39 protein-coding genes and 1 tRNA gene (1 of these 40 only partly in view) are annotated in these 47,033 nt (G+C 43.1%); 21 read left to right on the top strand and 19 right to left on the bottom strand.

Features of this window, described 5'->3' with window-relative positions; all coding sequences use genetic code 11:
- The 11 genes from LBB20_01845 to LBB20_01795 form a co-directional block, all read right to left on the bottom strand.
- Positions 1-1,292 (bottom strand): hypothetical protein (locus LBB20_01845; GenBank protein ID MDR2735566.1); only part of this gene is annotated, 1,292 nt, incomplete at its 3' end.
- A gap of 102 nt (positions 1,293-1,394) precedes the next feature.
- Entirely contained in the window at positions 1,395-3,227 is a 1,833-nt protein-coding gene (gene thrS, locus LBB20_01840) for a threonine--tRNA ligase (protein ID MDR2735565.1), read from the bottom strand.
- Positions 3,228-3,445: 218 nt separating this feature from the next.
- A complete protein-coding gene (locus LBB20_01835) occupies positions 3,446-7,972 on the bottom strand; it encodes a hypothetical protein (protein MDR2735564.1) in 4,527 nt (1,508 codons plus the stop codon).
- Positions 7,973-8,072: 100 nt separating this feature from the next.
- Positions 8,073-9,827 (bottom strand): hypothetical protein, encoded by a 1,755-nt coding sequence (locus LBB20_01830; GenBank protein ID MDR2735563.1) that lies wholly within the window; start codon positions 9,825-9,827, stop codon positions 8,073-8,075.
- 83 nt (positions 9,828-9,910) lie between these two features.
- Complete coding sequence (gene tsf, locus LBB20_01825) at positions 9,911-10,501, bottom strand: translation elongation factor Ts (protein MDR2735562.1); 591 nt, start codon at positions 10,499-10,501, stop codon at positions 9,911-9,913.
- A 25-nt stretch (positions 10,502-10,526) separates the two neighbouring features.
- The gene (gene rpsB, locus LBB20_01820; protein MDR2735561.1) at positions 10,527-11,465 is read right to left on the bottom strand and encodes a 30S ribosomal protein S2; all 939 of its coding nucleotides are present in this window, start codon (positions 11,463-11,465) and stop codon (positions 10,527-10,529) included.
- A gap of 106 nt (positions 11,466-11,571) precedes the next feature.
- Positions 11,572-14,145: a leucine--tRNA ligase gene (gene leuS / locus LBB20_01815; GenBank protein MDR2735560.1), complete on the bottom strand. Its 2,574-nt coding sequence runs from the start codon at positions 14,143-14,145 to the stop codon at positions 11,572-11,574.
- Between the two features lie 75 nt (positions 14,146-14,220).
- Positions 14,221-15,336, bottom strand: coding sequence for an LptF/LptG family permease (locus LBB20_01810; GenBank protein MDR2735559.1), 1,116 nt, complete (start codon positions 15,334-15,336; stop codon positions 14,221-14,223).
- Between the two features lie 84 nt (positions 15,337-15,420).
- Positions 15,421-15,861, bottom strand: a complete 441-nt coding sequence (locus tag LBB20_01805; protein ID MDR2735558.1) for a hypothetical protein — start codon at positions 15,859-15,861, stop codon at positions 15,421-15,423.
- Positions 15,862-15,863: 2 nt separating this feature from the next.
- Positions 15,864-16,247, bottom strand: coding sequence for a hypothetical protein (locus LBB20_01800; GenBank protein MDR2735557.1), 384 nt, complete (start codon positions 16,245-16,247; stop codon positions 15,864-15,866).
- A 9-nt stretch (positions 16,248-16,256) separates the two neighbouring features.
- Positions 16,257-17,615: a hypothetical protein gene (locus tag LBB20_01795; GenBank protein ID MDR2735556.1), complete on the bottom strand. Its 1,359-nt coding sequence runs from the start codon at positions 17,613-17,615 to the stop codon at positions 16,257-16,259.
- 132 nt (positions 17,616-17,747) lie between these two features.
- Between LBB20_01795 and sctD the strand changes: the two genes are divergently transcribed.
- The 19 genes from sctD (at position 17,748) to LBB20_01700 (ending at position 35,130) form a co-directional block, all read left to right on the top strand.
- Positions 17,748-19,073 (top strand): type III secretion system inner membrane ring subunit SctD, encoded by a 1,326-nt coding sequence (gene sctD / locus LBB20_01790; protein ID MDR2735555.1) that lies wholly within the window; start codon positions 17,748-17,750, stop codon positions 19,071-19,073.
- A 207-nt stretch (positions 19,074-19,280) separates the two neighbouring features.
- Positions 19,281-19,499 carry a hypothetical protein gene (locus LBB20_01785; protein ID MDR2735554.1) on the top strand — a complete coding sequence of 73 codons (219 nt, stop codon included), beginning with the start codon at positions 19,281-19,283 and terminating at the stop codon, positions 19,497-19,499.
- A gap of 54 nt (positions 19,500-19,553) precedes the next feature.
- On the top strand, positions 19,554-19,880 hold the full coding sequence (locus LBB20_01780; protein MDR2735553.1) for a hypothetical protein: 327 nt from the start codon (positions 19,554-19,556) through the stop codon (positions 19,878-19,880).
- 17 nt (positions 19,881-19,897) lie between these two features.
- Positions 19,898-20,344 (top strand): HrpB1 family type III secretion system apparatus protein, encoded by a 447-nt coding sequence (locus tag LBB20_01775; protein MDR2735552.1) that lies wholly within the window; start codon positions 19,898-19,900, stop codon positions 20,342-20,344.
- Between the two features lie 15 nt (positions 20,345-20,359).
- Positions 20,360-20,824 (top strand): hypothetical protein, encoded by a 465-nt coding sequence (locus LBB20_01770; GenBank protein ID MDR2735551.1) that lies wholly within the window; start codon positions 20,360-20,362, stop codon positions 20,822-20,824.
- A gap of 131 nt (positions 20,825-20,955) precedes the next feature.
- Entirely contained in the window at positions 20,956-21,798 is an 843-nt protein-coding gene (gene sctJ, locus LBB20_01765) for a type III secretion inner membrane ring lipoprotein SctJ (protein MDR2735550.1), read from the top strand.
- Between the two features lie 17 nt (positions 21,799-21,815).
- Positions 21,816-22,505 (top strand): SctK family type III secretion system sorting platform protein, encoded by a 690-nt coding sequence (locus LBB20_01760; GenBank protein ID MDR2735549.1) that lies wholly within the window; start codon positions 21,816-21,818, stop codon positions 22,503-22,505.
- A 2-nt stretch (positions 22,506-22,507) separates the two neighbouring features.
- Positions 22,508-23,311 carry an HrpE/YscL family type III secretion apparatus protein gene (locus LBB20_01755; GenBank protein MDR2735548.1) on the top strand — a complete coding sequence of 268 codons (804 nt, stop codon included), beginning with the start codon at positions 22,508-22,510 and terminating at the stop codon, positions 23,309-23,311.
- Positions 23,312-23,385: 74 nt separating this feature from the next.
- Positions 23,386-24,720, top strand: a complete 1,335-nt coding sequence (sctN, locus tag LBB20_01750; protein MDR2735547.1) for a type III secretion system ATPase SctN — start codon at positions 23,386-23,388, stop codon at positions 24,718-24,720.
- A gap of 13 nt (positions 24,721-24,733) precedes the next feature.
- Positions 24,734-25,210, top strand: a complete 477-nt coding sequence (locus tag LBB20_01745; protein ID MDR2735546.1) for a type III secretion protein — start codon at positions 24,734-24,736, stop codon at positions 25,208-25,210.
- A 6-nt stretch (positions 25,211-25,216) separates the two neighbouring features.
- A complete protein-coding gene (locus tag LBB20_01740) occupies positions 25,217-26,461 on the top strand; it encodes a hypothetical protein (GenBank protein ID MDR2735545.1) in 1,245 nt (414 codons plus the stop codon).
- Between the two features lie 115 nt (positions 26,462-26,576).
- Positions 26,577-27,686, top strand: a complete 1,110-nt coding sequence (alr, locus tag LBB20_01735) for an alanine racemase (protein ID MDR2735544.1) — start codon at positions 26,577-26,579, stop codon at positions 27,684-27,686.
- 75 nt (positions 27,687-27,761) lie between these two features.
- Positions 27,762-27,848 (top strand) — tRNA-Tyr (locus LBB20_01730).
- A 75-nt stretch (positions 27,849-27,923) separates the two neighbouring features.
- A complete protein-coding gene (gene lpxD / locus LBB20_01725; protein MDR2735543.1) occupies positions 27,924-28,973 on the top strand; it encodes a UDP-3-O-(3-hydroxymyristoyl)glucosamine N-acyltransferase in 1,050 nt (349 codons plus the stop codon).
- Between the two features lie 4 nt (positions 28,974-28,977).
- Positions 28,978-30,309, top strand: coding sequence for a DNA recombination protein RmuC (gene rmuC / locus LBB20_01720; protein ID MDR2735542.1), 1,332 nt, complete (start codon positions 28,978-28,980; stop codon positions 30,307-30,309).
- A gap of 1 nt (position 30,310) precedes the next feature.
- Positions 30,311-31,585, top strand: a complete 1,275-nt coding sequence (gene serS / locus LBB20_01715) for a serine--tRNA ligase (GenBank protein MDR2735541.1) — start codon at positions 30,311-30,313, stop codon at positions 31,583-31,585.
- A complete protein-coding gene (locus tag LBB20_01710; GenBank protein ID MDR2735540.1) occupies positions 31,582-32,508 on the top strand; it encodes a Gfo/Idh/MocA family oxidoreductase in 927 nt (308 codons plus the stop codon). The genes serS and LBB20_01710 overlap by 4 nt, the downstream gene beginning before the upstream one ends.
- A 7-nt stretch (positions 32,509-32,515) precedes the next feature.
- A complete protein-coding gene (gene rpoN, locus LBB20_01705; protein ID MDR2735539.1) occupies positions 32,516-33,790 on the top strand; it encodes an RNA polymerase factor sigma-54 in 1,275 nt (424 codons plus the stop codon).
- A complete protein-coding gene (locus LBB20_01700; GenBank protein MDR2735538.1) occupies positions 33,787-35,130 on the top strand; it encodes a hypothetical protein in 1,344 nt (447 codons plus the stop codon). Before rpoN ends, LBB20_01700 begins: the two co-directional genes overlap by 4 nt.
- Positions 35,131-35,132: 2 nt before the next feature.
- Here the strand turns inward: LBB20_01700 and glmS are convergent, their stop codons facing one another.
- Together glmS and LBB20_01690 are read right to left on the bottom strand one after the other, a co-directional pair.
- Positions 35,133-36,980, bottom strand: a complete 1,848-nt coding sequence (gene glmS / locus LBB20_01695; protein MDR2735537.1) for a glutamine--fructose-6-phosphate transaminase (isomerizing) — start codon at positions 36,978-36,980, stop codon at positions 35,133-35,135.
- 69 nt (positions 36,981-37,049) lie between these two features.
- The gene (locus LBB20_01690; GenBank protein ID MDR2735536.1) at positions 37,050-38,033 is read right to left on the bottom strand and encodes an acetyl-CoA carboxylase carboxyltransferase subunit alpha; all 984 of its coding nucleotides are present in this window, start codon (positions 38,031-38,033) and stop codon (positions 37,050-37,052) included.
- Between the two features lie 75 nt (positions 38,034-38,108).
- Between LBB20_01690 and LBB20_01685 the strand changes: the two genes are divergently transcribed.
- Positions 38,109-38,696, top strand: coding sequence for an NUDIX hydrolase (locus tag LBB20_01685; protein ID MDR2735535.1), 588 nt, complete (start codon positions 38,109-38,111; stop codon positions 38,694-38,696).
- Positions 38,697-38,701: 5 nt separating this feature from the next.
- Here the strand turns inward: LBB20_01685 and LBB20_01680 are convergent, their stop codons facing one another.
- The 5 genes from LBB20_01680 to nusA are packed head-to-tail and all read right to left on the bottom strand — an operon-like array spanning position 38,702 to position 44,031.
- Positions 38,702-39,817 carry a PAS domain-containing protein gene (locus LBB20_01680; protein MDR2735534.1) on the bottom strand — a complete coding sequence of 372 codons (1,116 nt, stop codon included), beginning with the start codon at positions 39,815-39,817 and terminating at the stop codon, positions 38,702-38,704.
- A gap of 8 nt (positions 39,818-39,825) precedes the next feature.
- On the bottom strand, positions 39,826-39,999 hold the full coding sequence (locus LBB20_01675) for a hypothetical protein (protein MDR2735533.1): 174 nt from the start codon (positions 39,997-39,999) through the stop codon (positions 39,826-39,828).
- Entirely contained in the window at positions 39,996-40,328 is a 333-nt protein-coding gene (locus LBB20_01670) for a ribosome-binding factor A (protein MDR2735532.1), read from the bottom strand. The genes LBB20_01675 and LBB20_01670 overlap by 4 nt, the downstream gene beginning before the upstream one ends.
- A gap of 3 nt (positions 40,329-40,331) precedes the next feature.
- A complete protein-coding gene (infB, locus tag LBB20_01665) occupies positions 40,332-42,716 on the bottom strand; it encodes a translation initiation factor IF-2 (protein MDR2735531.1) in 2,385 nt (794 codons plus the stop codon).
- Between the two features lie 58 nt (positions 42,717-42,774).
- Positions 42,775-44,031, bottom strand: a complete 1,257-nt coding sequence (gene nusA, locus LBB20_01660; GenBank protein MDR2735530.1) for a transcription termination factor NusA — start codon at positions 44,029-44,031, stop codon at positions 42,775-42,777.
- Between the two features lie 273 nt (positions 44,032-44,304).
- Here nusA and LBB20_01655 point away from each other — a divergent pair, with 273 nt between their 5' ends.
- Complete coding sequence (locus tag LBB20_01655; GenBank protein MDR2735529.1) at positions 44,305-45,618, top strand: MFS transporter; 1,314 nt, start codon at positions 44,305-44,307, stop codon at positions 45,616-45,618.
- 4 nt (positions 45,619-45,622) lie between these two features.
- On the opposite strand, the gene LBB20_01650 is transcribed toward LBB20_01655, so the two are convergent.
- Positions 45,623-47,033, bottom strand: partial view of a 4-alpha-glucanotransferase gene (locus LBB20_01650; GenBank protein ID MDR2735528.1) — the 3' portion only. Its footprint extends 104 nt past the window's final position; 1,411 of the gene's 1,515 nt are visible here — the last part of the coding sequence; its start codon lies beyond the right edge, outside the window; it ends in the stop codon at positions 45,623-45,625.

The raw sequence follows: 47,033 nt of genomic DNA, 5'->3' as shown, positions 1-47,033 counted from the left end.
TTCTGTATGGTGTCGAAATCGATACAAAACATATTCACATTATAACTATTGCAAAATTCATACATAGACTTTAGCATTACGGTTGCCGATCGAATAAGTTCAATGGAACGATACAATTTTTCATATTCATTATAAGAGTATAGCCTATCCACATTGATCAGGGTTAAAAATGATACAAGCTTATTAAAGCCATAACGAATATCATACGGTATGTCGTATTTTACATTTTCCATGTGTTTGACATCTTTTGTGAAATATCCATTGTGTGCCTGTGTCAGAAAAGATTTTATGCCTATTAATATTTTATTTATAACATCAGCACGACTATTTATATGAGTCATCATATTTAAGTACATATAGGAATTATTGCCAAAGTCTTTTAATACACTATCCTGAGTCCTAGTCGTTCCGGATACTTTATCGTTAATATTCTTATAGCTTCCACAGGATATTTTAATAAAGTCGCATAACTTATCCATAGGTGGAGCTATTTTCTTGTCTATATAGGCTTCCATGTTGAGTATTACCTGATTTTGAGCATCGTTATGTGATGTGTTATTTTTTAGGCAAGAACGCATGTAGGCCTTTAATATGTTATATACTCCTATGTTGAATAACGCCAATGTGTCATTCATTAGTTTTTCCTGATTGGCATAGTCGAGCCCATTAGCCATCATTATTTTTGTGCATTTTGCCAGGGTTTCATTCTTTATGTTATTTAATTTTTCTTCTGTACGACTTTCGCTTAATGAATGTAATTCATTACGGAAGTTTTTTATTGCTGAACTAATTTTCCCATAGTTATTAAAATCGAACACCTTTTTTAATTTTTGTAGGCCGCCTATATTCTTTCCTATAGTATCATCTAAAGCACTAATGTTATTTATAAATTCGGTTAGAGAATGTTTCAGTGCAGCTAGGTCATTTTCATGTGTTATTTTTTTATAATACTGTGGTAAAATCTCGTCTTTAAAAAGGTTTATTTTGCTTTGAAGATTAACATTTTTTTCATCATTTGGATCCAATTTTGGCAATTTTTTATGCGCTATTTCTATTTCATAAAAGGCGATAGATGTTAGTAGCTTAAATGCTGTCTTTATGCTCTCTAACTTAGCTTCTGAATCATCATTATGTACGTAATCGGTTGGCTTAGTATTTGTAGGTGCACGAAACCAGTTCTTGAATTTAATAAATGAGCTACTACCTGCTATAACACTGGGTGGAACATTGATACCAATCAAAGAAAAACATAGAACATAAAAAGAAGCTCGTTTAATAATTATCCCATCCATATGCCTTATAATTTTAGTATTAGCTGATACTATGTCAATATACTAATGTTTTATTAGTAAACTATGTTTTCTGTCAATATGAGCTCTATGAATTTATTTGGGTTAGGATAATGGCGACGGTAGTTTCTTTTCCTGGATTTCCTTGGTGATTATTTCTATGATTTTTTCGAGGTCGATTGTCCCAGCCACGTATTTGTTTACCCTTGAGCGAACGGCCACGGTTCCACTCTCAATTTCCGATGGTCCGACGATGAACATGTATGGAACCTTATCCAGTTCGGCTTTCCTTATTTTGGCACCGAGCTTTTCCGGCTCTAGGTCAATGCAAGCTCTTATGCCGTTGCTATGCAATCTATTTTGAATGGTTTTGATTTCTTCTAGAACCGAGTCATTGATCGACAGAATGCGTACCTGTTCCGGGGCCAGCCAGGTGGGAAAATTTCCACCAAAATGCTCGATGAGTAGGCCACAAAATCTTTCCAGTGAACCGAAGGGTGCCCTGTGGATCATCACCGGCTGATGTGGTTTATTATCGCTACCGATGTAGGTCAATTTAAACCGTTCCGGGAGGTTATAATCCACCTGGATAGTTCCCAGTTGCCACTCGCGGCCGATGACGTCCTTGACCACAAAATCTATCTTTGGCCCATAGAATGCAGCTTCGCCTTCTTCCAGTGAAAATGGTACATCAAGGGATTCGGCTGCTCGCTTGAGCGCATTTTCCGCGCAAATCCACGACTCATCGGAGCCAATGTACTTTGAAGAGTCCCTGTCACGCAGGCTTACCCGAACCCTGAAGTCCTCCATGCCAAGTGTCTTAAATATCAGACGAACCAATTGGAGGCACTGGTTTATTTCATCGCCAAGTTGTTCTTCGGTGCAAAAGATATGCGCGTCATCCTGGGTAAATCCTCGGACCCGGGTCATGCCACTCAATTCACCGGATTGCTCCCAGCGATATACGGTGCCGAATTCGGCCAATTTCACCGGTAGCTCGCGGTAAGATCTTGTTTTTGAGGCATATATCTTTATGTGACCGGGGCAATTCATCGGTTTTATCAGGAACCCATCGAGTTTACCATTTTCCAGACCTTCCATCATCTCTTTGCATGAAACATTGTTATCAAGAAGTTTTTGCAGTGTAACGCGTTCCGGAATTGGTGCATATTGGGCATCTTGGTAATAGGGGAAATGGCCGGAGGTTCTGAATAGGTCCAGCTTAGCCAAATTTGGTGTTATAACCTGGGAATAGCCACGTTTTTCCAGTTCAGAGAGTATAAATTTTTGCAATTCATTGCGAATTATTGTGCCATTGGGAAGCCATAGAATCAATCCCTGGCCGAATTCATCATCTATCATGAACAGTTGCATTTCCTTGCCGATTTTGCGATGATCCCGTAGCCTGGCTTCTTCTGTCTGTTTTAGAAATAGGTCCAGAGCTTCTTTGGAATCGAAAGCTGTGCCATAGATACGTTGCAATTGTTTATTGTTTTCATTGCCCCGGTGGTAGGCGCCGGCAATGCTAAGCAGCTTTATTGCCTTGATTTCGTTGGTGTTAGCCACATGAGGCCCTCCACATAGGTCGACAAATTCACCGTTTCTATATAGAGAGATTTCTTCTCCCTCCGGAATATCGTCCAGGCGTGATAGTTTATATTCTTGTTTTTTGTCTAAAAATAACTTCCTGGCCTCTTCTTTTGTGATGATAATCTTCTCGAAGGCCTGGTTGTCTTCTATAATGGCAAGCATCTCTTTCTCTAGCAATGGCAGATCATCGGCTGTGAACTTGTGATCTGTGTCAAAATCATAGTAAAACCCTGTTTCGGTCGCTGGTCCTATGTCAAATTTAGCGGTCGGGAACAGCCTTCCTACAGCGCTTGCAAGCACATGGGCTGCCGAGTGTCTGATCTTTAACAGAACTGCAGAATTTACCATGATTTTCCCATTACAAAGATATGGGAAACCCAAGTCAAGAAATAAGAATTTTTACAATTAACCGGTAAGGGCTATTGGCCAACACAGGATCATATTGGCTTATTAGTAAAGCAAATCAGGGTTTAGCAAAATCGATTGATCGCTAGGTTTGGTTGTAATTTGTACCCAGCGATCTAAATATGGTCAAAACTATTTACCTTATCAATATCTTTAGTTTTTTAGTTTTTATTAGGATTTAGCAGGAAATGTATCTCGTTATCAGTGGTTGTAAGTATAGCAATGCTATAGGGTGTAATACCTTGTGCTGTGGTACCATCACGCATAATAATATTTTTGCATGGGTCGTTCAATATATCATTCTGATTAATGGTATTGCTAGCGCAGCCATGGATTGTTATCAATCGGATAAACTCTTTATTTGTGGCGCCAAAATGCAATGGGGTGCCATCTTCAACTCCAATGACATTACGGGAATTATCATTCTTTTTATATTTATAATCGGCTTTGGCCAGTAATGCATTTCTGATCCTTTCTTTTCCTAGCCATTTAGATTTATCTAGTAGCATTTTCGCGTATTCATAATTATCTCCCGGTTTGCTGCTAAGAATATTCCCATGGCCAAGGATGTGAAGCGGCGTTACATTTCTCATCTCCACGAGATAAGAATCAATATCACAGGTGGCATTTAAAATATCTATATTATTATTTTTTGCAATGTCGGTTAAAATATTCTGCATATAGATTCTAGCCTTTTGGTTAACAAAATGAGGAATTATTGAAAGGATATATGGAGTGCACCTGGTTATTTTGACAAAGCCACTAACATTTAGGTTAAAAGTGCATGTGCTATTAATAATTTCTGACAAAGCAGGTTTATCTAGGGTTTGGGCTGCATCGAGTATGGCCTTTGCAACATCTCTATTCTCACTATTCATTGCTAGGATAAGTGGTGTGCAGTCATTGACTTCATAGGTTCCTGAATCTTGCGACCATTCTATGGATGTTTTGTAGACTGCTTTGGACAAAAGCATGGCTTTCAGCGCATTTTGGTCACCTTTAAACGCTTCTAGTAGTACGCCGATGGCATCTGTTCTACAATGCGCAATCATCCTATGTAGAATTGTGCTATTTTCAATATCAATAAGCTTGGAAAGCTGGCCCATACTTTTTGTAGTAAATTTACCAGTAGATGCCTTCAATATGCTGTGAAGTTTATTTTGTTCTTTTGCAATGTTAAGTAACTCTCTTGCAAAATCCATATTGCCAATGGCTATTGCAAATTCCAATACGGTTAAATCTAGATCAGGTGTACACACCAGCTTATATGGACATATTGCTGATATGTTGAAGGTTTTGTGGCCCTTAATAGTTTTTAGTAGATTTATTCCAACCTTACTAGGCTTTAATATTGCAGCAAGATGTAGAATGGTAAAAAATTTATCACTGTTGTTATAATTAATTTTTACGCACGGACTTTCCAGGCCTTCGTTAGCGAGTTTAGAATAATCTATATAAATGGTTTTTTTAATATCAGTGTGATTATAAGTATCATAAATTTTTATGTTTGTATATTCGATTATATCCGACGTTGTATTTTTTCGTACTTGGCAATCCCTGTTCTCATTTGTTAACAACCCAGAAATTGTATTTGTAATATTTTTAACATCGTCCTGGGTTAGTGTATTAGATCTAGCTACCGGTGCATTCGGCGTAACTTGTTGTTGAGAAAACACTGGTTTTAGGTCGGTAATGGCCTGGTTAAGTTCTTCTCTAACAGCACGGTCATATAGCTTGTCTGCCAATTCATTAAGAGTCAAATGGTTGTCGTTGAGTATTACACAGCGACTATTCAGGCCGTTGGTGACGAGTTCCATGTAGTCTATGATAAATGGATTAGCAAGTAATCCGGTGTATTTTATTTTATGTGGGTTACCGGGTTCTTGAGTAATTTGCCCGTCTAGGATGTTATTAATGATTCCTCTTACGATACCAATCAATTCGACCTGACCTTTATTCAATGTCGGCTGAGAACTTTGGTGTAGCAGAGCTGACTTGGTAAATACCGGTGCCGATCCAGGATGATATGCCTGTGGAGACTGATATGCCGATGGTTTAGGTGCTACTATCTTGACTGGTTGATGTGCTGGCGTATAACTCGGTGGATAGTGAGGTGCTGTTGGTTGCTTATATAGCGGCTGGGGCGGCTTAGGTGCTGACTGAGAATACTGTGTTTCTAGGTTTTTAATGATATTTAGAAGCGTTTGTTTAGCATTAGCGTATAGATAGTCTGCCAGTCCACGGAGAGTCAGATAACCGCCATTGAGTATTACGCAGTCACTATTCAGGCCTTTGGTGACTAGATCATTATAGTTTATGTCAAGAGTTGCATTTTGGCCTTTAATTATAGCGTTATTAAATTTAGCTATTTTCTTGGTTTCATCTAACGTGTATTCGCAATTATGGTTTGAATTTAATACTAAACAAAGTGCAATATCATCAAGAATTAGCTGTACCTGCGTTAACGTTATCTGCGGCGGAACTGATGTTGGAGGTTGTGGCCTATGTTCCGATGGGTGTTGTGGTTGCTCACTTGTCAGCATCGGCGCAGAACCCTGTGGTTTCTGATATGTGGCCGGCTGATGTGCTGGCGTAGGACTCGCTGGATAGTTAGGTGCTGTTGGTTGATTATATGGCGTCTGGGTCGGCTTAGGTGCTGGCGAACTTGCCGGCACCGTTGGAGTTTTTGATTTGTTTAGTTGCTCATAATACCCATCAATCTGTGTAATGGCACCTTTAAGGTATTCTCCAACATACTTATGTAGCTTGTCTGCCAATTCGCGGAGAGTAATACGGTTGTCGTTGAGTATTACACAGCGACTATTCAGGCCGTTGGTGACGAATTCCTTATAGTCTATGATAAATGGATTATCAAGTAATTTGGTGTATTCAGTTTGGTATAGGTTACCGGTTTCTTTAGCATTTTTATAACCTAGGGCAACATTAATGGTTTCTCTTACGAACTCAATAAAATCGATCTGCTCACTTGTCAGCATCGGCGCAGAACCCTGTGGTTTCTGATATGTGGCCGGATGATGTGCTGGCGTAGGACTCGATGGATAATGAGGTGCTGGTTTGGCTGGCTGAGAATACTGTGCTTCTAGGTTTTTAATGATATTTAGAAGCATTTGTTTAGCATTAGCGTATAGATAGTCTGCCAATCCACGGAGAGTCAGATAACCGCCATTGAGTATTACGCAGTCACTATTCAGGCCTTTGGTGACTAGATCATTATAGTTTATGTCAAGAGTTGCATTTTGGCCTTTAATTATAACGTTATTAAACTTAGCTATTTTCTTGGTTTCATCTAACGTGTATTCGCAATTATGGTTTGAATTTAATACTAAGCAGACTGCAATATCATTAAGAATTAGCTGTACCTGCGTTAACGTTATCTGCGGCGGAACTGATGTCATAGGTTGTGGCCTATGTTCCGATGGGTGTTGTGGTTGTGGAACTGATGTCGGAGGTTGTGGCGAAGTTATTGATGATTTCTCAGCCTGATTTAATAATTCTATTATATCATTTTTATTGAAAAACTTTGCAATTTGATGAGGTGTTGGATTTATAAGATGTTCGTTTTTATAGATCATATGGTTACATGCATCCCAGATGCTATTTATTTTATAAGTTTTTGCTGTGGTGAGTAATTTGTTTACAATAGCTACATTGCCATAGAATATTGCCAATAAGAATGGTGAACAATTACTTGTTTCGAATTCGTCGTATTTGATATCTGTTTTTGTATTTAGTAGAAGACCAATTTTGTCTTCGAGAGCATCCAGAATGTGCTGTGTAATTTTATCCGAGCTTTCTGAAAGGATTGCTCTGTGCAGGATAGTATATTTTTCCTGTAAGCCTGTGGTTAAGATTTTGGTTTCCTGTAGATCACAAATTTTATCGAGTTGATCTTTATCTTTTGCAATATCTAACAGTTTTTTTACAACATCTTCTCTGTTAAAGTATATGGCAAAATATAGTGGATTGACATTATATTCCAGTTTATCTATGGTGAATCTGATTTTTCTGGATACATCTATCTTTTGGTCCTCTTGGATCACTTCTAAAAAGCTTATTCTGCTTTCATCTGTGAGCGCTGTGGCAAAATGCAAGAGGTTGAATACGATAGGGTTTGAGTCTAGGTTTCTAATTTCAACACAGGGACTTGATATTCCTTCTGAAGCGATTCGGTTGTAGTCAATGGTTACTGTTACTTTTTTATCGTCAATGATAAGTCCTGCATATTTAATTTGCTTGGATGTGGCTACGTTGGTTAGTGGGACGAATTTGTTATCACATAGAGCCCTATGGATTTTATCTCCGATCCTGGTCATGGTACCAATCGGCATCTGTGGTATTGATGATGGTTGTGTTATGATAGGCCTATTATAGTTATAGGAGCTTGTTGTTGTGTATAGGGTTGTATTTGGTTGAGGCAAAGATCTTGCTTTTCTATTGATGTTTATTCCTTGCATGCTAATCTGGCGATTGCTTCTATTTTTTTGTCTTTCCCTCCTTGCCCGTCTCCTTCGTTGCATCATGTGACGTCTTCTATTTCTTCTCCTATTGGAGGCATTTATTCTCATTGTTGGTTGATTTGCCAGGGCAAGGCATTCAATTCCGTCGAGTGCCAGTAGGCATTGACCTAGTGCTAGTATAGCTACAAATGATTTAATTGTTTTAACCATAACGACATCCTTATCAAAAAGCAAAAATAATGAAATTAAACATATTTACAATTGTAAACATTGCATATTAGGTAATTTTTCTTGTTTGATTAGCTTAATTTTAATTAGCCTGTGCATTCAGCAATTGCTTATAAGCTTCGTTTTTGAAGAAGCTTGCGATATCGGCAGCGGTAATATTTTGTTGTTTTTGGCCATCCTGCGATTTGAACTCATCGCATTTTGCGTTTAACAAATCGGTTTTGCTATCTTTGCTGGTGCTTAGTATCAAATCGATATAGTCAAGATTGTTTTTATAGGCTGCTACAAAATGTAATACGGTACCGTTTGTGATAGCGATATGGGTGTTACCTTTGGTTTCGAGATCAGCCTTGGCCAACAATGCTGCCTCGATATTTTCCGAAATTTTATCTGACTTTAATAATTTTTCAATAGCGGAACGAATATTTGGGAAGACCGCTGCGCTATGAAATGGTGTTATGTTCGTGAGTTTTACCGTATTTGTTTCTAGTAGATCGCATTTCTCGGCCAGGATATCTATGCTTATGTTATTAGCCTGCGCGGCCTTGAGTAATATATCTGCATCACTTTGGTAGCATAGCGCGAAAAAAAATGGTGTGCAACCGTTTATTTTGGTATCATTTGCTTCAAAACCACATTTTTCGCCAAAAACACTTAGGTTATGCGCCTGGGCAACTTTTAGCAATGCATTTACAATATTTTCATATTTATAATATACTGCTAGGAAAAGCGGTGTGGTATCAGCTATTTTATAATGATTGTCTCCTTTGACTTCTATTTCAGCCTTGGTTAAAAATAGAGTTTTTAGCATTTCTTTATCATTTTTACAGGCTTCTATTATGCATAGCGATATTTTTTCTAACTTGGATGCAATCGCCTTGTGGAGGATTGTGCCGTTTGTTATAGTAAGATCGCCGAATTGCAATTTATCGATTAATAGAACGTCATTTAACTTGTCCTGCTTTTTAGCAATGGCCACTGTTTCTCCTATAATGGCTGTGTTATTATTATGTATTGCAAAGTCCAACGGCTGTATGTCCGTGTATTTTTGACCTTTGAAAGTAAATGTGCAGGCTACGGATATGTCAAATGTTGGGCAATCTTTGATTACATTTAGTAGTTTTTTGCCGGAAGTGTCCGATAGTAATGTGGCCAAATGTAAAAGTGTAAATTTTGTTGATTGTCCGGTGTCCGGTGTAATCTCAACCGAACTATAGGCCAATCCTTCCTTGGCAATTTTATCATAGCCAACGGTGATGGTCAGGGAACTGTTATCAGCAAATTTGCGCTTATAGTTTATGGGGCCTAATGCATCCGGATTTAATGTGGATTTAGCTCCATCGAGTAATATCTCATCTACTTTAGCCGCAATGGTTTTGATTTGATCTTTTGATAAATTCAGAGTATCCGCAGGAGCTTTGCTAGCCGTCGATTCACCGGCCGGGGCAGATTTTTGGTCACCTGGCTTAGCATCCTTTTGGTTATTTGCAAGTTTGATATTAGAGTGTGGATTTTGGCCTTTAACTTTTATTTTACCATCTTTTGCATCATCCTTTTTAGCCGATTCTTGATTTCCACCGGGCCTTTGTTTATCTACCTTATAGGTAATTGCTTTTGATGACTCGCCGGAGACTATTTTGATTATTTTTTTATTGCGTTTTTTCTTATCCCAGCCGAGGATTCGTTTCTTCCGGATGGAAACATTAGATTTTTTACCGTTACTATCAACGGTAACGTTTGCCTTTATATTACCTGCCAAGCAGGCAATAAAACCATATTTTTGTAAACATGGTGTTAAAATCAATATAAATGCAAGTGATCTAATTATTTTTCCCATATACACACTTTGTGATTATGCAGTGTGTAAAATATGTAAAAGTTTGCAAATAAAAAATAGCCGCAGGTATATACGCGAATTACTTACTCGCCAAGTTGGAATCTGACAAATCTGCTAATTTTTATATTTTCACCGATTTTTGAAATATATTCGATCAGTAGATTTGAAATCGTTTTATCCTGGTCTTTTATGAAGCTTTGGTTGAGCAGACATACCTGATTAATCCATTTGTCTATTTTGCCGTGGACTATTTTTTCGATGGCAACCGGAGACTTACCGCTGGCCTGGACCATGGCGATTTCTTTTTCTTTCTCTATTAGGTTTTCTGGAACGTCATCTTTTGAGATAAACAGCGGATTGGAAGCCGCGATATGCATGCATATATCATGGGCAAGTTGTTTAAAATCAGAGTTTCTGGCGACAAAATCTGTTTCGCAGTTCAGTTCAAGCAGCACACCAATTCTGCCGCCGTGATGAATATAAGACTCTATTATGCCTTCGGTGGTCTGGCGATCGGCTTTTTTAGCAGCAGAAATTGCTCCATTTTTTCGCAGGGCTATGATTGCCTCTTCGATGTTACCGTTGGTCTCGACCAGCGCTTTTTTACAATTGATAATTCCGGCACCGGTGCGACTGCGCAATTCACCTACCAATTTTGCACTTATTTCGTTCATTTGGGTGACTTTCCTTCCTTAGGGTTCATTTCTTTTCAGGTTCTTTTGACTCCGTTTTTGTTAGGACCTCTTTGGTTTTTGTTTCACCGCTGCCTTTAACCTTGTGTGGCATCCAGGTTTTGGTTCTACCGGTTGCTCTGTCGGCCGATTCTATCTCGTCGGCGATGGTAACATTTTCAGCGGCTTTCGCAAGTTGTTCATCCATAACAACCGATTGCTCGGATATCATTTCGTCTTTTTCGATAATTTTTTTATTTTTCTTTATATCTTGCTTTTTTATCGAATATCTTTCCAGGCCAGTGGCTATGGATTCTGCAATGGCATCGATGATTACTTTTATTGATTTCGACGAATCATCGTTACCTGGGATTGGGTAGGCTACCTGGGTCGGATCCGAATTGGTATCCACTATGGCTATCACCGGAATGCCTATTTTGTTTGCTTCGGCAACGGCTATGCGTTCCATTTTAATGTCAACCACAAATATGGCCGATGGTAGGTCGTTTACTTCCACCAGGCCCTCAAAATTTCTACGCATGCGAACCATTTGGCGTCGAATCACCGAAGCTTCCTTTTTTAGCATAGAGCCGAGCGTTCCGTTGGTTTCCATTTCAAGAAACCGTCGATATTTATTCAGGCTCCTCTTAACCGTATCAAAGTTGGTAAGGCCACCGCCTAGCCAGCGATTGACACAAAAAGGCATCTTCAGTGAATTGGCCGTTTCCTGGACAATACTCTGGGCCTGTTTTTTAGTTGCAACGAACAGAACATTTTGGCCACTAGCCGCCAGATCTTCCAAAAATTCACAGGCGACGGCCAGACATTTATGAGTCTTTTCCAGATCTATGATAGAGATACCGTTTCTATGATCGTAGACAAAATTCCTTGATTTCGGGTTCCAACGTCTCTTCTGGTGCCCTAGATGCACCCCTGCCTCAAATAACTCACTGATTGTTACATTCATACAAAAACTCCGTACCCAACAAATGGGCCTTGGATAGATATTGACTTACCCTGGAGAGTGGTGTTAAAAATTTTTCGACAGGCAAGCATTTTATGATAAAATTATGCTAATTTGTCACAATATTCATAATTTTGTGCCTGATGTATATTTTTTTGACAATATTTTTATTAATTAGATATTTTTTCAGATTATCTAGCTTCAGTATGGAGGAAAAAATGTCTTCTTCGGTGGCATCGGCGGAGATCAACATATCCCCTCGGACTTTTCCATTTATCTGTATGATTAGCTTATAGCTATCGGTTTTTGTTGAAATGTCTTCGTAGGTCGGCCACTGGGCGAAGTATATGCTGGTTTGTTCGCCTAGTCTGGCCCAGAGCTCTTCGCTGAAATGTGGGGCGAACGGTGCGAGTAATTTTAGGAAAGTTTTAGCTGTTTCCAGCGTCATACCATCACTTTTGCCTAGGCTATTTATAAATATCATCATCTGGGAGATGGCGGTGTTGAAATGCAACGCCTCCAGGTCATCGGTTACTTTTTTTATGGTATGGTTCAGAAGATTTGTAATTTCTTGGCTATCAGTGGCTTTGAATTGAATCAGCTGGCCATCGCTCCGGATATATTCCCTCCAAACTTTTTTCAGAAACCGATGGACACCTTCGATGCCGGTTGTGTTCCAGGGTTTCATGGCATCCAGTGGGCCAAGGAACATTTCATAGAGCCGTAGAGAGTCGGCGCCGTAGCGTGAAATTATTTCGTCAGGGTTTATAACATTTCCGCGGCTTTTTGACATCTTTGTTCCATCTTCACCAAGAATTATTCCCTGATGAAATAGTTTTTTGAAAGGCTCTTTGCCTGAGGTTAGGACGCCGATGTCGTACAAAAATCTGTGCCAAAATCTTGCATAAAGCAGATGGAGCACCGCATGTTCGGCTCCGCCAATGTAAAGATCAGGATAACCCCAGTATTTTTCATCCCGGGGATCGACGAGGTTTGTTGTATGGGTCGGTGATAGGTAACGTAAATAGTACCAACAGGATCCGGCCCATTGGGGCATGGTATTCGTTTCTCGTCTGGCTTTTAGGAATCGGGCGTCGGTCGAATTCACATCCTGTTTGGAAACTATTTCGCAGGTTTCTCTATCTATATATACGTCGAGCCAGTCTTTAGCTTTGGAAAGTGGGCTTTCGCCGTCGTCGGAAGGCAGATAGGACGGGACCGCCGGGAGTTTTAGCGGCAGATGTTTTGAAGCCAGAGGTATGGCAAATAGTGTTTCGCCATTTTTTTCAAATGTGATTGGTTTTTGTGGTAAAAATTCTTTCAAACTGCTGGTGTCACTGGACGAAATTCTTTCGTAGGCTTCTTTATTTACCCATAGAATCGGGACCGGCTCGCCCCAGTATCTCTGCCTGGAAAATAGCCAGTCTCTAAGCCTGTAGTTGACGGTTTCCCTTCCTTTTTTCAGCTGTACGAGATCATCTATAATTTTTGATCTTGCCACTGCGGATTTTAGTCCCGAGTATCGGCCTGAGTTTATAAGCTTACCTTCGATGCAGAAGGGAATCTCTGTGTTATCATCTTCATTGGAAATGACTTGTATTATGTCCAGGCCAAATTTTTTGGCGAATTCATAGTCTCTGGAGTCCTGGGCCGGCACGGCCATTATCGCGCCGGTGCCGTAGGACATCAGCACGTAGTCTGAAATCCATATGGGGATTTTTTTGTTATTGATCGGATTTATTGCGTAGGACCCGGAGAAAACTCCGGTTTTGTCCTTGGCCAAATCCGTCCGTTCCAGATCACTTTTGGTCTTGGCCTGGCTGATGTAGTCATCGATGGATTTTTTATATGGTTCTTTAACTATTTTGTTCAGAATGGGATGCTCCGGTGACACCACTAGAAATGTTACACCGAAAATGGTGTCTGCCCTGGTGGTAAAGACTGGCAGTTTATCGTCATAGCCGTCTATTTCGAAGTCTATTTCTGCGCCCTTTGATTTGCCGATCCAGGCGATTTGCTGGCGTTTTGTCGAGTCTGGCCAATCGATATTTTCCAGCCCTTCCAGCAATTTATCGGCATAGGCTGTGATTCTTAACACCCACTGGCGCATGTTCTTGCGTTCGACATAATGGTTGCCACGTTCGGATTTCCCGTCGATGATTTCTTCGTTTGCGAGGACCGATTTAAGTTCCGGGCACCACCAGACCGGCTTTTCGGCCACATAGGCCAGGCCATGTTTAAATAATTGTAAAAATATCCACTGGGTCCATTTTACATAGCCGTCGTCGGTGGTATTTATTTCCCGTTCCCAGTCTATGGCAAATCCGAGGGCTTTTATTTGTCTTCGAAAATTATCCACATTTGCCTTGGTGTTTATGGCCGGATGTTGGCCGGTGGCGATGGCATGCTGCTCCGCTGGTAATCCGAATGCGTCCCAGCCCATAGGATGTAACACATTGAACCCGTTAGCCTTTTTAAATCTGGCCACTATGTCTGATGCGGTATAGCCTTCGGGATGACCTATGTGCAGGCCGGTGCCGGAGGGATAGGGGAACATGTCTAGCACATAGAATTTTTTCAATGAATCGTCGGTTTTGGCTGTAAAAATTCCATTATTATACCAATAGTTCTGCCAATAGGGTTCGATTTCGGTGAATCTGTATTCGGTACTATTTGTTGCCATCGCCATAGGTGAAAATCCGCCGAAGCTTCAATTTTTTTGGAAAAAAAACAAGTTTAATTACAAAAAATCACCAATTTATATCATCGACTTTTTAAAAAATATGATGGCCAACAGAGCGATCATTAGGTTACCTAACCATGCTGCTAGCAATGGATTAACTGTATTACTGCTGCCCAAAACAGTTCCAAGACTGTTTACTATATAGAACAGGAAAAATAGTCCGGTGCCTTTGGCTATGGCCACGGACGGATTGGTACGCATTAGGCAGGTAACAAACGGCACACTCATGGCGACTATGGCAAGACAACAGAATGCAGAAGAGATTGCGCTGTAGTATCTTACGAGATAGGCCTGGAGTCTATCCATGTGGTTATTCTGGCAGTGAGAAATGGCGTCCTTAAGCTCAAAAAATGACAGGGTTTTCAGACCTTTTTTCAGCAGTAATAATGTTCTGGGACTGTCTTTTAATTCGTTTACTATAATCTGCTTGTGTGGTTTATTTGACATTGGAATGCCGGTTTTTTTATCAAAAATAATTTCCCGGCAATCCGATAGGGTCCAGCAGCGATTGGATTCATCGAAGCTCCCCTGGCCTGCCATGATCCTGCGCGTTTCCATGTCACTATCATAGTAGTGCACCGAGATGCCGAAGGCATTGCGCGAATATTTGCTGAATCTATTGATATATAATAGCATATCCTTATTTTTGCTGAATAGGGTAAGGTTCCGGACAACGCCTATATCATCAAAACTTAGATTCTTGGCATCCTGGGTGAACCGTAGTTTCTCTCTAAAATTACACAGGTCTTCGAAGGCCGCCGGTGATGACAGGGTGTTTATGTATAACATGAACAGCGATAGCAATAGGCCTACCATCCATAGAGGTCTGGATATTCTCCACAGGCTGACTCCGGTACAGCCCAGGGCAATTAGCTCGTTGTTTTTTTGTAACATACTGATCAAGAACAGGATAGATAGAAATAACGAGGCCGGTACACCAATGGGCAACAGGGTTGTTAATAGCAGAGTATAATAGTCTACAAGATCTTTTGGGCCAATGTCATACTTGATTAAGTCTCCAAGATTTTTGTAGGAATCTTCAAAAATTAGGATTGCCATGGTCAGGCAAAAAAATATCAGAAAAAACTTGAGCCATTGGAAAAAAATATAGCGATCAGCGACCTTAATCACAATGACCAGGAGATAAACAAAATCCGCCAGTTAATAAACATTTTTTTAAGGACCTGGGTGCGCACCATCCATAAAACCTAGGGGCTAGCCCATGAGTAACATATGTCGATAGTGATCAAGTAGTTCACATTTCTCTTCTTCTTCTGTGAGTAGATGTTCTATATCATCGTATAGTTCCGGGGCCGTAATATTTTTACCGGTGGATTCTTTTTTTTGCTTAAAAACTGTCCTTAGTTCGTTAATTTTGCTACGAAACTGCGTGGGTGTGAGAATGCTCCGGTTCGTAACGTCTGGCCTCAACAGCTGGATGAGTACGCCGTCGAGTGTCTTTACACTCAATACCTTAGAAAGCTTGACCTCGATCTTGCCTTCGCTTGGGTCGAAGCTACTTGTGGCTGGCAACCGCATACGTTTATTGAAATCCGAACCTTTGGTTATTCCGGTTAGCCCGAAATCCATCTCAAAATTTTCTTCCAAATCGCTTTTTTGTTTTTTAACAGGTTTTTTATTAAAATCTTCCGCCATTTTTACGCTCCATCAAAAATCATAAGCCTATCCTGCAATCCGGACAGTAGTTTAATCGAGTCCTCTAACTTTCCAATAGTAAAATCATTGCAGCTGTGTTTGATTGCAAATCCAAGCATGTCATCGTTCTGCAGGACCGGATTCACCGAAAATTGATAACAAGGATAGGGATTACACAATTCCAAGGCCTTCAGGTATATCCTGGAATTTGGGAATTTGTAGGCACGCAGCAGGTAGGTGAAAACCCAATCATCCTTTGCGTCGATAAACAGATGGCCGATGGTCTGGATCTCTAGATGGACTACGCCATGCTCATTTTTTTTCAGATTGCTAAATCCAACTCTCCCACCGAGTTCATCGATAACTGTATCCACATTTGCCCGCATTTTTGTTTCCTACTGTGTGCTTTCCTCAAAAAAATCCACATCATTAGCTTCTTCCTCGAGCAGGATTAGCTCATCGAGTTTGTGCTGGGCAGTATCGAGCAATTGGTTTCTCGACTGGGGATCGTTAAAAAATTTCATCGGAAATTTTCTTACCAGCTCCGTAACTCGATTCATTGCATATATGGTGGCTTCCAGGTCATTTTCTGGCGTTGGGCCAAAGATTTCTATGAATTTTAATACCTGGGTGTCACTAACAAAAGTACTTTGGGTCATTTTTACTAGTTCCCTTGTCGCAACGAGTTGCTCGTCGATTGTGAATTTTTTGTCACCGAACAAAGGGAAGGTTTTTTTGATGTTTTCGGCCAGCATTCCGATGTCATTGTGAGCCTGGCCGGAGATCTCTATACGGAATAGGCCATCCCGGACAGCCCTTAGCTCTTCCATTGAGCGAGAAGGGTTTGCTGATTCCATGTCACGGCCGAGAAGTTCGATCATCGAATCGATGTATCTGTCGAAATTTTCCTTTCTCCCCTCATGTTTTTTGTAAAAATTTTCAAATAAATCCAATGGATTGTCCATTTTGAGGACCTCGTCCCTATAGTCGGCGGCCAATGCGGTCGGACTCAGCTCGTTGTCCTGACCATTTAACTGCTGTTCTTTCAAGAGCTCGGCAGCCTTTGGAATTATATTATACCCATCCTTGATCTCTTTGCCGTGGTGCTTGTTCAGCTTTGCCTGGGCTATATTTAGTTCTTCCTGAAAGAGTTTTGATGAATTTATGCTGGCTTTAATAGAGTTTACCTGTTCGCCCAGTTCCTGCTTCTTTTGGACAGCAAAAGAGTCTGTCCTGCCCTCCAGTCGCTTTTGCATTTTCTCGACCTGCCTTAGCTCGGATTCGGCTGAAAATTGCTCAAGTTCTTCGGCTTCAAAAGCATACTGAATGACGTTGTCCTGCTCTGTGACCTCTCCGAAATCGTTGGCTGCCTGTTTTAATATAATATCGTGGATCGGGCCTTCGGATTTTTTAGCGTCTTCTTCCAGAAGTGATCGATTCATCATTCGCCGGACCGTCGATTCGAAATTTTTGTATTTATCGGCATTTTGAAATCCACCGAGACGGTTGATTACCTTGGAAAGAATTTTTTCCTTCTCTTTTATTTTCTTTTTTGTCTCAATTTTTCTATCTTTGATCGAGGTTCTTGGTCTTATTTTCGCAGCAACGAAGTCATCCATCCTGTCGGCTAATTCTATGGCCGACAATGTCTTTTCGTGCAGTTTAACCTCCTGGCCCTGGTAGGAGCCGATTACTCTATCGATTCCAACCTGGCCGTCTATGGTTGTTGCCAAAGATATCGAATTAGTTTCCACAATCCCATTCTGAATACTGTTGAAATTGCAATTTTTGGCAATAAAAACAGGCATATGTAAAAAAAAAATAATTTTACCGAGCCCTTGTGCTTGAACAAATCTATAAAAAAAATATCATAGACAAGTTCTGTCATGGCATTATTGCTAAAAATTTTATCCGGGCCACACCAAGGTGCAGAGGTTGCATTACCAGATGAATCCATAGTTGTAGGCTCCGACGAGTCGTGTGATTTGATACTAAATGATGCTCTTGTGGTCGACAAACACGTAAAGATTACGAAGGCCGATGGCTCCGGGTTTGAATTGGAACCAATGAATGGCAATGTGTTCATGGATGGCCATCTGGTCGAAGGAAAAACCGCCGGCGGGATCTTTAAGTTCATAACATTAGGCACAACCCAGCTGATGGTAGGCCCTGAAGCCGATGAGGGATGGAGCAAAATTTCTTTGGATAGTGCACCGGTGCTTGATCACATTGAAGATAAAAAAGAAGAGACAACGGATAGTGCCGTTGCTAAAGCTAAGAAGGAACCGACCAGGGGATTGCATAAAAAAAAGTTGCCACTGTTTTGGCGATTTTTTATCCCATTGACGGCAGCGGCCGGTGTTGTGTTCATTGGCTTTAAATTGACCAAGAAAAACCAGATTGAGGTGGCCGTAGATCCGGTGGTTGAAATAAAAAACAAGATCAATAGTCTAAATATTCCAGGGACAACCAATGTAAATAGATTGAAAGATGGAAGCATTTATGTAACCGGTTATGTTAGCCTGATTGCTCAGTCAACCAGAATTAAAGCCGAAGTCCATACGGTGGATCCTAACGTAAAGGTGAAGGTGTATAGCGGTGAAAAAATAGGCAATACGGTGAATGAAATTTTAAGAGGAGCTAATTTAACCGTAAAATTTGAAGAGACTGCTCCGGGTAAATTTGTCGTCTCTGGCTACGTGTTCGATCCGGTGGTTTGGGATAGGATGAAACACAGGTTAGCCGAAGAGGTAAAAGGTCTTGAGAATTTTGTGGACAATGTACTTACCCAGACAAAAGTATTAAAATTGGGTAATGAAGTGCTGAAAAAGTATTCATTGGGTGAAAAGCTCAGGTTTTCCTGTAACAGGGATTGTGTTACAATCGATGGCGTGCTCACTGAGCGAGATAAAAATAACTGGATCGTGGCAAAGGAAGAGATAGAAAAAACTATCACCATTGGCTCTGAAATCGTTTTTTCCGTAAAAATGTCCACGGATACCGGTATTGGTGTAGAAAAATATTTCGGAGGAAAGATTGACAGTATCGTATATAACAAGGACGGCTTGGAGTGGATAAACATGCGTGATGGACGTAAATATTTCGAAGGATCTGTGCTTCCAAGTGGTTACATTATTTCTAACATAGAAAAAGATTCTATAATAATAAAAGGGCCGGATGGAAGTATTACGGTCAATGTGGAACAGATGTGATTTTGAAATGGATGGAGAGAGAGCGCGACGGTTAACAGCATCATGTATAACAGTAACGACTTGGAGTTGATAACCATAGGTGATGGACGTAAATATTCCGAGAGATCTGTGTTTTTAAGTAATTAAATTGTTGCTAACAGGAAGAAAATTTTTACAATTGTAAAAAATAAAAAACCTGGTTAAACATAAAACGAAGGTGATTTTAAAATGGATAGGGATAGGGTGACAATCGTGGAGATGGAACGCCAGTTACTAGGTGATTCAACCGGTAACTATAGAAAATCTTTGCTGGCCAGGCTATCGGAATACAGATTAGAACTTACCAAAAAACTTAACTCAGATCTGCTCACCGCCGACTTCAATGTATATAACAAGGTTAAAATAGCCCTGGAGAAAGCCCAGGAGGTAGTCAATAATTTTAAATAAATAATAACAATTTTCTTTAACATTAACAACTAACAATAAACAAGGAGAAAAATTATGTCAGATTTTGATGGAGCAGGAACTAGATGGCACACTCCTGAACCTTCGCAGGAAGGTATAGGTAACAAAACAAGTGCCCCAACAAATAAAGTAAGTATTCTTAATATTTATAAGTTACTTTCTACCTATATGATGGACTATGAGAAATCTCTTAAGGATTCGCTGGGAAGCATAAAAGGTCAAGCAGCGTCGGAAATTGATCAGGGTGTCCTGTTGGAATTACAGGCGATGGTCCAAACCTGGGGAACGATTTCTGCCACTTCTACTGGTATTGTGCGTTCGATCGGTGATACATTGTCAAAAATCACCCAAAACATACGTTAACAGTAAGGTATATTTTTTTGGATACATCACGAACAGTTTCTGCCGATGCAGCGGATGACAAGCTGGAATATCCAGATATTCCAACGGATATTATCCGTATGCTAATGGACATTGGTTATGTGGCCGCTGGATGTGGCCTTAAATCCCATGCGGAAAGCATTTTTGACGCTTTGATTGCCGCCAGACCATCCAGCGAATTACCACTAATCGGTCTTGCCGTGGTAAAAATAACCTTTGGACGTATTTCAGAGGCATCGAAAATACTCACCGAAACCGTGACCAAGATAAATCCAGATAGCCAGCTAGCCAAAGCTTTTTTTGGTCTACTTTTAAAGCAAATCGGATCGAACCATGAGTCAGAAATAGTTTTAAATGAAGTTATAAAGAACAATTCAGATGAGGATGCGGTTACCCTTGCCAAGAGTATCCTGTCGGATTCTGACAATAAAAAACTAATCAATTAACCCGAGGGTAATATTATGTCAATAGATCCAATTAGTGCCGGACAATTCGCCAAAGGTGTAAATGATGGGTTGCCAAATCAGGCAAACCTAGGTAATATTCAGTCGAATGTGAGTGCAGTGTCTGACTTGGAGAGAATGCAATTTGAAAACGGGCTCCAATTGGACAATTTAAATGCGACTGATCTGCTAAAGATACAAACCCAAGACATTTTGCAGCAGCAGGCTGCTTTGGATCCTAATTTAAAGGTCAATACAACGCCCGGTGACAATATTATTCAGACTGTCCAGAACGTTAGAGACCAATATATGCAGATCGAAAACAACATCAAGTCTATTACTTCAAAAGGTAGTGACCTAAGCAGTGCAGATCTAATGCAGCTGCAGTTTGAAGTTATGCAATTAAGCTATATGAATGAGCTTTCTTCGAAGGCTGTCGATAAGATGAATAATATCGGGCAGACGTTGATGCGCAACCAGTAATGATCCAGTAGCGTTTTGTATCCGTTGGGCTCAACGACGTCGACTTGCTTTATATAATCTAATTGTCAAATTTTTGTTATTTGACTGGGCCGTTTTTTTTTATATTATGAATAGAAGCTACTTGGGGTGTTATGGGAAAGTCTAATTCTATATTTGATAAATTTTCATTGTTGTGCATGCTAGGCCTATCGCTGTTACTAGCTGGCTGCGGTAAAGCTGTATTATATTCTGGCCTGAAGGAAAAAGAAGCCAATGAGATGATCTCGATTTTACAACAATATGGCTTCAGTGTAAACAAGGTTGTTGGTAAGGAAAATGCATGCAATATCATTATCGACAAAGATAGGTTTTCGCTGGCCATCGAGATTTTAACCTCAAAGGGTTATCCCAGAACAAAATTTGAGACCGTTGGAGATGTTTTTAAAAAAGCAGGGTTGGTTTCATCTCCGCTGGAGGAAAGAGTGCGGTTCATGTATGCCCTGGGTGAAAGTGTATCTGCAACGATAAATCAGATACCTGGGGTAATAGATGCAAAAGTTCACATAGTTTTGCCAGAAAATGATCCCTATACGGAAAAAGTAACACCTGCTTCGGCGGCGGTTTTCATATCCTATAGGCCGGACTCGACGGTGGAGGAATATGTCCGAGAGATAAAGTATTTGGTGGCGAATAGCATAGAAGGTCTTGATTATGATAAGGTTTCTGTGGCATTGTTCCCGGTTCAATTGCCTGCGCTGCCTCAAACCCAGAGTGCCGGTGCAAGCATGGTCAATGTGGCTGGTCTGGAAATACTATCGTCTTCCAAGTCACAACTTTACGTAATTTTTGGTATTTTTGCCGCCGTAATCCTGGTTCTTTTGATAATAATATCCGTAATGATCTATCAAAATGTTAACCTACATAAGGGCGAAGAAACCGAGCCTAAATCATCCACCGAAGATGAATCCAGTAATGAGGTCGAAAAGATTGAATGAATTTTATGTGTATTTAGATGAGTTCGTTGGATTATATTCGAAATACTATAAAGGAAGATGCGAAGGCTTTTTCTGAGATCTGTGATTTCAATGATAACGTGGTCAGTCACATTCATGACGATTATCTGGCAGAACTGGACTGTGAAAAAACAATTATGCTGCCGTTGGCAAAAAATCCACGCACCAGGAGAGCCATCAGTGCCTATGTCTCGAAACGTCTTAATCTGGGCAAATGGTATGGGGATTTTTCCGAACAGCGCTATGGTCTGTGTTTACTTACACGGGATGATATTTACTTTCTAGTGAATTACATAGGTGCCGCAATCTATGCCGATGAGGTGAAGAAGATCGTGGTTCACGATGAGTTGAAGCAGCTGAAAGACCAAATCGGCCCAGCCTATAATTTTTCCATAAGGAGTGCAGATTTATTGTTCAAGAAATCGCAGATAGATTCATTGGCATTACCGGCCTTTTCAGGAAGTATTTACGATAAAATCGTCAAGGCAGGAAAATTTGTGATATCGGCCTGTTTGACAATGGTTCCTGAGGATTTGGGTCGAAAATTTGTCCTAAAATTTCCCAAAACCGAGGTCTGGGATTTTTCCAAAGAGGATTCATTGGCCGATGAATGTTGGAGGTTTACAAAAAAAATACTTAATTATCTGCCTGGTGACAAAATCCGTGTGCCAATACTGATGAAGGGATAGCTATGTTTGTTATAAAAAATGAAGGGTTGCAGCTGATGCCCGAGTCTAAAATTCTTAGGGCCGAGGAATATACTACCATTGTTTCCATAAACGAAGCGATGGAAATAGCAAATGGTATCAGCGCTGGGGTTATAAACCAAGCCAATGCCGAGAGCGACAGGCTGATTGCCGAGGCCAATGACCGGGCTGCCAAGCTTATCAGTGAAGCCAACTCCCGCAGTGATAAACTGATAGATGAAGCCAATGAGAAGGTTAGGGTGTTGGTGGAAGAGGGTAATGCCAAGGCCAGAAAGATAATCGACGATGCCATTTCAAAACAAAATGAGATACTTGTCTCGGCGAAGGCTCGCTATGAGGAAGAGGCCAGGAAAGGCCGTGATGATGGCTATGCCAGCGGTAAGCAAGAGGTTGTGAATCGGATGACGGAAATTGTTGTCAAGAATGCTGACAATTTTAAAAAATTTGAGAGCGAGATTGTGGGAGTCGTCAGCAAGGCCGTTCAGCGAATAATTGGTGAAATCGATCAGAAGGATTTGATCACAAATGTCGTGAAAAATGCCATTAAAAATATCAAAAACCAAAAGAGTGCTGTACTGAAAGTATCTGCGGCTGAAGCACAAACCATAAGAAGTCGGCTGGATGAAATTCTGAAGGACAGCGGAGGCATAGAGTACCTAGAGGTAAGCGCGGATTCGCGGCTGAAAAAAGGTACCTGTGTGCTTGAAACTGAAATTGGTGTGGTCGATGCCAGTTTAGATGTTCAGTTGGACGCAATAACGAAAGCCATCACCAAGGCATTGAAGTAATAGGGGTTAGGATGGATACCGAGGATCTTGAGTATAAATCCGATGGCAAGTCAACCGATGAGATTATCGGCGATATGGAGACAGCCAATGGTCGAAACATTGCTTCGATCATCGACCAAAACATAGAGGAATCCACGACCTTCAAGATGAAGGGCAAGGTCTTGCAGGTTGTTGGCACCATTATGAAAGCTGTTGTTCCCAATGTAAAAATTGGAGAGCTGTGCATTTTAAAAAATCCCTGGGAGAAAACCGAGCTCTATGCCGAAGTTGTTGGCTTTGATAAACAGGCAGCAATCCTGACTCCGCTCGGCGAAATCAATGGTGTTTCGTCTTCAACCGAGGTAATTCCCACCGGAGATGTGCACATGGTCCCTGTGGGTGACGATCTTGTGGGTCGTATTGTGGATGGACTAGGCCACGCGTCGGAGGACAAAGTCCGTGGAAAATTTGAACCAGAGACCTTTTATCCGGTTTATCATGATCCGCCCCATCCAATGTCGCGAGCACCAATATCAAAGCCACTTTCGCTAGGGGTTAGAGCCATGGATGGCCTACTCACCTGTGGCGAAGGCCAGCGGCTTGGTATCTTTGCTGCTGCCGGCGGCGGTAAAAGTACGTTGTTGGCTCAGATAATCAGAAATACCGAGGCAGAGGTGAATGTGCTTGCGCTGATCGGCGAACGTGGTCGTGAGGTCAGGGAATTCATCGAAAAGGACCTGGGCGAAGAAGGTATGAAGCGATCAATATTGGTGATTGCTACGTCAGACCGTTCTGCAATGGAACGACTTAAAGCTGCATATGTGGCCACAGCCATAGCCGAATATTTCCGAGATAAAAATAAAAAAGTTTTGTTGATGATGGATTCGGCCACACGTTTCGCCAGAGCCCAGCGTGAAATAGGGTTAGCCGCCGGCGAACCACCGACCAGAAGAGGGTTTCCTCCGTCGGTTTTTGCCACGCTTCCAAAGTTGATGGAAAGGGCTGGCCAGTCCTCAAAGGGTTCGATAACTGCTCTCTACACGGTGCTGGTGGAAGGAGATGATATGACCGAACCGGTGGCTGATGAAACCAGGTCAATCCTGGATGGCCACATAGTTTTGTCCAGAAAATTGGGTTCGGCAAATCACTATCCGGCCATAGATATTTTGGCAAGCATAAGCCGTTGTATGTCGGCCATCGTCCCCGATGATCACAAGGCCGCTGCAGGAAAACTGCGAACCATCCTGGCCAAATATAACGAGGTGGAATTGTTGGTACGTATAGGTGAGTATAAACGAGGGTCCGATGCGGTCACCGACGAAGCCATCGATAGAATCGATGCGGTGAATTCATTTCTTAAGCAGGGCCTGAAGGAGACAAATACTTTCGATGAGACGGTGGCAAAACTAAAGCAGGTGGTTGGATTGTAATCCAAGTTATTGTATGGCAAAGAAATATGAGCTAGATGATTTACTGAAAGTAAGAGAAATTCGTAAGGATCGAGCGGAGAAGAACCTTACCCAGGCCCAGAAATTGCTCAGAGAAGCCGAACAGGCCCTGGCCAAAGCTAAGCAGGAATTGGAGGACTACAAGTTATTCGTAATAAATGAGACTAACAGGTTATATAAACAAGTTTTAAAAAAAAGTATCAAGAAAAATTCCGTTGATGCTCTGCACCTAGCCATAAAAGAGCTTCAAAACAAAGTTTTTGAGTATGAAAAACGAGTCGAGGATGCGATGGTAATGTGCCAAAAGGCCAAAGAAAATCTGGAAAAAAGGAGAGAAGAATTGATCCAGGCCAATCGTAATATCGACAAGGTAGAATCGTTGAAAGACAAATGGAGAGAAGAGGTAAAAAAAGAAGAAGAGCGTCAAGCAGACATTGAAATGGAAGATGTTAAAGTAAAAAGTTTGGAATAGATAGCTATGAATGAAAATATTAAAATAAATGTGGAAAACCATGGTGTTAACACCCTGAACGTTGATAATGATTCTTTTGATTCGACTAAATTGAGTTATCCACCCCAGGAAGAGGTGGGAACTTTCAAAAAAATTTTAGGCGAGAGTGATGATAAAAAGAAATCGAAATCATCGGTCGATTTGGGTATCGACGATAAAGATCAGGTCGATGATAGCGAGAACGGTCTCTCTAATAAAAGGCCGAAGCTGGCTGAGGAGCGAGCCGATGATTCCGATCTGCCTGATGACTATGAGGACGAATATGCACCAGAGAATGAACAATCCAAATTAGGTTTAGTTGAGCCTGGGATGCTAAGAACCTCTATGACAACATCCGGCCAGCCGGAGGACAGGGCGGTTCCAATCCGGGTCGATGGTAGTGTTTCCCGGACCATACCAACCCAGCCGGAGGACAAGGCGGCTCCGATCCAGGTCGATGGCGATGTCTCCACTGATATGCCAAGCCAGTCGGAGGACAGTGTGATTCCGATCCAGGTCGATGGCGATGTCTCCACTGATATGCCAAGCCAGCCTGAGGGCGAGGCGGTTCCGATCCAGACCGGTGGTAGTGTCTCCCGGGCCATGCCAAGCCAGCCGGAGGACAGGGCGGCTCCGATCCGGGTCGATGGTCGTGTTTCCCGGGACATGCCAAGCCAGTCGGAGGACAGTGTGATTCCGATCCAGGTCGATGGCGATGTCTCCACTGATGTGCCTGGCCAGGTGGAGGACGAGGCGGTTCTGATCCAGACCGGTGGTAGTGTTTCCAGTGATATGCCCAGCCAATTGATGGACAAGGCGATTCCGGACCGGATCGATGAATCGGCATCGTTAAAGTCTTCGGCAGAACGCCTGGCCAAAATCAGTTCGGAAATCGTTTCCCGCATTCTGGTTTCCCATGCCGCTCTGGATGCCAAACAGGAGGTACGAGTGCGACTGAGCAATGCCATACTGCCTGGTACAGAAATTTTAATATCTAAAGATGGTACAAAATTGAGCGTGCAATTTAACACGACGGTTTCTGAGTCAGCGTTTTTCCTAATGGGAAGGCAGGGTGAGCTCAGGCAGCACCTGATGGACAACCTAAAGGAAATAAGCCACGTGGAAATTAAACTAAAAGACGATAGTCAAGCCAGGTGGACCAGCGGTGATGGCCGTTCGAAAAATCAAAGACAGTATGAAAAACCCGAGGATGATGACAATTTTGGCAAATGATTGGATGTTGTTGTGCCGGAGATAGTTGTTAATTAAACGTAACAGATGTTGTTTTAATTTTCTTGCAAACAATTTCTTTGAATGCTATGTGCTAAAACAGGGAAGTTTTGGCAATATGCGTTGTTGGATTGAAATCGATTTAACTAGGTTTCGCGATAATATAGTAATCATAAAGAAAAGTCTGCCAAAGGGCATGGGATACATATCTGTTGTCAAGGCAAATGCCTATGGTTGCGGTGCCCAGGAGTTGGTTAAGAGTTCGGTGGACTTGGTCGACGCTTTTGCCGTTGCCAACCTCAACGAGGCCATGGCTATAAAGGACTATTCCCAGGGAAAGAAGATACTTATACTGGGTCCGCTGTTGTCAGAAGAGATCAATTCTGTGGTGGCCAATGGGTTTGTGCCTTTAGTGTCCAGCTGTGATGAGCTAACCCAGCTGGTTGCCACGGCGAAGGCCCTGGAAAAGGTAGCTGAGATTCATCTGAAGATTGATACGGGCATGGGCCGGTCTGGGTTCTGGCATGAGAACAACAGTGATGAGCTACGCAGGCTATGCCATAGCAGTCAAATAAAAATCGGTGGTCTGGCTACACATTTGTCCTGTCTTGGTAGCGATAATGCCTATACCGAGCTGCAACGCAAAAACTTTAGAAATTGGCTGAGACAGTTTGATTGGCCAACCGAAGAATTGAAAATCCATGAAAGCAGTAGCTTTGCCATCAAAGATTCCAGGGTCGATGATATCTGTAACTGCGTCAGAGTCGGTGCCATGCAGTATGGAATTGCGCCGGATGATATTGTCCAAGAGCTAGATAGACTTGGCATTAGGCCTGTGCTGAGCTTTAAAAGCAAGCTGGTACTTGTAAAAAATATACCAAAGGGCGTGAAAATTGGTTATGACGGCAGCTATAGGACAACAAGTGACACAAAAATTGGTGTGGTTGCCTGTGGCTATGCCGATGGAATCCCTGTTAGTTTCATCAACAGGGGCCATTGCCTGGTCAATGGTAGTGTTTGCCAGGTTATAGGAAGGGTGTCGATGGATCAGACAACTATCTGTTTGGCTAATTGCCCCGGGCCAAGGCCGGGCGATACGGTGCTATGGATAGGTAGCGACGGAGCCAGGTGCATAACTGTCAACGAATTCAGTAAAGCTGGTCGGCGAATAATAAGAGAAAGTCTGTGTGCCATATCAGGTAGAGTTGAGCGGGTTTACAAACGATGAGGTGATCAAAACAAAACAAAACAAGACAAAAAATTCTTGCCAAACGAGATTGTAGTCCTAGTTCTGGCACCCATCGGTGAGGTATCCAAGTGGCTAAAGGGTGCAGACTGTAAATCTGTCGAGCTTCGCTCTTCGAGCGTTCGAATCGCTCCCTCACCACCACGATAGTTAGGGTATTTTATGTTTGTTATCACCATTGACATTGGGCCACCATATTAAAAGAATTCCCGTTGATCTATGAAATGGAAATTTTCATTGAATGAGGTTGTTGCGATTGTTGAACCAGAAGGAGTTATAGGACGTTTTCTGGGTGATGTCCATAGGGTATCGCAGCTGAGGGAAGCTGAGCCAGGGGACATATCATTTTGTAGGAACAAAGACCATTTGGTTGATTTGCAACACACATCGGCGTCAATAGTTTTGGTTCCCCGTGACGATGGCATAAGCATAAAATTACCTCCAGGAGAAAATCAGGCGTTTCTCCTCTGCGCCAATCCATCCTATGCGCTGGGGTTACTTTGTGCAAAAATTGAGGAAATTTTGTCCAAAAATTTTGTCCATGGCATTGATAGAACCGCCGTTATCCATCGGTCGGTGAAGCTAGGAAATTTTCTGTCTATTGGCCCAAGAGTTGTTATAGAAGAAGGCGTTACAATCGCAGACAGGGTGGTTATAGGTGCCGGGACATTTATAGGCTACGACACTGAAATAGGCGAGAACACAATTCTGGCACCGAATGTTACAATAATGCCCTGTTCCAAAATTGGCAGAGATGTAAAAATAAATTCTGGTGCGGTAATTGGTTCAGATGGATTTGGTTACGAAACAATAGACGGAGAACATAGAAAAATTTCCCATATAGGCAACGTGGTAATCGAGGACCAGGTGGAAATTGGCGCTAACACTACCATAGACAGGGCTAGGTTTGCGTCGACCATCATCGGAAAGGGCACTAAAATAGACAACCTGGTCCAGATAGCCCATAATGTGCAGGTTGGCGCCGGGTGTATGATTGTTGCCCAGGCTGGAATCGCCGGCAGTACAAGGCTAGGAAATCACGTGGTGCTTGGTGGTCAGGTTGGAATTGCTGGCCATCTGGATATCGGTGATGGTGTCAGGATTTGTGCCCAGTCTGGCGTGACAAAAGATATTGAAGATGAGTGCGTTATATTTGGCTCTCCGGCCAGAAAGTATGATGATTTCGTGAGGCAAATGTCGGCCATCAAAAGGCTACCAAAATTTATAGAAAAAGTTGAGGCCTTGGAGCGTTCATTGAAAAATAGTTAGACACATGGTTTTATTGCTTGGATTCTTGTTTGTGGCATTGGTCTCGGTGGTGATTATTTGCCTGGTTAGTTGGACTAGATGTGGTGCTCAGGTCCGGGCCATGGAAAAGAGTTTAGTGCAAATAACCAGTGAAAAAGACGAATATCTTAGGCAAAAATCTGAGCTACAGGGAAAATTTACCTCTGCCGAACGGCAAATCGAAATGCAATCGATGGAGCTGGTAGAGCTTCGGAGGCAGATATTGGAGCTAGGTAATAGAAACACGGCGCTCGAGGTGACCAAGGCCCAGATAGAGGAAGGGAAAGAACGACTTAAGATTGAGCTTAGCAATTTGTCCCAGGAGATCCTCGAGGCAAAAAAGTCGAAATTTTCTGAGGAAACCAGCCGGGAAGTCGGTGGCCTGGTGGAGAAAATAAAGGCCGAATTCGATTCGTTCAAACGGGATATTTTTCTGCCGGAATCAAAGTCAAGGACCGAGTTGGCCTGTCAGCTTAGGGTGTTATTTGAGAATGTGGAAAAGATGCAGACCGAGGCCTCAAATCTCACCAATGCACTGCGATGTGATTCAAAAATTCAGGGTAATTTTGGTGAAATTCAGTTGGAAAATTTACTTGAAGGCGCCGGACTATCGAAGCAGTCTGGTGATTTTGTGTGCCAGGGAACGGGTATGAATCTGAGGCTAAATGATGCAGTGGCGAAGCCAGATTTCATGGTGAGGCTGCCACAAAATCAGTGGGTCCTGATAGACTCGAAGGTGTCGCTTTCCGCCTATGAAAGGTTCGTCAATGCGGCGAATGATGATGAGAAGACCAGGGCCCTAAACGAGCACAGGACCTCGATTAAAAAACATATCGATGAGATAACAAAGTACCATAACATTATTGGCAATGTTGATATTTGTCCATTTCTGTTGATGTTTATACCGATTGAGTCGGCCTATGTGACAGCCGCCTATTTTAACGAGGCTCAGTCCGGTCAACTTGGCGGTCGAGATATTGCGCAATATGCTAGAGATAAAGGAGTTGTGCCTGTGTATCCGTCCACATTATTTCTTACTCTGCGGCTCATAAAATCCATGTGGCAGGTGGAAAAGCAGAATGAAAATGCCAGGGAAATTGCCGAGCGTGGAGGCCGGCTATATGACAAATGCGTCGGATTATTTGAAGCCCTGGATGATTTGAACAGGATGTTCCTGAAGGTCAATGATCAGTTTGCTACAAAAATTTTACCAAAAATAAGTGGCAATGGTGGCCTAATTTCTCAATGTGAGGATTTGCGAAGACTTGGTGTAAAAAATAGAAAAACGATAATAATTAAAAAATTAGAGGTATTGTAACATGTTGGATTTAAAATATATACGTGAGTGCCACGAGGAAGTAAAGGCAGCTGTTTTGAAGAAAAAATTCAGATGCGATGTGGACGGGTTTATCGCAATTGATAAAAGGCGCAGAGAGATGTTGACTGAAATAGAGGATCTGCGGGCAATGCAAAATGCAGCCAATGATAGCATGGCAAAGTTGGAAAAAGGGTCCATCGAGTTTTGTGAAAAAGTAACCGAGTTGAGGTTGCTTTCCGATAGGATAGTGAAGCTTGATGGGGAATTTAAAAAACTTGACGAGTCCTGGAAGTCATTGTATTTGAGCATACCTAACGTTCCACATCAGTCCGTTCCGGTGGGAAAAAATGAGACCGAAAATCAGCTGGTCTATAGCTGGGGTGACCTGGAAAAAATATCAAAATTTGCCCTGCCACACTATGATATCCATTGGTTTGGTGAGTACCTGGATCTACCTAGAGGTGTGAAGGTTACAGGCTCTGGGTTCCCGTTTTACCTGGGCGATATGGCCCGGCTGGTTCGGGCCCTGATCTCGTTTTTCCTGGATGAGGCGAGAAAAAACGGATATGTTGAACTCATGCCGCCGATTTTGGTAAATGCCGATAGCGCAATGGCTACAGGGCAACTGCCTGATAAAGAAGGACAAATGTATCATACCGCGGCCGATGACTATTACTGCGTTCCCACCGCCGAGGTGCCGGTTACGAATTTTTTCAGAAATGAGATATTTAACGAGGGGGAGCTGCCGGTATGTCGCTGTGCCTACACACCTTGTTTTCGGCGGGAAGCCGGTAGCTGGGGAAAGGATGTGCGCGGTCTGAATCGGCTTCATCAGTTCGATAAGGTTGAGCTGGTAAAGTGGGCAAACCCAAACAATAGTTTTGAGGAGTTGGAAAAGCTTAGGGCTGATGCTGAGGGTCTATTGCAAAAACTTGAGCTGCCCTACCGGGTGCTGTCCATATGTACCGGTGACATCGGGTTTTCCCACAGCAAACAGTATGACCTGGAGGTTTTTGCCGGTGGCCAGAAGCGGTGGCTTGAGGTGTCTAGTTGCAGCAATTTTACTGATTTTCAGGCCAGACGCGCAGGCATAAGGTTTAGATCAAAGGAGTCCGGCAAATTGGAATTTGTCCATACGCTCAATGGCTCTGGTCTGGCCGTACCGCGAGTGCTTGCAGCGTTGCTAGAGAACAACATACAGCAGGATGGCCGGGTTAGAATTCCCAGTGTATTGAAACATTGGATCAATCAGGATATGCTAGGGCGCAAGAAATGATTCCTAAGCTTAGATGTGGTGTTGTTGGGGTTGGTCACCTTGGACAACACCATGCGAGGATATATAATTCGTTGAGTGGCTGTGAGTTAGTTGGCATATGTGATGTGCACAGCGGCCAGGCAAAAAAAATTGCAAAACTCTATGGTTGTGAAATTTTCCCATCGGTTGAAGCCCTGGGTGAGGCCTGTGATGCGGTGAGTGTGGTCGTGCCCACCGATAAGCATTGCGAGGTGGCCCTCGAACTGTTGAACAAAAACTGTCATCTGTTGATAGAGAAGCCGTTATGTTCATCACTAGAGGAAGCATCGTTGATACTGTCGGCGGCAAAAAAAAATGATAGTGTGATACAAGTCGGTCATATAGAACATTATAACCCCGTAATGGAGTTTTTATGCAAGACAGCCAAGAACCCGATGTTTATAACCGCAGATCGACTGGCGCCATACACGGCAAGGGGTTCGGAAGTTGGTGTTGTTCTGGATCTTATGATACATGATCTGGGTGTTATTCTCGAACTAGTCCATTCAAAGATAGAAAAAATCGATGCCGTCGGCGTAAAGGTTCTGTCGGCCAGCGAGGATATTTCCAATGCCAGGCTGAGGTTCGAAAACGGTTGTGTTGCAAACATAAATGCCAGTCGCGTGAGCGAAAAAAAAGTGCGCGAAATCAGAATTTTTCAGGAAAATACGTATATTTCGTTGGATTTTATGAATCAAGCCGGCCATATGTTCAGGAAAACCCAGCTTGGCCTGGAAAAAGAGATTGTGCCAATAGCGAAGGATGAACCATTACAGCTTGAGCTAGAATCGTTTATGAAATGTGTTGCCTGTCATGAGACGCCAAAGGTCGATGTTAGCCTTGGCTACCATGCGCTGGAAGTTGCCATAGAAATCACCAATAAAATTCAGGCTTTTGGACTTTAACCTAAATTTGAGCCAGGAGCAGGCGCAAAGGCAAAAGCAAAAAATGTCGCCGGCCTTGCTCCGATCGCTGAAAATTCTTCAGATGCCGGTGGCTGAGTTACGCAGGGTTTTGCTAGAAGAAATCCGGTCCAACCCAATGCTCGAACTGGTCGATGAAGGTGTCAGTAGTAGTTTTACGGCATATGGTTATGCAACATCCTCCGGTGATTACGACCTGGACTCCATCGAGGCAGAGAGGACCTTGGAAGAGCATATTTTGGCCCAAATAGCAGATGTGGATGGCAAAGACAAGTCAATTTTATTGTTTTTGCTCGGACGCATGGACGAAAATGGGTTTGTGGTGGAATCCGATGAGCTGTTGGCTTCGGAGCTTGGAGTTACGGCGGCGGATGTGACAAGAGTCAGGGATTTACTTAGGTCACTTGACCCTGAAGGTCTTGGTTCTAAAGGCATTAAGGAATGTCTTCTGGGCCAAATAAAGGGCAGTGATGTTAGATTGACCGTCCTGGTGTCCCGGCATTTTGAGGATTTGCTCAGGCATAGGTATAGCAAGATAGAGAGGGCAATGGCGATCGACCACGTGGTGTTAAGGTCTTTGATCGCAAGGCTTAGGATGTTAAATTTTCGGCCGGCCAAAACTTTTTCCGAGCCAAGACCGATTGCCGTTGTTCCGGATATCATATTGAAAAAAGTCTACGGTGAATGGCAGATCGATTTGAACGATAAGTACTTGCCAAAGATAAAGATGAGCGATAGCTACAAAACCATGTTGATCTGCAAGAACCAGCTGGGGAAAGCAGATAGAAAATTTTTTTCCCAGAACAGCATGGGTGCAAAAATCCTGATGAATGCGTTGAATCGGCGAGGCGATCTGTTGATGAAAATTGCAAGACTTTTGCTGGATACCCAGCTGGAATTTTTCGAAGGCTCAGGTCAGTTGAAGCCATTTAGGCTCAAGGACTTAGCCAGTACTATCTCGGTTCATCAATCCACGGCGAGCCGGGCCATAAAGGAAAAATACCTGCAGTCACCTCGTGGTCTGTTTTGTCTGAAACATTTTTTTTCTAAAAAGCTTGGCGGCCCGGGCAACGAATTATCCACCAGTGCGCTCCGGGATCTGATCCGCGATATTATTGCCAATGAGGAAAAATCCAGGCCATTGTCCGATGTGGAAGTGTGTAACATGTTGCATGCGAAGGGGATTGCATTAACACGGAGATCGGTTACAAAGTACAGAAACGCGATGAAGATTTTACCAGCACAACATAGAAAATTTTTATGAAAACTAAGCTTTGGCCGGAACTATCTGGTGGTCAATGGGTTGGATCCAATGTGCCAATGTTCGTCAGTGCCATGGCAAATGACTCCAGAACCATCAAGCCAGGCGAGTGTTTTCTGGCAATAAACGCTGTCCGGGATGGCCACGATTTCTTGGCTGATGCCGAGCGTAATGGAGCAGGTTGTGCTATCGTAAGCCGTGTGGTGGAAGGAGTTAGCATTCCTCAGCTGCTGGTCGATGAAGTGCTAGCCGCGTTCCGTAGGATTGTGAAAGCCCACAGGAATGACTTTCGCGGTCCGATCGTTGGCTTGACCGGTAGCTACGGCAAAACTTCCACCAAGGATCTGATGCGCCTGCTTTTTGGGCCCCGGGCCATGGCCACGGTTGCCAACCTGAATAACACGCTTGGTGTCCCATTGATGCTCAGTAAGCTAAACGAAGACAATGACATAGGATTGATTGAGTGTGGTGTTGACCGGCCAGGTGAAATGGATGAAATTCTCGATGTTCTGAACCCAACCCTGGGTGTGGTGACCGGTCTAACCCCTGTCCATGCCTCTCGGTTCGGTTCGATGGAAAAGATTGCCGAAGAAAAATCAAAAATGTTGACCCGGGCATTGAATAATGGTGGCCTGGCAATCTTTCCGGAGGAATGCCTTAACTTCAAGCCATTCAAGGAGATAGAAAGCAGTAGCATCGTTGTGAGTGATGGCAAGGTCGCAGAGAATTACGTTACCTATGGCCAACTGGAGGATGGTGTTATGGTCCACTCCAGCGAATTTGGCGAAGAATTTTACGCCCTGCCATCGATGAGCCATGGCCAGATGAGGAATTGCGTCCTAGGTATATTTTTGGCCCGGAAGGCCGGAATAGATCGTGCTCTGCTGGAGGCCCGGCTGGGCAACTGGAAACCGTCGAAAATGCGTGGTGAAATCATCCGGTCAGGCGAAAAGACTGTCTATTTGGATTGCTATAATGCCAATCCCGCTTCGATGATGGACGCCATTTCAAATTTCAAAAACATGTTTCGGGAACCGGGCCGAACCTTTATTATCGGCTCAATGCTTGAGCTGGGTGACAGATCCTATGAGTTACATAACTCGCTTGGACAAAACATCTTACCAGACGAAAAAGATCTGGTAGTATTGATAGGAGCCTATGCCGATGCGGTGATGGAAGGTATAATAAAATCTAACTCAAAATGCGAAAATATTTACGTTTTTAGGGACACAGCCGCCGCTGCTAAAACCATTGCAACCCTGGCTACCAATACCATATTCCTCAAGGGCAGCAATTTTTATGAGTTATGGAATCTATTGCCTAGCATGGACATAGAATACTAAGCCTATTCTACGGTTACCGATTTTGCCAGGTTCCGTGGTCGGTCCACATCACAACCTCGTAGCAGCGCAATGTGATAGGCGAGGAGCTGAACCGGAATGATGGCTAAAACCGGTGATGTGGCAATGTGAGACGTTGGGATCTGAACCAGGTCATCTACGTTATCAATTTCTGCTGCACAGTGTTCTGATACTATTGCCAGGACCGGTGCACCCCTCGCCTTGACCTCTTGTATGTTCGATAGGGTTTTTTGGACTATGTGTGGCTGGGTTTCGAAAAAACAACAGGGACATTTCTCTGAAATCAATGAAATCGGGCCGTGTTTCATCTCCGCCGAGGGATAGCCTTCGGCATGAATGTACGATATCTCCTTCAGCTTCAATGCTCCTTCCAGGGCTATCGGAAACATCAACTGCCTGCCAAGAAATAGGAAATCGTCGTATTTATAATACTTTTTTGCTATCTCTTTTATCTGGTCTTCCTGCTTCAACACCTCTTCCACCTGGGATGGCAATTTTTTGAGAGCGTTGACGAATTCCATACCGTCGCCGAAGCTCATGTTCCGCATTCGGGCAAAATATAACGCAAGCATCGCTGCGGCACATATTTGCGCAGTAAAGGCTTTGGTAGAAGCAACACCTATCTCCGGTCCAGAGTGTTGATAAATTCCGCCGTCGGTTTCTCTGGCTATGCTAGATCCTACCGCATTTGTAATTCCTAACACCCTGAATCCCTTACGTTTAGCTTCCAGTAAAGCTGCCAATGTGTCGAGGGTTTCACCGGACTGGCTTATGACAAAAATCAGTGTATTTTTGTCCAGCGGTGCATTTCTATAGCGAAACTCCGAGGCGTATTCGACCTCAACCGGGATTCGCGCATAGAGTTCGATTAGATGTTCGGCGACCAAACTTGCATGCCAAGATGTTCCGCAGGAGCAGAATACAATACGGTCGACCTGTCTCAACTCGTGAAGTGGAATGGCCAGGCCTCCAAACCGAGAGGTGCTGCAATCCTCAGAAAACCTTCCCCGCATGATGTTTTCGATGGATTGAGGCTGCTCAAAAATTTCCTTATGCATGTAGTGGGCATGATGGCCAAGCTCGATATCCTGGTTGGTCCAATCGATGGTCTGATGGACAATGTCAACATTTTCTGACAGGATTGTTGTTATGTAAAACTTGCTGTCAGAGACAATTGCAATTTCTCCATCTTTTAAATAGACGGCCCGATTCGTATACATCAACAGGGCGGCGGCGTCGCTGGCGACAATGGTTTCTTTTTCGCCTATGCCAACCAAAAGTGGCGAACTCTTTCTGGCGGCAACCATTTCTCTTGGATATGCGGAGCACATTACGACAAGTCCGTAGGTGCCCTGTATATGAAGCAAAGCTTTCCTGACACACTCGCTGAATTTGTTTTGTATAGAAGCCGGTTCCTTGTGATAGTGATAGGCTATCAGATTCGCAAGACACTCGGTGTCAGTCTCTGACGAGAATGTATATCCCTGGCCTTGGAGAAATTTTTTGATCTGAGCGTAGTTTTCGATTATTCCATTATGGACCACGGCAAATAGGCCATCGGAGCTTAGTTGAGGATGCGCATTTGCTTCCGATACAACGCCATGGGTAGCCCAACGGGTATGCCCTATGCCAATCGGTTCGGTGAGGTTGGATTTTTCAATAGCTTCGGTTAGATTATTTACCTTGCCAATTTTTTTTATACATAGAAATTTTTCGTTTTTAATGGTCGCAAACCCGGCAGAATCGTAGCCTCTATATTCTAGTCTGCGGAGTCCCTCGACCACAACCTGGGCCGCATTGCGATGACCTATGTAGCCAATTATTCCGCACATATTTGAAATGGAACTAGTTAAAAGTTACCTGTCAAGAACTGTGATTTTGAAAAAAAACTGTTATTCTCGCTATTCGGAAAATATTCCTAAATTTCTAAACCTTTCATATCTCTTGGCAATACGATTTTTTATAGATAGATTACAAACCAAACTCAGGTGATTTGTTAGGGCATTTTTTGTATTCAATATGGCTTGCTCGGGATCCTGGTGAGCTCCGCCAAATGGTTCGGCGATAACCTCATCTGCCACGCCAAATTCCACCAATTTGCTTGCCTGCAATTGTAAGGCTTCGGCCGCTTCGTTGGCGAATTGTCTATCTTTCCATAGGATTGCGGCGCAGCCCTCCGGTGAGATGACCGAATAGTAGGCGTTTTCCAGCACCAGGACTTTGTCGGCCACGGCAATTCCCAATGCACCGCCGGAACCGCCTTCGCCGATCACCACGGAAACTATAGGGACGGTCAGAGCACTCATGTCTCTTAGGTTTACGGCTATGGCCTCGGCCACATGACGCTCTTCAGAACCTATTCCAGGGTAAGCACCTGGTGTGTCGATCAGGGTCACGATCGGCATGGAAAATTTTTCCGCCATTTTCATCAGGCGCAGAGCTTTTCTGTAGCCTTCCGGGTATGGGCAGCCAAAATTTCGTAAAATATTTTCGTTGAGCGTCCGCCCTTTTTGTGTGCCGATTACCATAACCGGCTGGTGGTCAAAAAAAGCCGGGCCGCCAACAATTGCTTTGTCATCGCCAAACAACCTGTCACCGTGAAATTCCTGAAAATTGCTAAAAATTCCGTTTATAAAGTCCAGCGCATAGGGTCTGTTTGGATGTCGTGCAATCTGAATTTTTTGCCAAATTGTCAAATTTGAATAGACGGTTGTTGCCAGCCGCGATAATTCCGTTTCAAGTTCGCCTATTTCCTGGCTTAGGTCACGTTTTGATGTTTTCGATTGTTCGACTAAACTGTCGATTTTATCTTGAATATCAGATAGTTGTGACTCGAACTCTAGTAAAAATTTTTGGTTTGGTTTTTTCGGTTTCCTTCCGAACATGGCTCAGAAGATGCGATTGCAGCTAGGCTGGGCAATCCAAAAATATTTTTGCAGTGTAAATTTTGTTGCATTATCATGGCAAGTGATGAATTTGTTCGCTGTGCTATGAGCGAGCTATTGCCGGAAAAGTGGCAGGTCGTCGATGAGAACCTTGTTTTTGATTGTAATATTTTCAAGCTATGCCGCGAGTGTTGCGTACATCCCCTCGATGGTAGAACCGGTGAATTTTTCATTTTACATCCTCCGGACTGGGTTCAGGTCATTGCCCTGACACAAGAACGCAACATAGTGCTAGTAAAGCAGTTCCGGTTTGGCACCAGGCGCCTATCTTTGGAAATTCCAGGCGGAATAATAGAGCCCGGCGAGGATCCGGTTATGGCCGCCGAAAGAGAGTTGCTCGAAGAAACAGGCTTTAGTGGTGAAAACGCCAGTGTATTGAAGATTATTTATCCGAATCCGGCTATCCAGGACAACAAGCTTTATACGGTTTTCATTGAAAATTGTCGATTGGTGGGCAAGCAATCCCTTGATCCTCTTGAGGAAATCACTTTTTTGACCATTCCGATCCACAGGCTCTGGGAAAAAATAAGGAGCGGTGAGATCGACCATGGAGTGGTTCTGGCTGCGTTGTTTTTTCTGAAGCTTAGGCTCGAAGAGGAGTAGAACAACTATTTTGTTATAAGCATCTTAGCTCTTTTAGTTTTCAGTGGAAATTCTATGGTAACCGTGGTGCCACGATTTTCCAGGCTGGATATATTCATTCGTGCGTTATGGGCACGTAGAATCCGCTGAATTATTAGCATCCCAAGGCCGTTGCCATTTTTTTTGGACGTGAAAAACGGGTCGAAAATATGGCCCACATTCATTGGATTTATGCCGATTCCGCTGTCAGAAATCTGTACTTTCAAAAATTCTTCGTCGGAAAACATATCTATTGAAATTTGCCCATCGCTACCTATGGCCTCCAGGGCATTCTTCATCACGTTGAAGAACATCTGCTTGAGCTGATCTGCGTCGGCCGATATTTTTATGTGTTCGTTGAGTCCCAGCGACAAAGCTATGTTAGCGTTTTCTAACTCACTGTGCATAAGCTTGATTACTGCTTCGATGATGTCACAGACATCCAGGTCACCTAGTACCGGTGGCGTTGGTCTTATGGCCTGGAGAAAATTTTTAATTATTCCATTGAGCCTGCTAATTTCCTGTTGGCATATCTTTATGGATTCGCAAATCTGCCTATTGGTCGGGTGTTTTTTTACAATTTGTTCCAGCAATTCCAATTGCAAGTGGATGGAATTCAATGGATTACCTATTTCGTGCGCTATACTGGCTGCGAGAAGTAAAACCGAGGAGGTTCGCTCATCTTCTATTTCTTTTTTGTGCAGCAAAATTTCATTGGTTACGTCGGACATTATCAAAATCCTCATGTTTTTAGAGTCCTCGCTGAATGGGATCGAACATACTTTGATGGTAAGTTTTGCCGGATAGTTTATCTCCACATCGGTGGTGCTCACCGAGGAATCTACGGGAATTTTTACGCTGGGAATGTAGCGGAATATGTTATCATTTTTCGAATTGGTCAATCCAAGCAGGGCCACCGCGGATCTGTTCGAAAACGTGATGCTACCCCTAGGATCTACTATCACGATGCCGTCTCGGATAACATCGACGATGGCGCTGAAGAAGTTACGTTGGCTTCGAAATTTTTTTGCGAGACTTACCAAGGTAGATTTGTCGAGTCTCTCGGCCTTTTCAAGTAGCTTATCTAGTGAATTCAGCTTCATGGAGATCTCTAGGGGCTCAGGGCTCCGTGTTCTTTAGTGCTTGACAGAGAAAATGTTCCATTATTTTCCCAGCTGGCCGGTTTGGCCCAGGGCAATGCTGTGTCCCGGTCATCCGCTGGACCCGATGCACAGGCCTGGAGTAGCAATGCCGTGATGGCAAGACTTAGGCTGATGATTTTCATTCCATTTCATTCAAAATTTTCAGTACGCTATTGCCTTTTTCCAGAGATCTGTCCAGCTCTAACTTGAACTCGGGGAAGTGTTTAATGTTTATATTTTTTGCCACTTCTCGTTTTATTTTTCCAAAATTTTTTTTGAAAAATCTCTGAGCGGATTCTTCCAGTTCCCTGTTGCCCAAAGCTGCGTAGGTTATTCGGCAGGACTGCATGTCGCCGGTTACAATTGTGTTGGTGATTGTTATGTATTTGGCTTCATCGCGAAAGTTTTTACGTAGGATATTACCCAGTTCCTGGCGGATTAGTTCGCTGACTTTCTGTATTCGAAGGTCCATGGCTCAAAGGGATTGGCGACGCTGAAGTATTTCATAGCATTCGATTTCATCGCCGATTTCGTAGTCGTTGAATCCGTTTGACCTGATTCCGCATTCAAAGCCAGCTCGGACTTCGGTTTGGTCATCTTTTTCCCGACGCATAGACTCTATTTTTCCTTCAAAAACGATGGTTTTATTACGACGAACTCGCATGAGCTTGTCTCTTAGCATCCGTCCATCGATTACCATGCAGCCGGCAATGATTGCCCTTGAGATGGTAAAAAGTTTTCTAATCTGTGCTGTTCCTATATGATTTTCAACAAGATCGAAATCAAGTAAATCTGTCATCGCGTCGCGGATCTGTAGTACAAGTTCGTAAATAATGTCGTTTTGTATTATTTTTACTCCTTTGTTTTTAGCCAGGGCCACGGCATCATTATCAAGTTTGACATTGAAGCCAACGATGGTGGCGTCGGTGGAATCTGCCATATTTATGTCGTTTTTAGTTATAATACCTACTTCCGCCGACAGAATATTCAACGAGACTTTATCACTTTTAATGTTTTTGAAACATTCAATAATGGCTTCGATGCTGCCATTAACATCACATTTCAGTATTATATTTAGGGTTTTCTGTTTTTGTAATTCTATGGCTGCGAATAACTTTTTTATATCTACAATTTGATCCGACTTGGATTTAGGCATGTTGGTTTTTTTCATGGCCACCGAAAATTCTTCGGCTTTTTCTCTGGCTTCTTTCTCGTTTTTTACCTCCTCGAAGGCGGTTCCTGCGCTGGGGATTCCTGACCATCCGGTAATCACAACTGGCATAGCTGGAGTTGCTTGTTTAACGTTTTTGCCGCTATTGTTGATCATTGCTCTTACCCGGCAGTAGCATTCGCCACACAGGATTGTCGACCCTACTTTCAGTATTCCATTTTTGACTATTACAGTGGCGGAGATCCCTTGGCCGACATCTACTTGTGATTCGATTACCACTCCCGATGCCTTGGCTTTGAGATCGGCCCGAAGGTCCATCATTTCCGCCTGCAATAACACAGCTTCGAGCAGCTCGTCGATATGCTGACCGCTGACCGCTGATACGGCAACGCACAGGGTTTCACCTCCCCATTCTTCGGCTGTGATGCCTCGTTGCTGCATCTGTTGCCTGATTACATCAATATTTGCACCGCTGACGTCGATTTTGTTTATCGCAACCACAATTGGAACCTCTGCTTTTTTCGCAAACTTCAGGGCTTCATCGGTTTGCGGCATGAATCCATCGTCAGCAGCTACTACCAATATGGCTATGTCAGTGACCTTGGCGCCACGCTCGCGCATTTTGGAAAAAGCCGCGTGGCCCGGTGTATCCAGGAAGGTTATGTTTTTGCCATTGATGCTAACCTGATAAGCTCCAATGCGTTGAGTGATTCCGCCGGCTTCTCCTTCGGCTATTTTGGTTTTTCTTATGGAGTCTAACAGTGTGGTTTTGCCGTGGTCGACGTGGCCAAGAACGCATACAATGGGTGGCCGTGGCAACATCTCACTCTGGACAATTGGCTTTTTTTCTTCCTTTGGTCCGGCGATTTTTGACTCGGAGTTTCTATGCTTGATGTCTAGCCTAAATCCATGAGTCGCAGCAAGTTTCGTTGCAATGGCTTCGTCGATAGACTGGTTCATAGACGAAAACACACCGACCTTCATTAGTTCAGAAATCAGCTGAAATGGTTTCAGGTTTATCAGGGAAGCAAATTCTCTAACTATAATTGGCGGGCGTATTTGCAATAGGCGCAGCTCGGCATTGGCCAACTGATGGCTTTCTCTCAGGGTCCCCGCCCTGGGGATGGTCCTTGGCGGTGCCTTCGGTGCAATGTTTTTTGACTCAGCGGATGGCAATGGCTTGGTCTTTTGCCCCAGATCTTCGGCTTCATTGCTGACGGTTACGACTTCTTTGCTGGATGGTTTAGTGGCCGGGACTGTTTCCGGTTTGCTTTTCCTGGGTAGCGATACACCAACCGTTGATACAGAACCACTTTGATTTAATAACCCTTGATTCAGTAGGCCATGGGTTGGCTCATGCCGTATCACCTTTGGGGCAACGGTTGGCATGACTATTGTTTTTTTTGGCAGCAGCGAAACACTACGACCATCGTCGGTCCTGGTCTGTATATCCGTAACATTCTCTTTAGGAATGGCTTCGTTATTCAGTTTGGTTGGCTTATTAACGGTTTTATCTTTTGGGTATTTGTTCGAGCCAACATGGAGTTCCTGGATTAGTGCATCGGCGTAAATTGTCGGTACAGAGTTAGATGGACTGGTTATCTTCAGGCCACGCTCGGACAACATAGCCATCACGCTTTTGTTTTCCAAGCCCAATTCTTTTGCTAACTGATAAACTCTAATGCTCATTGATTACATTTCCAAACAGTACAATTAACCACCTAGAACCACCTGTCCACTCATTTGATTAGTGTGATAGTTCAAACTGTTTGATTTTTTCAAGAACGAAACGAGCCTCCTCTTCAGAAAATCCGGAATTTAATAAATCACCAACACCGACGTCGTCAAAAACATCTACGCTCACAAACCCAGCTGCCACGAGTCTTTTTGCCATTTCGTCATCTATGCCAGGTACTCCGTTAAGACCTTCGGCGGCTTGGCTTATTTTTTCATAGATCGACGGTTGCTGGCCTTCGGCCAATTTCCTTATATCCAGTTTCCAATTCATCAGTTTTGATGTGAGTCTAGCGTTTAGACCCCGTTTGCCAATGGCAACGGCCAGATCGTCATTTGAAACCTCGAAGTAAATCTGCCGATTGCTCCTATCCACGAAAACATTCCTTGGAATGGCTGGGTGTATAGCTTCTTTCAAAAAATCTTCCGGATTGTCCGTATACCTTATTATGTCGATTTTTTCGCCACCAAGTTCTTTTACGATGCTTCTAATCCTAGCGCCTCGGGTGCCGACACAGGCACCCACAGCATCTACCTTTGGATCCTTGCTTGTCACAGCGACCTTCGTCCTATAACCGGCTTCGCGAGCCATACTGACGATTTCTACGGTGCCGTCGGCTATTTCGGTTACTTCGATCTCTAGCAGTTTTTTCACAAAACAAACACTGGCTCTGCTTACCACCAATTCCGGCCCGTGGGATGTTTGCTCTATTTTTAACAACAAACATCTTATTCTGTCTCCGGGAATATATTCTTCGCCGGGAATGCGTTCTCTATAGGGCATTATGGCCTCCGTCGAATCCAGATCCACATAGATATTGCCCGAATCCTGTCGACGTACAACACAGGTCACGATATCTTTAACTTGATTTTTATATTTTTCGTAAATTTTTTCTTTCTCGAAGTGTTTTACGTCGCTCATTATGGCCTGCTTAGCATTCTGAGCCGTTATTCTACCAAGATAGGCCAGGTCTATTTCCTTTTCAAAAATGTCACCTACCTGGAGAGCTGGGTTTATTTCGCGAGCTTTGGATATGTGAATTTCAGAATGCATATCGCTAACAGAATCAACAACTTCCAAAACAGTCCAAGCCTGTATATGACCTGTTTTAGGATTTATTTCAACTCGTATATCCTGGGCATTATTTATGCTCTTCATCGCAGCGGTGCGGATAGCCTCTGCTATGGTATTTATCATATCACTACGACAAATACCTTTTTCTTTTTCCATGTACTCGAGTACAGCCAAAATTTCTCCACTGGTTCTCATAAATCTGACAAAGATCGCAGCTGAATTTTCAGCATATAATCTGACCACAAAAACTAAAATGACCCGGGTCGACGTCAAGACAATTTTGTACCGGTGTGCCTAATTTAAATTTTTATCAGGTAGTCAATGAAAAAGTAAAAAATATAAAACTATCTTATCGATAGGTATAATGCAAATTCGCCGAGACATACAGAAAATGTTTGCCAATTAATTCCCCTTTTCACATTTATAATGACAGCGAGCTATGGATGACATTGGAAAAGATTTAATATTATGACAACAGATTACCTAGTTGATGTTTCAAAAGACATTAAGCATGAGAAAGTTATAGATCGTCAATATGCCTATTGGCGGAAGATGATATTATTTTTATTGATTACCGGCTATGCATCGTTTTATATCGTTCGGCAGAACCTACAGGTAGTATTTCCGGCTATCCAGAGTGAATTTGGTTGTAAAAAGTCTGAAATCGGTTGGGCATTTACCTGGTCGTCGCTCATCTATGGAATTGGAAAATTCGTCAGCGGCGTGCTCTGTGATAAAATAAGGGTTAGGTATTTTATGGCCATAGGATTAGCAGGTACTGCCTGTTGTTCGTTGTTTTCTGGTTTTTCCAGTTCTATTTCATCTATAATAATGTTATATCTGGTGGGTTCGATTTTTCAATCCACGGGTTGGCCACCGGTACCGAAATTGATGACCCATTGGTACTCGCCGAATGAACTTGGTACCAAGTGGGGGATCGTTAGTTTATCCCATAAAATTGGTAGCATTTTAATCCTAGTGGGAGGTTCTTGGTTGCTGGCCAAATTTGGTTGGCGATCTGTTTTTATTATTTCTGGATTGATGTCTCTGATGGTGGCAGGATTGCTATTTTGGAAGCTATGCGATACGCCAGAGTCGATGGGGCTGCCATCGGTGGAGAAAAAAGAAGGGTTGCAGAGACAAACCACTCATAGGGATAACGAAAGTGTTACGCTGAGAGAGATATTTTTGGAGCACATTTTGCCAAATCGTACCCTTTGGTATGTATGTTTTGCGAATTTTTTTGTATATATAATAAGAATGGGATTTTTCAATTGGGCACCGACGTTTTTGCAGGAGGCGAAGGGAGCCTCGGTGTCTATGGCCGGATGGCAATCTGCCGGGCTGGAGACTGCCGGTGCGATCAGTGGAGTTTTAGCCGGCTGGATGTCTGATAAAATATTTAAAGGGCGGCGAAATTGCACCTGTTTCTACTTTATGGTGGCTTTGATAGCTGTTCTGCTTATCTTTTGGAAACTGCCGGTGGTGCCTCAGTTTGTAAACATGGCATTTCTTTTTATAATTGGTTTTTTAATATATGGCCCTCAAACACTTGCAGGGTTATCTGGAGCGGAGTTTGGCTCGAAAAGAGCCGCTGCGGCGGCCAATGGACTGACCGGGACATTTGGAGCCATGGGCCATGCCGTGGCGGGCATAGGTGTGGCTAAAATAGCTGATACCTGGAGCTGGAATGCTACCATGGTGTTTTTTGCCATATGCGCCATGTTTGGGACATTTTTTTTCGCATTGAATTGGAATAGCACAGCCCAGAAGCATGACTAATTGCCTAGCATCTGTTAGTTGTTTGGGTGGCTTTGAGTAGTTTGCGGTTAAACTTACTAGAAAACCCGGAGGGGGTCAGGTTGATACAGGTCTTCGTATCATTGGTTCCGATTTGCATCAGGTCGTGGAGCGGAATTATTACAGCATCGGCTTTGGAGTTCAGCAGGATGTTGATTGTTCTCCAGGTGGATTCATTTATGTTTGTGCCGAAGCATTCCTGGAAGTCTTTTTTCATGGATAGAGATAATTTTTGTGAGGTTGAGTATTCTTTGAGCCATCTAATAAGCGGATTTTCTCTGGACGTGCTGGTTGTTGCGATGCAGACTTCATTGTAATCCCGTGGTAGTTCATGGGCAATTCCTTCATCGAATGAGTATTGCAAAACATCTAGGTAGGGCAATCGGAATTGGTTTATTATCCGTTTTGACCTAAAATCCGAATTGGTTTCTGCAGCGATGATTGGATTCTGTTTTTTAAAACTGTTTTTTATTTTTTCGAATAATGAGTGGCCTGCGCTGGGAACCCACCGGCCATGGTTTGGATTCGTTTCAGCGATGGGAATTTCCCAATTTTCAATGAGTTCATGGAAATTTTCTATGATAATGTAGTCAAAAAATTGTAATTCTTTTTCGATTCTTTTGATGAACCAGCTGTAATCGGTTTCCCGGTGTCGATTCCACCTATAGGTCGGTGCATTGAGCTTCAACCCATTGGGATGTAGCATTGAGCTAGGGTATCCGGCGACGGTGGTACACTGGCCTTCGGGGTCTAGGAAGAACAGGTTTTGGTTTGTCCATAGATCCGGGCTGTCATGTTCGATGTAGATTTTGAAGTCCGTCAGTAGCGTTAGGCCAAGCCTTTTGGCCTCGGTTTTGATAGCGTCTAGCTGTCTGTGCAGTAAAAATTGCACCAGGCCTGCGTTACGTATCTGAAGGGATAATTGGTGTCTTGTGGCTTCAATCGCTTTACGGTCAAAGTCTTTGATTTTTTCTGGCCATTCCCACCAGGGCTTACCGTTAAATATTTGTTTTAGCGCATGAAACAACGCGTAATCATTCAGCCAACTTTCGTTGCTTTTTTCAAATGACATCAGTTCGGCGATGAGATTCTTATCGGCACGGCGGTCAAATTGGCTAGCGACCAGGGCTAGGTATTTTTTTCTTACGGTTGTTATGGCGTCGATCTCTTTTACCTTGGCGATTTCATCTTCGGCAGCAGTCAATTCTGATTCGGTTATAAGGCCAAGGCTATGTAAATTTTCCAGAGAGATGAGTGTTTCATCGAAGGCCAACCCGCAGGAAATGGTCGATTTTTGTGGATCATTTGATTTGTGCAGGCTTGGGATATGCCAAATCGTTTGTCCCGCATCGCTAAGTGCAGCCATCCATTTCGTAGCGGTTTCACCCACATCTGCA

This window comes from Puniceicoccales bacterium (assembly GCA_031283585.1).
GTDB lineage: Bacteria > Verrucomicrobiota > Verrucomicrobiia > Opitutales > LL51 > JAIRTH01.
Note: the sequence above shows the minus strand (reverse complement) of the source record. Positions and strands in the feature narration are given on the sequence as shown.

Excerpts from the sequence above, each read along its gene's own strand:
- thrS (MDR2735565.1), bottom strand. The coding sequence starts at position 3,227 with ATGGTAAATTCTGCAGTTCTGTTAAAGATCAGACACTCGGCAGCCCAT.
- LBB20_01835 (MDR2735564.1), bottom strand. The coding sequence starts at position 7,972 with ATGGTTAAAACAATTAAATCATTTGTAGCTATACTAGCACTAGGTCAA.
- LBB20_01830 (MDR2735563.1), bottom strand. The coding sequence starts at position 9,827 with ATGGGAAAAATAATTAGATCACTTGCATTTATATTGATTTTAACACCA.
- tsf (MDR2735562.1), bottom strand. The coding sequence starts at position 10,501 with ATGAACGAAATAAGTGCAAAATTGGTAGGTGAATTGCGCAGTCGCACC.
- rpsB (MDR2735561.1), bottom strand. The coding sequence starts at position 11,465 with ATGAATGTAACAATCAGTGAGTTATTTGAGGCAGGGGTGCATCTAGGG.
- leuS (MDR2735560.1), bottom strand. The coding sequence starts at position 14,145 with ATGGCAACAAATAGTACCGAATACAGATTCACCGAAATCGAACCCTAT.
- LBB20_01805 (MDR2735558.1), bottom strand. The coding sequence starts at position 15,861 with ATGGCGGAAGATTTTAATAAAAAACCTGTTAAAAAACAAAAAAGCGAT.
- LBB20_01800 (MDR2735557.1), bottom strand. The coding sequence starts at position 16,247 with ATGCGGGCAAATGTGGATACAGTTATCGATGAACTCGGTGGGAGAGTT.
- sctD (MDR2735555.1), top strand. The coding sequence starts at position 17,748 with ATGGCATTATTGCTAAAAATTTTATCCGGGCCACACCAAGGTGCAGAG.
- LBB20_01785 (MDR2735554.1), top strand. The coding sequence starts at position 19,281 with ATGGATAGGGATAGGGTGACAATCGTGGAGATGGAACGCCAGTTACTA.
- LBB20_01780 (MDR2735553.1), top strand. The coding sequence starts at position 19,554 with ATGTCAGATTTTGATGGAGCAGGAACTAGATGGCACACTCCTGAACCT.
- LBB20_01770 (MDR2735551.1), top strand. The coding sequence starts at position 20,360 with ATGTCAATAGATCCAATTAGTGCCGGACAATTCGCCAAAGGTGTAAAT.
- sctJ (MDR2735550.1), top strand. The coding sequence starts at position 20,956 with ATGGGAAAGTCTAATTCTATATTTGATAAATTTTCATTGTTGTGCATG.
- LBB20_01760 (MDR2735549.1), top strand. The coding sequence starts at position 21,816 with ATGAGTTCGTTGGATTATATTCGAAATACTATAAAGGAAGATGCGAAG.
- LBB20_01755 (MDR2735548.1), top strand. The coding sequence starts at position 22,508 with ATGTTTGTTATAAAAAATGAAGGGTTGCAGCTGATGCCCGAGTCTAAA.
- sctN (MDR2735547.1), top strand. The coding sequence starts at position 23,386 with ATGGAGACAGCCAATGGTCGAAACATTGCTTCGATCATCGACCAAAAC.
- LBB20_01745 (MDR2735546.1), top strand. The coding sequence starts at position 24,734 with ATGGCAAAGAAATATGAGCTAGATGATTTACTGAAAGTAAGAGAAATT.
- LBB20_01740 (MDR2735545.1), top strand. The coding sequence starts at position 25,217 with ATGAATGAAAATATTAAAATAAATGTGGAAAACCATGGTGTTAACACC.
- alr (MDR2735544.1), top strand. The coding sequence starts at position 26,577 with ATGCGTTGTTGGATTGAAATCGATTTAACTAGGTTTCGCGATAATATA.
- lpxD (MDR2735543.1), top strand. The coding sequence starts at position 27,924 with ATGAAATGGAAATTTTCATTGAATGAGGTTGTTGCGATTGTTGAACCA.
- rmuC (MDR2735542.1), top strand. The coding sequence starts at position 28,978 with ATGGTTTTATTGCTTGGATTCTTGTTTGTGGCATTGGTCTCGGTGGTG.
- serS (MDR2735541.1), top strand. The coding sequence starts at position 30,311 with ATGTTGGATTTAAAATATATACGTGAGTGCCACGAGGAAGTAAAGGCA.
- LBB20_01710 (MDR2735540.1), top strand. The coding sequence starts at position 31,582 with ATGATTCCTAAGCTTAGATGTGGTGTTGTTGGGGTTGGTCACCTTGGA.
- LBB20_01700 (MDR2735538.1), top strand. The coding sequence starts at position 33,787 with ATGAAAACTAAGCTTTGGCCGGAACTATCTGGTGGTCAATGGGTTGGA.
- glmS (MDR2735537.1), bottom strand. The coding sequence starts at position 36,980 with ATGTGCGGAATAATTGGCTACATAGGTCATCGCAATGCGGCCCAGGTT.
- LBB20_01690 (MDR2735536.1), bottom strand. The coding sequence starts at position 38,033 with ATGTTCGGAAGGAAACCGAAAAAACCAAACCAAAAATTTTTACTAGAG.
- LBB20_01685 (MDR2735535.1), top strand. The coding sequence starts at position 38,109 with ATGGCAAGTGATGAATTTGTTCGCTGTGCTATGAGCGAGCTATTGCCG.
- LBB20_01680 (MDR2735534.1), bottom strand. The coding sequence starts at position 39,817 with ATGAAGCTGAATTCACTAGATAAGCTACTTGAAAAGGCCGAGAGACTC.
- LBB20_01675 (MDR2735533.1), bottom strand. The coding sequence starts at position 39,999 with ATGAAAATCATCAGCCTAAGTCTTGCCATCACGGCATTGCTACTCCAG.
- LBB20_01670 (MDR2735532.1), bottom strand. The coding sequence starts at position 40,328 with ATGGACCTTCGAATACAGAAAGTCAGCGAACTAATCCGCCAGGAACTG.
- infB (MDR2735531.1), bottom strand. The coding sequence starts at position 42,716 with ATGAGCATTAGAGTTTATCAGTTAGCAAAAGAATTGGGCTTGGAAAAC.
- nusA (MDR2735530.1), bottom strand. The coding sequence starts at position 44,031 with ATGAGAACCAGTGGAGAAATTTTGGCTGTACTCGAGTACATGGAAAAA.
- LBB20_01655 (MDR2735529.1), top strand. The coding sequence starts at position 44,305 with ATGACAACAGATTACCTAGTTGATGTTTCAAAAGACATTAAGCATGAG.